This is a genomic window from Salinihabitans flavidus, from assembly GCF_900110425.1.
Lineage (GTDB): Bacteria > Pseudomonadota > Alphaproteobacteria > Rhodobacterales > Rhodobacteraceae > Salinihabitans > Salinihabitans flavidus.
In genome coordinates this window covers 1-56,093 of sequence record NZ_FODS01000003.1, presented here as the reverse complement: position 1 = coordinate 56,093, position 56,093 = coordinate 1, and the positions used below count along the sequence as shown (strand labels likewise).

Genomic DNA, 56,093 nt, shown 5'->3' with positions numbered 1-56,093 from the left:
TGGTGTCACACCAGACCAGAAGTGTCCAGATCCGGCCCCAATAATCGAGCTTCAGCGGCCGCACTTGCCGGATGCGGCCGTCCTGCATGGTCAGGCGCAGTTTCTGACGATGGCGCACCGCGTTGCGCAGGCTGGCCAGATGTCTGAACCCCTTGGCGGCATCGGCGAAGGGGTAGACCGCGAACCCGAAACTGGCGGGGGCGACATGGCGATCCTCGGGCAACACGGCGTCGATCTTGGCCGCCAGGCTGCGCGCGGCGGCGGGCAGATCGTCCTCGCCGCCCTGTGCCACGGCGGCCAGGCCAAGATGCAACGCCTCCAGCTCCGTGGGGGTGAGGTTGAGCGGCGGCAGGGTGATCGCCGCGCCCGCCCAGTAGCCCATGCCGCGTGCGCCCTCCACCGGCACACCGGAGGCCGCCAGCGTGTCCATGTCGCGGTAGATCGTGCGCAGCGAGACATCGAGCGTGCGCGCCAGATCCTCGGCCCGGTGGAGCCGCCCGTCCTTGAGGATTTCGATCAGGGCATAAAGCCGGTCCGAGCGTTTCATGGCGCGTGATTCCCTGTCTGAGTCGGGCGCTATACTGACAAAAATCTGACAACTGACAATCTGCTGACAAAGAGTGATGCAAAAAGCCGCTCAAATCACCCTTTGCGTGTGCTATTGCCGCTTTCAACGGGCTGCGCGAAGCATTAGGTATCTGGGACGGATTTCCGGGTGCCGCAGCCAAGCGCGCCCCCGAGATAGGAGAGAACCCATGTTGAACAATATTGGCCTTCCGGGCCTTCTGCTGATCGCGGTTGTCGTACTGGTGCTGTTCGGGCGCGGCAAGATCAGTTCACTCATGGGGGAGGTGGGCAAGGGCATCACTTCCTTCAAGAAGGGTGTGAGCGAAGGCTCCAAGGAGCTGGAGGATGAAACGGTGGACACCGCGCGGGACGTGACCCCGGAGACGGAGTCGGAGAAAGACAAGGACAAGGTGTAAGCGGGGACTGACGCCATGCTGGACCTGGGATGGACCGAGCTTCTGGTGATCGGCATCGTTGCGCTGATTGTCGTGGGGCCGAAGGATCTGCCGGTGCTTTTCCGGCAGGTGGGCCGCTTTGTCGGCAAGGCCAAGGGCATGGCGCGCGAGTTTTCGCAGGCGATGAACCAGGCGGCTGACGACTCCGGCATGAAGGACGCCGCGCAGGGCTTTCGCAGCGCGACCGACGGGCTTTCGAAGATGTCCAACCCGCTGAAGGCGGGCAAGGACAGCCTGTCGAAGGCGGCGAAGGATGCGACCTCCGGCCTGACCGATGTCGACCCCGAAAGCGAGACCGGCAAGCTCGCCGCCGAACGCGCGGAAGCCGCGCGCAAGATCAAGGAGAGCACCGCCAAGAAGGCGCAGGCGCGCATCGACGCTGAGGCGGAGGCGGCGGCCCAGGCGACGGAAGCGGGAGAGACGTCTGCTGCCCCGGCGGCAAAGACCGCCGAAACCCCGACCACGGACGTCGGCGAGGCTGATGGCAAGGCGGATGATGACAAGAAGGACAAGGCATGAGCCCGACAGACGAGATCGAGGACAGCTCTGCCCCGCTGATCGAGCATCTGGCCGAGCTGCGCACGCGGCTTATTCATTCGGTTCTGGCCTTCATTGTAGGGATGGTCATCTGCTTCACAATAGCCACCCCGATTTTCAATTTTCTGACTGATCCGCTCTGTCAGGTTCTCGACGACCGGGGGCAGGATTGCGACCTGATCTTCATCAGCCCGCAGGAAGGCTTCTTCGTGGCGATCAAGATCTCGCTTCTCGGAGGCTTCATGCTCGCCTTTCCCTATATCGGGATGCAGATGTGGCGTTTTGTGGCGCCGGGACTGTACCGCACGGAAAAAGGCGCATTCCTGCCGTTCATGATCGCCTCGCCCTTCATGTTCGTGCTTGGCGCGTCCTTTGCCTTCTACGTCGTCACGCCGCTGGCCTATGACTTCTTTCTCGGGTTTCAGCAATTTGGCGGTGAAGGGGAGGCGGTGCCCGTGGGCGCGGAGTCCAACCGGCCCGGCCTTTCCGTGGTCTTTCAGGGCTCTGCGCAGGAATACCTCAACCTCACGATCAAGTTCATCGTTGCCTTCGGCCTGTGTTTCCAGCTTCCGGTACTGCTCACGCTGATGGGCAAGGCCGGTCTGGTCAGCGCCGACGGTTTGCGTTCGGTGCGCAAATACGCGGTTGTGGGCATCCTTTTGCTGGCCGCGCTGGTGACGCCGCCGGACGTGATCACGCAGGTGATCCTGTTTGTCGTGGTCTACGGTCTCTACGAGGTGTCGATCTGGCTGGTGCGCCGTGTGGAGACCAAACGCGAGCAGAAACTGCGCGAAGAGGGCTTTTACGATGATGACGAGGAAGAATTCGACGACCCGATGATGAAGGAATTCGACGAGGATGAGTAAGGCCCTCCAACGGATCGCGGCGGCGCTCGAACGGATGTCGCCGCCGCCGATGGTGCGCCCGGATTTCTCAGCCGCCGATGCTTTTGTCTGGCATGTGGAGCCCGATCGCCTTTGCCCGGTGGAGACAGTCAACCGGGTGGACGTGGGGCTTCTGGTGGGGGTGGATCGCTCTCGCGACACGCTGTTGGAGAACACGCTGCGTTTCGCGCGGGGTTTTCCGGCAAACAACGCACTTCTGTGGGGCGCGCGGGGGATGGGAAAATCCAGCCTTGTCAAAGCGGTCCACGCCGAGGTTCGCGCGCGTGGCCAGTCGCTCAAGATGGTGGAGCTTCAGCGCGAAGACCTGCCCAGCGTGGGCCGGCTTCTGAACATCCTGCGCGGCCGGGAGGAACGGTTCCTGCTGTTTTGTGACGATCTGTCCTTTTCGCATGACGACGAGCATTACAAGAGCCTCAAGGCGGTGCTCGATGGCGGGATCGAGGGACGGCCCGAGAACGTGGTGTTCTATGCCACGTCGAACCGCCGTCATCTGATGCCGCGCGACATGATCGAAAATGAACGATCCTCGGCCATCAGCCCGTCGGAGGCGACCGAGGAGAAGGTGTCGCTGTCGGATCGCTTCGGGCTCTGGCTCGGGTTTCATCCCTGCAGCCAGGATGAGTATCTTGAGATGATCCGACGCTACTGCGATGCCTATGGCATTGAAATTGCCGAGGAAACCCTGCGGGCCGAGGCCATCGAATGGCAGGCGACGCGCGGCGGACGGTCGGGCCGGGTGGCCTGGCAGTTCTTTACCGACCTTGCCGGGCGCGAGGGGGTCACGCTCAGCGCGTCATAAGGCGCGCTCAGCCGGTGCCCACCCGCCCGCCCAGCCCCGCCTTCGCGCGCCTTTGGCCTCTTGACCTCGGGGGCGATCCGCTTCAACAGGGGGCCATGACAGACCACCGGATCGCACTTGTGACAGGGGCCTCGCGGGGCCTCGGGGCCGCCTTCGCGGAGGCGCTTTCGAAGACCCATCATGTCGTGGCCGTGGCGCGCACCACCGGCGCGTTGGAAGAGCTGGACGACCGGATCCAGGCCCGGGGCGGGCAGGCGACGCTGGCACCGATGGATATCACCAATGACGATGCCATGCGGCAGCTCTGCCGGTCGATTCATGACCGTTGGGGGCAATTGGATCTGTGGATTCATTCAGCCGTTCATGCCGCGCCACTGAGCCCGGCGGGGTATCTGGACGCGCGTGACTGGGATCGTTCGGTGGCCTGCAATGTCACGGCGACGGGGCATCTTGTTCCCTTTCTCGCGCCGCTTCTGGGCGAGGCGGGGCAGGCCGTGTTTTTCGACGATCCACGGGCGGGAGAGAAGTTCTTTGGCGCCTATGGCGCGAGCAAGGCGGCGCAGATCGCACTGGCGCGGAGCTGGCAGGCCGAGAGCGCGCGGACCGGGCCGCGGGTGCATGTGCTGACCCCCGCGCCCATGCCGACCGCGACGCGGGCGCGGTTTTTTCCCGGCGAAGAGCGCGTGGGACTTGCCGAGCCACGCGACGAGGCGGCGCGGTTGTTGTCAGAGCTTGATTTGGCGAATCAGGGTTAATGCGCTGAAATCGCTGAAAAACCGCTTTCGGTAAAACGTCGGTATAACGTCGGTGGCGATGATCCGGAACGTGCCGCCGCAAGCCGTGTGTACGCGGCGTGCGTTGCTTTTCATGCAAAGATGAAGGGGCGGCGCGCGCGGGGGGCCGCATTGAAAAAGGCCCGCTGCTGCAGCGGGCCTTTGACGTATCGGCGTGATGTTTTCCGGTTCGGCCGGATCAGTCCATCGCCTTGAAGTGGAATTCTCCGCCTTCCTTGAGACCCGAGGGCCAGCGCGAGGTCACGGTCTTGGTGCGGGTGTAGAACTTGAACGCATCGGGCCCGTGCTGGTTGAGATCGCCGAAGGCCGATTTCTTCCAGCCGCCGAAGGTGTGATAGGCCAGCGGCACCGGGATCGGCACGTTCACGCCGACCATGCCGACATTGACCCGGCTGGCGAAATCGCGTGCGGCGTCACCGTCGCGGGTGAAGATCGCGGTGCCGTTGCCGTACTCGTTGTCCATGGCCAGCTTGAGCGCGTCCTCGTAGCTGTCGGCGCGGACCTGGCTGAGCACGGGACCGAAAATCTCCTGCTTGTAAATGTCCATGTCGGGGGTGACATGATCGAAGAGATGCGGGCCTATGAAAAAGCCGTCCTCATAGCCCTGAAGGTTGAAGTTGCGGCCATCGACCACCAGCTTCGCGCCCTGTTTCACGCCGCTTTCGACAAGGCCAAGGATCTTTTCCTTGGCCGCCGCCGTCACGACGGGGCCGTAATCCACGTCGTTGCCCGCAGTATAGGGGCCGACCTTGAGCTTTTCGATGCGCGGCACCAGTTTTTCGACAAGGCGGTCGGCGGTTTCATCGCCCACCGGCACAGCCACCGAGATCGCCATGCACCGCTCGCCCGCAGCGCCATAGCCCGCGCCCACGAGCGCGTCGGCGGCCTGATCCATGTCGGCATCCGGCATGATGATCATGTGGTTCTTGGCGCCGCCGAAGCATTGCACACGCTTGCCGTTGGAGCAGCCACGTCCATAGATGTATTCGGCGATCGGGGTGGAGCCGACAAAGCCGATCGACTGGATCACCGGGTTGTCGATGATCGCGTCCACCGCTTCCTTGTCGCCGTTGACGACCTGAAGGATACCCTTGGGCAGCCCGGCCTCCTCGGCCAGTTCGGCCAGCATCAGCGGCACGGAGGGCGCGCGTTCGGACGGTTTGAGGATAAAGGCGTTGCCGCAGGCGATGGCGGGCGCGAACATCCACATCGGGATCATGGCGGGGAAGTTGAACGGCGTGATCCCGGCGGTCACACCCAGCGGCTGGCGCATGGAGTAGATGTCAATGCCCGGCCCGGCGCCATCGGTATACTCGCCCTTGAGCATCTGCGGCGCGCCGATACAGTATTCGACGACTTCAAGTCCGCGCTGGATGTCGCCCTTGGCGTCGGGCAGGGTCTTGCCATGCTCGGACGAGAGCGCCTCGGCCAGTTTCTCCATGTCGCGGTTGAGCAGGTCCACCAGCTTCATCAGCACGCGCGCGCGGCGCTGCGGGTTGGTTGCGCCCCAGGCTGGCTGCGCGGCCTCGGCGGCCTCTACGGCGCGGCCAAGCTCTGCCTGTGTCGCGAGGGGGCATTGCGCCTGCACTTCGCCGGTGGCGGGGTTGAACACATCCGAAAAGCGCCCCGAGGTGCCTTTGACGTGCTCGCCGTTGATGTAGTGAGTGATATTCTTCATGGATCCTCCAAATCTTTGAGCGCAGGATAGACTTGCAAAAACCACGGGGAAAGAGGCAAGTTTCCAAAAGCATTTTGCAATTGTGCAAAGGGGAGGCTGGATGGAGCCGCAATGGGACGATCTGCGCATTTTTCTGGCCGTGGCGCGGGAGGAAAGCCTGTCGGCGGCGGGGCGGCGGCTTCGCGTCGATCCGGCCACGGTGGGACGGCGCATCGTGCGGCTGGAGACGGCCTTTGGCGCGCCGCTCTTCGCCAAATCACCGCTGGGGTATGCGCTCACCGATACCGGGCAACGCCTTCTGGGGCGGGCCGAACGGGTCGAACAGGCGATGCAGGAGGCCTCGGAGGAGATGGCGGGTCAGGCCGCGGGGCTCAGCGGGCAAATCCGCATCGGGGCGCCGGACGGGGCGGCCAACTATCTTCTGCCGCAGGTCTGCGCCGCCATCGCGGCGGAGAACCCCGAGCTCGAGGTGCAGATCGTGGCGCTGCCGCGGGTGTTTTCGCTGTCCCGGCGGGAGGCGGACATGGTGGTGGCGGTCAGCCCGCCATCGGCCGGGCGGCTGACGGTGCAGCGTATCACCGATTACCGGCTGCATCTGGCGGCCTCGCGCGGGTATCTCGCGCGGCACGGGCCGATCCGTTCGCTGGACGATCTGCACAGGCACCGGATCATCGGCTATATCCCCGACATGATCTTCGACAAGGAACTCGATTACCTTGGCACGATCGGGGTAGAGCGGGTCAATCTCGGCTCCAATTCGGTGGCGGTGCAGTTCAACTGGCTGCGGCAGGGGGCGGGGCTGGGCATCGTGCATGATTTTGCCATTCCCGCCGCCGACGGGCTGGAGAAAGTGCTGTGCGACGAGGTGAGCCTGACGCGGTCCTTCTATCTGGTGCGCCATGCCGACGACCGGCGGTTGGAGCGGCTCAACCGTTTTGCCGAGGCGCTTTGCGAGGGGATGCGGCGGGAGGTTGCCCGGCTGGAGGCGCTGTCTTGACAAGAGGCACACTTGCGGCAACGCTGAAACGAGGCGAATGACAGTTCCGGGAGGCCGCTACATGCTTGTCCAACAGATCCTGAAGGTAAAGGGCACGAGCGCGGTGGAAACGGTGGCGCCGGGGACGCCGGTGTCGGAGGCCGCGAAGGTCCTCGCCGACAAGAGGATCGGCACGGTGGTGATTTCGGACGACGGCAAGACCCCGCTGGGCATCCTGTCGGAGCGCGACATCGTGCGCGAGCTGGCCGCGCAGGGCGGCGAATGCCTGGCGCAGAAGGTCGATACCTATATGACCACGGAGCTTGTCACCTGCACGCTGAAGGACACGGCCGACGGGGTGTTGGCGCGGATGACGCAGGGGCGGTTCCGGCACATGCCGGTGGTGGAAGACGGCGAGATGATCGGCCTGATCACGCTGGGCGACGTGGTCAAGGCGCGGCTCGACGAGCTGTCGATGGAAAAGGATGCGCTTGAAGGCATGATCATGGGGCGCTGATCCGCGCCCCATCCGCGACAATACGGGGCCGGGTTCGGGTTGCATTCCGCGTGGCAATACTGTTGCGTGTGCGCGACCAACTCTCAGGAGACATCCGATGCGCATCGCCCTTTACCCCGGAACTTTCGATCCGATCACCCTTGGCCATATCGATATCATCCGGCGGGCCACGCTGCTTGTGGATCGGCTTGTGATCGGGGTGGCGATCAACCGCGACAAGGGGCCGCTTTTCGATCTCGAAGAGCGGGTGGCGATGATCGAGGCGGAATGCCGGGCGCTCAGCGAGGAGACCGGAACCGAGATCGTCGCGCATCCCTTCGAGAACCTGCTGATCGACTGCGCCCATGACGTGGGGGCGCAGATCATCGTGCGCGGCCTGCGCGCGGTGACGGATTTCGAATACGAGTTCCAGATGGTGGGCATGAACCGGGCGCTGGATGCCAGCGTGGAGACGGTGTTTCTCATGGCCGATGCCAGCCATCAGGCGATCGCCTCCAAGCTGGTGAAGGAGATCGCCCGGCTGAAGGGGGACGTGAGCAAGTTCGTCACCCCGGCGGTGCGCGAGGCGCTGATCGCGCGGCTCGGCTGAGCGGGAGCGACCGCGGCTTCGGCCGGGCGGGAGCGATCAGCGCAGAATGCCGTCCGCGCCCAGCACGGTCTTGCCGCGCAGATAGGGGTGCAGCACGGCGGGCAGGGTGACGGAGCCGTCCGCCTGCTGGCCGTTCTCCAGCACAGCGATCAGGCAGCGACCCACCGCGAGGCCGGAGCCGTTGAGCGTATGCACGAACCCCGGCTTGCCGCCACCCGACGGCTTGAACCGCGCGTTCATGCGCCGCGCCTGAAAATCGCCGCAGACCGAGATCGAGGAAATCTCGCGATACATGTCCTGACCGGGCAACCAGACCTCTATGTCATGGGTGCGGCGCGCGCCGAAGCCCATGTCGCCGGTGCAGAGCACCACGGTGCGATAGGGCAGCTCCAGCCGCTCCAGTATGCCCTCGGCGCAGCGGGTCATGCGCTCCAGCTCCGCGCCGCTCGTGTCCGGGTGGGTGATGCTGACCATCTCCACCTTCTCGAACTGGTGCTGGCGCAGCATCCCGGCGGTGTCGCGCCCGGCCGATCCGGCCTCCGAGCGGAAGCATTGCGTGTGCGCCACAAAGCGCCGGGGCAGGGCGGCCTCGTCGACTGTCAGCCCGTTGACGAGATTGGTGAGCGTCACCTCGGCGGTGGGCACGAGCCACCAGCCGTTGGTCGTCTGGTAGCTGTCGTCGCCGAACTTGGGCAACTGCCCGGTGCCATACATCATCTCGTCGCGCACCAGAACGGGCGTCCAGGTCTCGGTCAGGCCGTTCTCTTCGGTGTGGGTGTCGAGCATGAACTGCGCCAGCGCCCGGTGGAGGCGCGCCACGCCGCCCGACATCACGACGAAGCGCGCGCCCGACAGCTTCGCGGCCGTCTCGAAATCCATCCCCGGTGCCACGCCGTCCAGTTCGTAATGCTCCTTGGGCGCAAAGTCGAAGGCGCGCGGGGTGCCCCAGCGGCGCAGCTCCACGTTGTCGGCCTCATCCGCGCCATCGGGCACATCGTCTTGCGGCAGGTTGGGCAGCGACATGAGCCGGTCGGTCAGCTGCTGGTCGAGCGCCTTGGCCTCGGCCTGCATCTTTGCCACCTCGGCCTTCTTGTCGGCCACCAGTGCGCGCAGGCGCTCGAACTCGGCCTCGTCGCCGCTCGCCTTGGCGGCGCCCACCTCCCGGGCCGCGCGTTTCTGTTCGGCCTGCGCGGACTCGGCAGCGGCGATGCTGGCGCGCCGCGCCTCGTCAAGCTTGATGATCTCGGAGGACACCGGCGCGTCCCCGCGGCGCGCAAGCGCGGCGTCGAAGGCTGCGGGGGTTTCGCGGATCGCGCGGATGTCGTGCATGGGCTTGTCCTCGGGTTGCCTGAGTCGTCTCGCCGCGTGATAAACCAGATTTCCGCGCAGGGGTAGGGCACGCGGGCGGTATCGTGGGGGGCCGCGACGCGGCAGCAAAGGCAGCGGATACGCCGAAAAGTCTGGCGCACGGCAGTTGCTTTCCCGCCTTGCATCCGCGCGCCGGGGCACATAGGTTCGCCGCAATCTGAAACAGGGGGCTGCCCCTCTCACCGTCTTTCGCAAAGGATACCGCCCATGGATGGCTCCGCTATCGCCCAGTTTCTACCGCTCATCCTGATCTTCGCGATCATGTATTTCCTGCTCATCCGTCCGCAGCAGAAGAAGGTGAAAGAGCATCAGGCCATGGTCAATGCGCTGCGCCGGGGCGATACGGTGGTCACGCAGGGCGGGTTGATCGGCAAGGTCGTGAAGGTCAAGGAGGACAACGAGCTGGAGGTCGAGATCGCCGAGGGCGTGAAAGTCCGTGTGGTTCAGGCCACCATCGCGCAGGTACTGTCCAAGACAGAGCCGGCCAAATCCTGATCCTCTGATACCAAGGGCGCACCCCCATGCTGCAAATCGAACTGTGGAAACGGGTCCTGATACTGGGGCTTTGTGCTTTGGGGTTGTTGCTTGCGCTGCCCAACGCGTTCTACACGCGGGTAGAGACCTATAACGACGCGCTCGCCGCGCAGGCGACCGGGGCCTCTGGACCCGAGATCGAAGCGCAGACGGAGCTCTGGCCCGATTTCATGCCGCGCGCGCTGGTGAACCTTGGGCTGGATCTGCGGGGCGGGGCGCATCTTCTGGCCGAGGTGCAGGTCGAGGATGTCTATGAAGCGCGGATGACCTCCATGTGGCCGGAAGTGCGCGATCTGCTGCGCGAGGAGCGCGAGACCGTCGGCACGATCCGGCTTCAGCCGTCGGCATCCGATGAGCTTCGGGTGAGGGTCTCGCGTCCCGAACTGGTCGGGGAGGCCGCCGCGCTGGTGCGGGGTCTGGCGCGTCCGGTGACATCGGTGACCGGGGCAGGCTCCAACGACATCGAGGTGTCGACCGACGGCGACGAGGTCGTCGTCACACTGTCCGAAGCGGAGCGCCGGGCGACCGACGACCGCACCGTGCGGCAGGCCCTTGAGATCATCCGCCGCCGGATCGACGAGGTCGGCACGCGCGAGCCCACGATTCAGCGTCAGGGCAGCGACCGCATCCTGATACAGGTTCCGGGCATCGGATCGGCCTCCGAACTCAAGCAGATCATCGGCACGACCGCGCAGCTCACCTTTCATCCGGTGGTGCGGCGTACCAGCAATGAGGACGCCACGGCGGGATCGGGCAATGAGATTCTGCCGTCCATCGACGAGGAAGGCACCTTCTACGTCGTCGAAAGCGCCCCGGTGGTGAGCGGCGAGGAACTGGTCGATGCGCAGCCCTCGTTCGATCAGAACAACCGCCCGGCGGTGTCCTTCCGGTTCAACCCGACCGGGGCGCGGAAGTTCGGGGATTACACGGCGGAGAATATCGGCTCTCCCTTCGCGATCGTGCTGGATGGGGAGGTGATCTCCGCCCCGGTGATCCAGTCGCATATTCCGGGCGGATCGGGAATCATCACCGGGCGCTTCTCTGTCGAGGAAAGCACAAACCTTGCCGTGCTGTTGCGGGCCGGGGCGCTTCCGGCGGGGCTTGAGTTCCTTGAGGAGCGCACCATCGGGCCGGAGCTTGGCGCCGACAGTATCGAGGCGGGCAAGATCGCCTCCATCGTGGCCTTTGCCGCGGTTCTGGTATTCATGTTTCTCAGTTACGGCACCTTCGGGGTATTCGCCAATATCGCGCTGATCCTGAACGTGGGGCTGATCTTCGGGCTGCTGAGCCTGATCGGCGCGACGCTGACATTGCCGGGGATCGCCGGGATCGTGCTGACCATCGGCATGGCGGTGGACGCCAATGTGCTTGTGTTCGAGCGGATTCGCGAGGAGCTCAAGACCGCGCGTGGCCCGGCCCGCGCCATCGAGCTTGGCTATGAGAAGGCGCTTTCGGCCATTCTGGACGCCAATATCACCACATTCATCACCGCGGTGATCCTGTTTGCCATGGGCTCTGGCCCGGTGCGGGGGTTTGCCATCACGCTGGGACTGGGCATCCTCACATCCGTCTTCACCGCGATATTCGTGACACGGCTGATGATCGTGATGTGGTTCGAACGCCGCCGCCCCAAAACCATCGAGGTCTGAGCCCATGCGCCTGAAACTTGTCCCGCAGGAAACGAACTGGAACTTCTTCGGCAAGCCGCGCCTCACGCTCGGCCTGTCGGTGGTGCTGATCGTGCTGGCGGCGGTGTCCTTCCTGTTGCAGGGTTTGAACTATGGCATCGACTTTCGCGGCGGCACCACGATCCGCACCGAAAGCGCGCAGCCGGTGGATGTGGGGGCGTATCGCGATGCGATCTCGCCGCTGAACCTTGGCGATGTCGCGATCTCCGAGGTGTTCGACCCCGGGTTCGACGAGGATCAGAACGTCACCATGATCCGGATTCAGGCTCAGGAGGGGCAGGAATCGGTCTCTGCCGAGGTGATCGCCGAGGTCGAGAATGCGTTGAAGCAGGTGGCGCCGGATATCACCTTCATCTCGGTCGAATCGGTCGGGCCCAAGGTGTCGGGGGAGTTGATCAAGACCGCGGTGATCGCGGTGCTGCTCGCCATCGGGGCGGTGCTTGTCTATATCTGGCTTCGGTTCGAATGGCAGTTCGCGCTTGGCGCGGTGGCGGCGCTTGTGCATGACGTGATCCTGACGATCGGTGTCTTCTCGGAGCTTCAGATCAAGTTCGATCTGGCGATCATCGCGGCGCTTCTGACCATCGTGGGCTATTCTCTCAACGACACGGTGGTGGTGTTCGACCGGGTGCGCGAGAACCTTCGCAAGTACAAGAAGAAGGACCTCAAGGAAGTCCTCAACATCTCGATCAACGAAACGCTGAGCCGCACGGTGATGACATCGGTGACCACGCTTCTGGCGCTGATCTCGCTTTTCGTTCTGGGCGGGGATGTGATCCGGGGCTTTGTCTTCGCGATGATCTGGGGCGTGATCGTCGGCACCTATTCGTCGGTGTTCGTGGCCGCCATCATATTGTACTGGCTCGGGGTGAAGCGCGACTGGTCCAAGCCGGACGCCAACACGGGCAACCAGTTCGCCAATGTCGACGCCTGAACGGGTGGCACGGTGGCGTTGTTGCCGCGTTTGACCGGGACAAGCGGGGGATGTATGCGGACGGCACGGGCGGCGACGAGGCTCGGAAATTTGTTGGCGCTGCCGATCCGGGACATAGCGGAGGGCCTATGAAACTGACCGAAATGACATTTCCCGAGGCGCGGCCCATCGACGGCTATGGCCCCGGTTTCTTCCGCGTGGGCGGTGAGGTGGTCGAGGGCGCGGTGATCGTGCATTCGGGCGGCGTCATGCACTGGGGCGGGCTGGAAGACAGCGCCAGTGCGCTGCGGCTGGCCAATGAGATCGACGTGCTGCTGCTTGGCACCGGGGCGGAGATGGCTACGCCGCCCGCGGAGTTCCGCGCCGCACTGGAAGAGGCCGGCGTGGGGCTCGAGCCGATGCAGAGCGCATCTGCCTGCCGGACCTACAACATCCTTCTGAGCGAGGGGCGGCGCGTGGCCGCCGCGCTTCTGCCGATCTGACTCCGGGCCTGTTACCTCCCCCGCGCGCCGGGGCGTCACCTCGACGATCGAGGGCCTTTCCAAGCCGTGACCCCCATGCTATCGGGACGCAGATTTCACATCCGGCCGGGGTTTCGCCCCGGTCTTTGAACAGGAGACCACCAGATGGCCATCGAACGCACCCTTTCCATCATCAAACCCGACGCCACCAAGCGGAACCTGACCGGCAAGATCAACGCCAAGTTCGAGGATGCCGGCCTGCGCATTATCGCGCAGAAGCGTATCAAGCTGACGAAAGAGCAGGCGGGCACCTTCTACGAGGTGCACAAGGAGCGCCCGTTCTATGACGAGCTGTGCGGCTTCATGGCCTCCGCGCCGGTCGTGGTGCAGGTGCTGGAAGGGGAAGGCGCGATTGCCAAGAACCGCGAAGTGATGGGCGCAACCAACCCGTCCGATGCCGCGGCGGGCACCATTCGCGCCGAGTTTGCCGAATCCGTCGGCGAAAACTCGGTTCACGGGTCCGACGCGCCGGAAACCGCGGCGGCCGAAATCGCCTACTTCTTCTCGGGTCTCGAACTGGTCGGCTGATCGGTATGCGCCTGAACGGCTGTTGCAGCGCCCCGGCCCATCGGTCGGGGCGTTTCGCGTTTCAGCGCCGCAGTCCGGTGCCGATCCTGTCAAGCGCCGCCTCAATCGCGGGAAGGCCCGTCGCCTCCGACCGCGATCGGAGCGCATCGAAGCGCGCGCGAAGCGCCTCTTTCTCCTTGCCCTTGCAATCGTTCCACGGTCGCCCCTGAAGCACCATGACAAGAACGTAGTAGGCGATGAAATGCGGCTTTGTCCCGCTGGCCAGAAGCCGGGCATAGGCGGCATCGGCGCCCATCTCGCGCAGATCTTCGGCGGAGGCGATACCGGCGCGCGTGCAGGCGGCCTCGAACGCGGGGCCGAGATTGCGGATGGAGGAGACGGGGTTTGTCATGAGCCAGAGATTACATCTCCGGGCACGGTCCTGTCACCCTGCAATGAGCGCGAGCGGGCGCGATGATCAGATCATCGCCCAATCGGCGAAGATCGGTTTCTTCGGCTCGGGTCTGGGGTTCGGCTTGCCGCGAGGCGGCTGCCCTGCGGGTTTCGGTGTCGGGTCTGTCCGGCCCATATATGGCATTGCTTTGCTCCTTTGGTCCTGCTGGCCGGTTCGTCCGGCTCTGCGCCTCGATCCCCGGAGTGTCGCAAGGCCCTTTGTCGCCGCGATGCCGGAAATCGGGTGATTTCATGCCGGGTGATCGGGCCGCCTTCGGGGGTGTTCAGCGGCCCGTGGGGGCAATAGTCTGGTTCGCATTGCAGCCCGATGGAGAGACATCCCCATGTCCGACGCCCCCGTCTATGAGATCGATCCGGATACCTTCTGGCGTGACCCTTACCCAGATCTGGCGCGGATGCGGGCGGGCTGTCCTGTGGCCTTCGTTCCGCAACTTGGCGCGACGCTTTTGACCCGGCGAGAGGATATTTTCGTCAACGAGAAGAAGGTTGAGGTATTTTCATCGGATCAGCCGGGCGGGCTGATGACGGTTCTGATGGGGCAGAACCTGATGCGCAAGGACGGCACCGATCATCAGGCCGAGCGCAAGGCGATCTTTCCCACCACGTCGCCCCGCACTGTCAGGGATGTCTGGAAGGCGGAGTTCGAAACGGCGACGCGCGCGCTTCTTGACGAGATCGCGCCGAAGGGCCGGGCGGATATGGTCAAGGATATCGCGATGCGGATCTCGGGCGATGCGTTGCGCCATATCACCGGGCTGACCAACATGAGCTGGCAGGAAATGGACCGCGTGAGCCAGGGCATGATCGACGGCTGCGCCAATTACGCGGGCGACCCGGAGATCGAGGCGCGCTGTCACGATTGCACCGCCTCGATTGACGCGCATATCGACGCGATGATGCCGCGCCTTGAGACGGATCCGAATTCGTCCCTGCTCTCGGTGCAGATGCGGGCGGGGCTTTCGGAAGAACAGATCCGCGCCAATGTGAAGCTGGCGATTTCCGGCGGGCAGAACGAGCCGCGCGATGCCATTGCGGGCACGATCTGGGCGCTGCTGTCACATCCCGACCAGCTTCGGATGGTACAAGTCGGGGAGGTGTCCTGGCTTCAGGCGTTCGAGGAATACGCCCGATGGATGTCGCCCATCGGCATGTCGCCCCGCCGGATCGCGCGGCGCCACGAGGTGCGCGGCGTCACGCTGGAGCCGGAAGACCGCGCGTTTCTCATGTTCGGATCGGGCAACCGGGACGAGGCGGTGTTCGAGCGGCCAGAGGTGTTCGACATCACACGCGATTGCGGCCCGTCGCTGGCCTTTGGCGCGGGGCCGCATTTCTGCGCCGGGGCCTGGGCCTCGCGCTGCCTGATCGCGGAGGTGGCGCTTCCGATGATCTTCGGGCACCTTGCGGGGCTGCGCCTTGACGGGGAGGTGCCGTTTGGCGGCTGGGCCTTTCGCGGGCCTCTCCGGATGCCGGTCAGCTGGGACGCCTGAGCGCGGCGGCCGGGAGCGGTTCAGCCGGCGGTGTCGGACAGATCGCGCAGGACGCGGTTGAGCACCTCGACCTGCTGGGGGTCGAACTGCGCGAGAATCTCGCGGTCTTGCAGGCGGACCAGTTCGCGGATTTCGGTCATGCGCTTGCGCCCCAGATCCGTCAGCAGCAGATTGACCTTGCGCTGATCGGAGGCGGCGATCTGGCGGTGAACGAGGCCCTGCGAGACCATCCGATCCACCATCTTGGTCAAAGTCGGCGGGTTCATCAGCACGGTGCGCGCCAGTTCTCCCATGGTGAGCTGGCGTTCGCTGTCGAGAGCCTCAAGGATGCGCCATGTCTCGACCTGCATCCCTTGATCCTTGAGGCGGGCGGCGAGTGTCTGATGCACGGCGCGATGCGCCGCGGCCAGCATGTAGGAAATGTAGGACTCCATTGGGGTTGAAACCTGATCCATGCCGTAATCCACCGTATCTAGCCTGTTCCAATTAATAGTTGACTTGGAAAGTAAATTCAATTGCAGTGTTGCGAACCGACCTGACTATTGTTCAAGGCTTGCAAAATGATCTCTTGCATGGGTGAGGCTCTGTTTCCCACGGAGGTGCCGGAGATCGGCGACCGTCCGCTGCGCGGAGCGGCACGCACCTATCGCGTGGCGCTGTTGATCCCGCTGTGCGGGTCGGCCGGACTGTGGGCGCCGTCCTGCATCTCCAGCGCGCAGGTCGCGGTGCGAGAGCTCAACCGCGGCGACGGGATCGCGGGTCGGCCGGTCGAGCTGATCATGGTCGATGCGGCCCTTGAAGCGCCCACGCCGGTGGAGGCCGTGGTGCATGAGCTGATCGAGGCGGGCGCGATTGACGCCATCGTCGGAATGCACATCAGTGCCGTGCGCCAGCGGCTGAGCAAGGTCGTCGGCCAGCGCGTGCCCTATATCTATACCCCGCTTTACGAGGGGGGCGAACAGACCGCCGGAATTTTCGCCATCGGGGAGACGCCGGATGCGCAGTTGGGCCCGGCGCTGCACTATCTTCAGGCGCAGTTCCGGCCGCGAAGCTGGGCGCTGATCGGCAATGACTATGTCTGGCCGCGAACTTCGCATGCCTATGCCAAGGCCAAGCTGCGCGACATGTCCGCGAATCTTGCGTTCGAGCGGTATCTGCCCTTCGGCCTGCGCGACATGGGCCGCCATGTGGACGAGCTTGCCGCCTCGGGGGCCGAGGCGGTGCTGATCTCACTGGTGGGGCAGGATGCGGTCGCCTTCAACCGGGCGTTCGGGATGGCCGGTCTGGACAACCGGATCGTGCGCCTGTCCTGTGCGGTCGAGGAGAACGGTCTGCTGGCCAGCGGCGGAGAGAATCTCAAGCGGCTGTTCTCGGCCGCGTCGTATTTCGGAGCGCTGCCGACCGAGGCCAACGGCGCGTTCAAGGAGAAATATTACAGCCTGCATGGAGAGCATGCGCCAGTGCTCAACGCCATCGGTCAATCGACTTATGAGGGGATGCATTTCCTGGCCGGTCTTCTGGGGCGCGATGACGCTGGCTGGCGCGAGGGCGGGCAGGTGATTCCCTGCACCCTCGATTATCGCAGCGCGCGGCGTGAACGCGCGACGGATGAGGGGGTGATGCGCACCCCGATCTATCTTGCCCGCGCTGATGGCATACAATTTTCGGTTATAAAGCGCATATAAAGCAATCGCTTACCAATAATTGTTGAAATGGAAAATAATATACTTGAAATGGAAATGAAAATTTCCAATCCTTCAGTGTAACGGACTCAGTCGTCGCCGGAGTGGCGGCACCACCTGTTACATTGGGGGATCTGGCCTTGATCTGGTTTCTGTCTCTGCTCGTTCTGGCCGCTGTCGTTCTGATCGGCATCTGGTTTCTGCACCGCTATTATGCCAAGGCCACGCTGGAGACGGCGCTGGTGCGCACCGGGATGGGCGGGCGGCGCGTGGTGGTGGATGGCGGGTGTCTGGCCTTGCCGATACTGCATCAGGTGCAGCGCGTGTCGATGGGCACGATCTCTTTCACCACTTCGCGCAGTGGGCGCGACGCCCTTCTGACGCAGGATCAGCTGCGTGCCGATGTGGACATGGAATTCGAGTTCTATGTCGATCCCAGCGAAAAGGGCATCGCGACGGCGGCGCAGGCGCTTGGCCGCCGGATTTCCCGCAGTGGCGGCGAAGGGGTGCACGAGGTTCTCGCCGGCCCTTTGGCCAACGCGATGCAGAACGCTGCCGCCAAGCGCGGGATGGCGGACATCCATCTGGATCGGGCCGGATACACCGATGAGGTCGCGCAACTTGCGAGCGCGCATGCCGAGCGGCTGGGGCTGGTTCTGGTCTCGGCGTCACTTGTTGCGGTGGATCAGAGCGACCTGACGCAGCATAACGAAAGCAATGCCTTCAACGCGCAGGGGATGCGCCGTCTGGCCGAACTGGTGGCCGAGCAGCGCAAGGCGCGGGTCAAGGTGGAAACGGAGGCCGAGATCGCGATCAGCGAGAGCCGGCTGGCCCAGCACAACAAGCGGCTGGAGGTGCAGCGCGCCGAGCGTGAGGCCGAGATCGCCCAGAGCGAACACATTGCCCGCCTTGAGGCGGAATCGCGGGCGCGCAGCGAGACATCGGCGACCGAGGCGGAACTGGCCTCGGAAACCGCGCGCATCGAGAAGGATCAGCGCCTCAAGACCGCGCAGGTCGACAACGACGAGGCGCTGCGCCGCGCCGAGATGGCGGCCATCCTGGCGCTGGAAGAGGCGAAGATCGCGAACGACATACAGCTTGCACGCAGGCGCGCCGAAGAGGCCGAGGCGAAGGCCGCCGAGGAAACCTCTCGTGCGCAGGTTCTGCTGGCCGCCGAGCAGGTCCAGGCCCAGAAGGAGCGCGCCATCGCTGAACGCGAGCGCGAGATTTCAGGGCTCAAGCAGAAGAGCGCGCTTGAACTGGAGAACGAGAAAGTCGCCTCGGATGTGGAAATCATGCTGTCGCGCGCGCAAGCCGAGGCCCGCGCCGCGCAGACCGCCGCCGAGGCCGAGAAGATCGGCATGCAGGCCCGCGCCGCCGGTCAGGCCGCGCTGAACGAGGCGGAAAACACGCTGAGCGAGACGGTGCTTCGGATGCGTCTGGAGGGTCACAAGCTCGACCGGATGCCCGAGATCATGACGCAGATGATGAAGCCGGTGGAAAAGATCGACTCCATCCGCATCAACCAGATCGGCGGGACGGGCGGCGGTATGAGCGGCGGCGACGGCACCGGCGTCGAAGGCGCCTTTGGCGCCGCGATGGACCAGATCCTCGGCATGGCCGTGCGCCTTCCGGCGATGAAGCAGATGGGCGAGGAGATCGGTTTCGACTTTGACGCCAACCTCGCCGGACGCACGGCGGACTACGCCAATCGCATTACCCCCAAGGATGGCAAGGACAAGCCAAGCGACAACAAGACCAAGGAATGACCACCGCCAGGGTGGCGCCACATCAGACCAACCGGGAGATCACAGATGACTTTCAACAGACGACAGTTTCTTGCAGCGGGAACGGCAATGGCGGGGACGGGCCTCATGCCTCGGATTGGCCGCGCGGCGGAACCGATCAAGCTGGGTTCGATCCTCGACACCTCGGGCATTTTCGACGCTTATGGCAAACCGATGGATCGCGCGATGCGCCTTGCCGTGGCCGATCTGAACGACGGCGGGGGGCTTCTGGACCGGCCGATCGAAATTCGCGCCTATGACACGCAATCGGACATGGCCCTTTATGCGCAGTATGCCCAGCAACTCACGCGGCAGGATCAGGTGGACGTGGTGCATGGCGGTATCCTGTCCGCCTCGCGCGAGGCGATCCGCCAGACCATGCGCCGCAGCAACACGCTCTATTTCTACAACGTGATGTATGAGGGCGGCGTTTGTGACCGCAACATCTTCATCAACGGCGTGACACCCGCGCAGCAGGTTGAGGTGCTGATCCCGCACGCGATGAAGCAGTCGGGCAAGAAGGTCTATGTGCTGGCGGCCGATTACAACTACGGGCAGATCATGGCGCGCTGGATCAACAAGTTCGTGCGCGACAATGGCGGCGAGGTCGTGGCGACGGACTTCTTCCCGCTGGATGTGGCCGATTTCGGTTCGACCATCGCCAAGATCCAGTCCGCCGCGCCCGATCTCGTGGTGGCGCCGCTGGTGGGGGGCGCGCATCTGTCGTTCTTCCGCCAATGGGCCGCATCGGGCATGAAGGATCGCATCCCTCTGGCCTCCACCACGCTGGGCGTGGGCAATGAGCACAAGGTCCTGACCGCCGAAGAGGGTGACGGGATCATGGTGGCCTATAACTACAGCCAGGAGATCGAGTCGCCCGAGAATGACGGGTTCAAGGCCAAGTGGGAGGCCGCGGGCGGCAATGCGGGCGAGATCAACGAATTCGCCATCTCCACCTATGCCGGTGTCATGACCTGGGCCGAGGCTGTGCGGCAGGCCGGCACGGCCGCGCATGACCCGGTGGTCGAGGCACTGGAATCGGGGCTGTCGGTGGACGGGCCCTCGGGCAAGATCACGGTCGATCCACAAACCCACCATGCCATCGCCGATGTGCGCCTGATGGAAATCAGGGATCAGAAGATGCAGGTTCTCGAAACCCTGCCGCAGCGGCAGCCGATGGATACGCAGGCGGTGTGCGATCTAGGGGCCAACCCCGGCGACAACACGCAGTACGAAATCGACATCTGAGCAAACGCGGCATGCGAGGACGGGGCCGCCCGGTCGGCGGCCCCGCTATCCCGGCGCGGCGCCGGGGGTGTTGTCTATTGTCCGAAAGGCCCTGACATATGGATCTGACAGTCGTCATCGGGATCGAGATACTTTACGCCGTCGCGTCTCTCGCGCTGATCAGCGTCGGGCTGGCGGTGGTGTTCGGCATGATGAAGGTGATCAACCTCGCGCATGGCGAATTCATGATGATGGGCGGCTATGCCACCATCGTCTCCGTCAATCTGGGCATCAATGTCTTCGTGGCGATGCTGATCATCGCGCCCGTGGTGGTGGGGCTGATCGGATTGGTGGTGGAGCGTCTTGTGATCCGGCATCTCTACGGGCGTCTGGTGGATACGATGCTGGCGACCTGGGGGCTGAGCCTGTTTTTCATCGGTCTGGCGACGATCATCTTCGGCAATACCACCACGGGCATTTCCACCCCGATACCGGGCGTGGCGATCGGGAATTACCAGATCAACGGCTATAATCTCTTTATCGTCGTGGTGTCGGTGCTGTTGATGATCGCCCTTTACCTGGTGCTGGGCAGGACACGGCTCGGCCTTATCGCGCGCGGCACGATGCAACGCCCTGACATGGCCTCCAGCCTTGGCTACAGCCCCGAGCGCATCTACATGGCCACGTTCTTCTGCGGCTCGGCGCTGTCGGGGCTGGCCGGAGCGATTCTTGCGCCGCTGGTCGGGCTGGTTCCGACATCGGGTGGGGCCTATATCGCCAAGGCCTTCATCACCGTGATCGCGGGGGGGCCGTCGCTGATTGCGGGGCTGGTCAGCAGCGCCAGCGTCTTTGGCGTCATCGACCAGATCTTCACCTTCGCGCTGTCGCCGGTGATCGGGGAGGTCGCGCTTCTGATCGCGGCGGTCGTGTTGTTGCGGCTCTTGCCGCAGGGGATCACGGCGCGCTTTTTCCGGGGGCGCATGTGATGCAGGGGACTGCCGGAAAAGACGTGATCGTCACGGTTCTCGTTGCGGCGGTTCTGATCTGGGCGCTGCCGCTGATGGTGGGAACCTACACGCTGACGGTTCTGGCGATCTATGCGATGCTCGGCCTGAGCCTTGGCCTGATCTGGGGGTTCGGCGGCATCCTGTGTTTCGGTCAGGCCGCGTTCTTTGGTCTGGGCGCCTATACCTATGCCATCGCCGCCATCAATACCGGCGAAAGCACCCTGCCGATGATTCTGGCGGTGATCGTCCCTTGCGTCTTTGCCGCGCTGCTCGGGGCGATGATGTTCTATGGCCGGCTCGGGGATGTCTATCTGGGGGTGATCACCCTCGTGGTGACACTGATCCTGTTCAAGTTCATCAGCTCCACCGCCGGGCCGCAGTACACCATCGGCACCGCGCGGCTGGGCGGGTATAACGGGATCCCGGGCTTTCCCACGCTCAACGTGCCGGGGCGGCCCGATCTCTTTATCTGGGGGGATGCGCTCTATTACCTGTGCGCGGTGGCGCTGCTGCTTGTTTATCTGGGGGTGACATGGTTTTTGCGGTCCTCATTCGGGCGCATTGCCGTGGGTATCCGCGAGAACGAGACCCGGATGTCCCTGATCGGGTATGACGTGCGCGCGCGCAAGACAGTGTTGTTCGCCATCGGGGCCGCGATTGCCGGGCTGGCGGGGGCGCTTTTCGCCAATTGGGGCGCGATTGTCACGCCGGGGCTATTCAGCCTGTCGCAATCGGCCGAGATCATCATCTGGTGCATTGTCGGCGGGCTTGGCACGCGCTTCGGCCCGCTTCTGGGCGCGGCGGGTCTAGGATACCTGAAGTTCCTTCTCGGCCAACAGAGCATGATCAACAACACCATGCTGATGGGGCTGATCCTTGTGCTGTTCGTGCTGTTCCTGCCGCGCGGCGTGGTGCCGGCGGCGATCTCCGTCTGGCGGGCCAGCATCGGACGACCGCGACGGGCCGGGCGCGCAGGAGCCCTGCGCCGCAATCGCAGGAGGGGGCGGACCGATGGCTGAACCCGTTCTGGAAACACAGCATCTGACCATGCGCTTTGGCGGCGTTGTCGCGGTGGACAATGTGACCTTCACATTGCGGCGGGGCGAGCTGCGCTGCCTGATCGGGCCGAATGGGGCAGGCAAATCGACCTTCTTCAAGTGTCTGACCGGCCTGCTCACCCCGAGCGAGGGCCATGTCCTCATGCAGGGGGAGGAGACCACGGGCTGGCCGCCGCATCGTGTGGCCGCGCTCGGTGTCGGGATCAAGACGCAGGTGCCCAACGTGATGGACGGGCTGAGCGTGCAGGAGAATATCTGGCTTGCCGCGCGGCGTTTCGTGCCGTCCGCGCAGGCCGCTGCCAAGACCCGCGAGGTCATCGACCGGCTGGCGCTGGGGCCGATCGCGCGCACAGAGTTGGGGCGGCTCGCGCATGGCGAGCGACAGCAGGTGGAGTTGGGGTTTGTCGCGGCGAGCGATCCGTGGCTGGTGCTTCTGGATGAACCGGCCGCCGGGATGACGGCCGGTGAGGTCGCGCGGATGACCGAGGTGATCCACGAGCTTAACCGAACCGCCGCCGTGGTCATCGTGGAGCACGACATGCAGTTCATCCGCTCCATCGCGAGCACGGTCACGGTTTTTCATCAGGGGGCGATCCTGATCGAGGACGATGTGGAGACCGTCATGTCGGACCCGCATGTGCGCAACATCTATCTGGGAAAGAAGGCCTGAGCATGTTGGACGAAAGCAATCCGGGCCTTCAGGTCAAAGGTCTTTCGGGCGGATATGGCAAGGTGCCGATCCTGCACGGTGTGGAATTCGACGTCGCCGAAGGCGAGGTCGTGGGCATTCTCGGTCACAACGGGATGGGCAAGACGACCCTGCTCAAGACCCTGATGGGTTTTTTGCCCGCGACCAGTGGGCAGCTTCGCTATCACGGTGCCGAGATCACCCGCCTGGCCCCGCACGACCGCGCGGCGCTGGGTATCGGATACGTGCCGCAGGGCCGGGGCATCTTTCCGCAGCTGAGCGTGCGGGACAATCTGCGCTTTGCCTGGCATGACTATGCCGGAGGCGAGGAGGCCGAGGTTCTCGATAGTGTGCTGGCCGATTTTCCGCGGCTTGAACGGCTCCTTGACCGCGAGGGCGGCACTTTGTCGGGCGGCGAGCAGCAGTTGCTTTCGCTGGCGCGCAGCCTCATGGGCGATCCGGACCTGTTGCTTCTGGACGAGCCCACCGAAGGCATCCAGCCCTCGATCATCGAGGAGATGGAGGACACGCTTTTGCATCTGCGCCGGGCGCGCGGAGTGTCGATCCTTCTGGTGGAGCAGAATTTCGATTTCATTCATGACCTGTCCGACCGTGTTCTGGTGCTCGAACGCGGGCGCATTACGGCGGAGCTTTCGCGCGATGACATGGCGGACCGCGCCAAGGTGGATCAGTTCCTCGGTTTCGGCGCCGCGCGAACGACACGCGGGGCGCAGGCTGTCCCATCGCCACGTTCCGATGTCCCCCAACACGGCACCGGCAAGGCGCCACCAGCTTCGCCGCGCCGCCCGGATACCCCGATTCCTTCAACCCCGGTGACACACATGACGATTAATCGCCCCACACTCGCCCAGATGCGCGACATGGCCGACAGGTTCGGCATGAGCCTGACGGACGAGGATTTGCAGGAATACCGGCAGATCATTGAGCCCTATATCCAGGCCTATGACCGGCTTGACGCGATGCCCGACAACCTGCCCGAAGTGCGCTATCCGCGTGCGCCGGGGCATTTCCCTGACCTGACGGAAAATCCGCTGAACGCCTGGTATGTCAAGACCGAGGTGCGCGGGGCCCCCGATGGTCCGTTGCGGGGCAAGCGGATCGTTCTGAAGGACACTGTCTGTCTTGCCGGGGTGCCGATGATGAACGGCTCCTCCATCATCGAGGGCTATGTGCCGGAGATCGACGCCACCATCGTCACGCGAATGCTGGATGCGGGGGCCGTCATCGCGGGCAAGGCGCATTCCGAGAACCTCTGCCTGTCGGGCGCCTCGCACACCAATGCGAAGGGGCCGATCCACAACCCGTGGAAGCGTGGCTACATGGCGGGCGGCTCTTCGGGCGGCTCTGCCGCTTTGGTCGCGGCGGGCGAGGTGGATATGGCCATCGGCGGGGATCAGGGTGGCTCCATCCGTATTCCATCGTCCAATTGCGGGGTCTACGGGATGAAGGCCACGCATGGTCTTGTGCCCTATACCGGGGTGATGCCGGTCGAGCAGACGATCGATCACGTCGGCCCGATCACGAAATCCGTGGCCGACAATGCGAAGCTGCTCGAAGTTCTGGCGGGCGAGGACGGGCTTGACCCCCGGCAGTATGCGCCCAAGACCTTCCGCTATACCGAGGCTCTGGGCCGCGGCGCGCAGGGCATGCGCATCGGCATTCTTCAAGAGGGGTTCAACCGCCCGGAGGGGGAGGTGGATGTGGACGACAAGGTGATCGCAGGCGCCGACCGATTCCGTGAGCTGGGCGCGCGGGTGGAGACTGTGTCGATCCCCGAGCACAACCTCGCGGTGGACTGCTGGACTGCGATCACCCTTGAGGGGCTTCAGGATCACATGATGCGCGGCAATGCCGGAGGCACGAATTATCGCGGCCTGTTCCTGCCGTCGATGATGGACCGCATGGCGCAATGGCGGGGGCGGGCGGATGAGTTGAGCCACTCGCTCAAGGCCTGCATGTTCCTTGGGGAGTATTTTCAGGAACAGTATCGCGGGCGGTTCTATGGCAAGGCGCAGAACCTGATGCGTAAGGCAAACGGCAAATATGCGGAGGCGCTGCGGCAGTTCGACCTGCTGCTGATGCCCACGGTGCCGATGAAACCGCAGGAGATCCCGCCGCCCGACTGCTCTCTGAGCCTCTATGTGCAACGGGCCTTCGAGATGATCGGCAATACCGCGCCTTTCAATGGCGGGCTTCCCGCGATGAGCCTGCCCTGCGGTCTGAGCGAGGGGCTTCCCATCGGGATGATGCTTGTCGGGCCCAGCTATGGCGAGTTGAAGATTTATCAGGCCGCCCATGCCTTTGAACAATCGGGCGACTGGCGCACCATGTAAGGGAGGCCGCGCATGTCCATTCTCAACGAAAGTCTGGCCGGTCAGGTCCGGCAGGCGGGGCACGCCGCACCGTGTGACCCGGAGGGTACCGGCGCGCCGGTTGACGGGATGTCCTATGTCCGGGGCACGACGCTGCCAGAGTTGCGGTTCATCACGATCCCGCAGCTTTTCCGCGAGACGGTGGCCCGCTTCGGGCCACGGGACGCGGTGATCTTTCCCGCGCAGGGTATTCGCCAGAGTTATTACGAGTTGGATCGCGCGGTGGATGAACTGGCCACCGGCCTTCTTGCGCTGGGGCTAGAGAAGGGCGACCGCATCGGGATCTGGGCGCCAAACTGTCACGAATGGGTGCTGACGCAATTCGCCACCGCGCGGATCGGGCTTGTGTTGGTCAACATCAATCCCGCCTACAGGCGTTCGGAGCTGGAATATGCGCTCAACAAGGTGGGCTGCAAGGCGCTGATCACGGCGCGGACGTTCAAATCCTCCGACTATGTCGGGATGATCCGGCATCTCGCGCCCGAAATGGAAACCTGCGCGCCGGGCCGGTTGCGCGCCGAGCGTCTACCGCATCTGCGTCATGTGATCGTGACGGGAGAGGGCGCGGTTGCCGGCGCGCATCTGTTCTCCGACATTCGGAAACTGGGTGGGCCGGCGCAGCAATTGCGCCTTCCGGTGCTGGACCGGGCGCTTGATCCTGACGACGCCATCAATATCCAGTTCACCTCTGGCACCACGGGCCATCCCAAGGGCGCCACGCTGTCGCACTACAACATCGTCAACAATGCCCGTTTCGTCACCGACCGGATCACCCTGACGGAGATGGACCGCTTGTGTATTCCGGTCCCGCTCTACCATTGCTTCGGGATGGTGATGGGGGTTCTGGGGGCGCTGAGCAAGGGCGCGGCCATGGTCTTTCCGGGGTCATCATTCGAGCCGGATGCCACGCTTGCGGCCCTGTCACAGGAACGTTGCACGGCGCTTTACGGTGTGCCGACCATGTTTGTCACGCTGTTACAGGCGCTTGAAACCGCACCGCAGGATCTGACGGCGATGCGCACCGGCGTGATGGCGGGGGCGCCTTGCCCGGTGGATGTCATGCGGCGCGTGGTGCGCGACATGCATATGCCCGAGGTGACGATCTGCTATGGCATGACCGAGACCTCCCCGGTGTCGTTTCAGAGTTTCGTGTCCGACCCGCTCGACAAACGTTGCGAGACCGTGGGCCGGGTGCATCCGCACCTTGAGGTCAAGATCATCGACACCGAAGGGCGCATCGTGCCGCAAGGGGAGGGCGGGGAGCTTTGCACGCGCGGCTATTCGGTGATGAAAGGCTACTGGGATGATCCCGAGAAAAGCGCCGAGGCGCTCCGCGGGGGATGGATGCACACCGGCGATCTGGCCCGGTTCGATGCCGACGGGTTCTGTGCGATCGTGGGGCGGTCCAAGGACATGATCATCCGCGGCGGCGAGAACATCTATCCCCGCGAGATCGAGGAGTTCCTATACGGTCATCCCGGGATCGCGGATGTGCAGGTGTTCGGCATTCCCGATGAGAAGATGGGCGAAGAGATCTGCGCTTGGGTCGTGCCGAAACCCGAGGGTTCCCCGAGTGCCGAGGATCTACGCGCCTATTGCGCCGGCCAGATCGCGCATTTCAAGATCCCGCGCCATATTCGGATCGTTGAAGAGATGCCAATGACGGTGACCGGCAAGCCGCAGAAGTTCATCATGCGTGACCGGATGATCGAAGAGTTGAGCGGTCCCTCGCAGGCTTGAGACGGTGCGGGCAGGTCCTGTTCAATCCGGAGGGGTCGTCGGGGTCAGCCGCAGGGAAAGGCAGGACATGCCGCCATCAAGCTTGGCACAGTCGGAATTGTCGATCTCGACAACTTCGAAGCCAGCATTGCTGATCGTGTCTGCCGTGCGCGGAAAACCGGCTGGCATGATCACCAGATTGTTGAACCGGATGGAGTTGGCCGCGGCCTCTTCGCCATCGGCCACATGCAGCACGCGGTAGCCGTCAAAGCAGCCCGAGGCATCCAGCCGTCTGGTGGCAAGGATCGTCTCTGCATCGAGCAGCGAGCAGTCCGTCTTGAAGTGAAGCACACCTTCGGGTGTGAAAACCTCTCGCAAGCTATGGCCCCAATCGGCCACGATGGCCGACAGCTCCGCCACGCCATTCGCATCCGTGCGGGCCGAGCGTCCGACAAGGATCTCGCGCCCCGTCACAAGGATATCGCCCCCTTCGATGAAGCCGTCCGCGATCTCTCGCACGTCATCGAAGCATTGCCGCAGGGCCGGGGCCATGTGAGCCACTTCGCCGCGCCGAGAGCCGGCGCCGGGGCGCATCAGAACCGCGCCTTGCGGCAGGCAGAGCGCCGTATCCTCGACAAACAGGGCGTCGGGAAACTCTTCCAGCGGATCAAGCTCGATCACACGGGCCCCGGTCGATTGCAGTGCGGAAACATAGGCAGCATGGGCCTTCTCCATACGCACGGGATCAGGGGTGCCGATATCTGTGGCCCGCAGACCGTTCACGACACTGGTGCCCGGACGGCGCGTGATGGCATGGGTAAACTCATAGGCAGGATTGGTCATTCAGTCCCTCTTGAAAGCTGTCCGTCAGCATGATGCCAGCCGTGCGTGAGTGTTGTCGGTCGACTCGTTGTGTGAACGAAACACGGGCGCACCGTCGTCCCCGATGGAAAATCTGCTGGATTTACGGTCACTGGGGAGTTCCACTTGCGCGGCCAAAATTATACACTTGAATAATTGTGCGAATCCGGGCCCTATACAAGGGCAAAATGCAAGGGAAAGGTGAATGAGTTCTACGACAAGCGCGCCCGGTGACCCGGCCCAGGCGGGTCAGCAGGACATAGCGATCGAGATCGAGGATTTGCACAAATCCTTCGGTCCGCTCGAGGTTCTGAAGGGCGTTTCGCTTTCGGCACGCAAGGGGGACGTGGTTGCCATCATTGGTGGCAGCGGATCCGGAAAGTCGACACTTCTGCGCTGCATCAACTTTCTCGACACACCGAATTGGGGAAAAATCTCGGTCGGGGGCGAGCAAATCGTCCTGCGTGCCGACGGCACCCCGGCCAACCGGCGGCAGATCGAACGGATTCGCACACGGCTCGGTATGGTCTTTCAGGCATTCAATCTCTGGACTCATCGCACGCTTCTGGAAAACGTGATCGAAGTGCCTGTACATGTTCTCAAGATCCCGAAAGCCGATGCCATTGCGCAGGCCCGCGTTCTGCTCGACCGGGTCGGGCTGGGTGACAAGACCGATACCTTTCCAGCCTACCTTTCGGGCGGGCAGCAGCAACGCTCTGCCATTGCCCGCGCGCTCGCGGTGAACCCTGAGGTCATGCTGTTCGATGAACCCACAAGCGCCCTTGATCCGGAACTTGTGGGCGAAGTTCTCACCGTGATCCGGGATCTCGCGGCCGAAGGGCGCACCATGCTGCTTGTCACCCACGAAATGAAATTCGCCCGTGAGGTTGCGACCCATGTCGTGTATCTCTTTGAAGGTCGGATCGAGGAACAGGGCCCGCCCGAAGAGGTTTTCGGCAATCCGAAGTCCGAACGGCTCAAGCAGTTCCTGCAATCAATCCACTAACCAACCGAAAACAGGGAGTCATAAAATGACATTCAAGAAAACGTTTGCCGCCGGCATTGCCACCGCCTTGCTCAGCGCCGGGATCGCCAGCGCACAAGAGGTGAAGATCGGCATCGCGGCGGAGCCTTATCCGCCTTTTGCCTCGCTCAACAGCTCTGGCGAGTGGGAAGGCTGGGAAATCGAGGTGATTGACGCGGTTTGCACCGCCGCGAAACTCGAATGTGTGCTGACACCCGTGGCCTGGGATGGGATCATTCCGTCGCTCACAGGTGGGCAGATTGACGCGATCATGGCATCCATGTCCATTACGGAAGAGCGCCAGAAGACGATCGACTTCAGTGATCCCTATTACAACACGCCGGCGGTTATCGTCGCTGACAAATCGCTTGAGATCGAGCCCACGCCCGAGTCTCTTGCGGGCAAGATCATCGGCGTTCAGGCCTCGACCATTCACCAAGCCTATGCTCAGGAGTATTTTGACGAAAACTCCGAACTGCGGGTGTATCAGACGCAGGACGAAGCCAATCAGGATCTTTTTGCCGGGCGCGTCGACGCCATTCAGGCCGACAGCATCGCGATGGCCGATTTCGTCAACTCCGATGCCGGGGCCTGCTGTGAGATCAAGGGCGCCGTGGCCAGCGATCCGGCGATTCTGGGCCGGGGTGTCGGTGCCGGTTTGCGCAAAGGGGATGACGATCTGCGCGAGGCGCTGAACGAAGGGATCGCGACGATCCTCGCCGATGGCACCCACGAGGAGATCACCTCGCGATATTTCGACGCCAGCATCTACAGCGAATAACACATCTCTGTGGACGCCCTGCTTGATATACTCGGTCTGACCGAGGCCGCGCGGTTGCTTTCGCTGTCCCCGCCGGGCTGGGGCATGAACCTGCTGCGCGGTCTGGTCAATTCGCTTCAGATCGCGTTCGGAGCGTTCGGAATGGGGCTCGTGATCGGGTTGTTCGGGGCGTATGGCAAACTTTATGGCGGGCCGGTCTTGCGGGATCTGCTCGCCATATACACGACCGTGATCAGGGCGGTGCCCGAACTGGTGCTGATCCTGATCCTGTATTACGTGGGCACAGACCTGATCAACAAGGCCGCCACCATGCTGGGCCATGGTCGGGTGGAGATCAGCGGCGTGGTCGCCGGAATCTGGGTGCTTGGCATCGTGCAGGGCGCCTATGCGACCGAGGTGCTGCGCGGCGCGATTCAGGCTGTACCGGCCGGCCAGATCGAAGCCGCGCGCGTCTTTGGCATGCCACCCTTCATGCTGATGCGTCGGGTCACGATCCCGGCGATGATGTCCTTCGCGATTCCCGGGCTGGCCAATCTGTGGCTTATTGCGACCAAGGATACGGCATTGCTTGCCATCGTCGGATTCAATGAACTGACCCTCGAAACCCGTCAGGCCGCTGCGAGCACACGGGCCTATTTCACGTTCTTCCTCGCGGCGGGGGCGCTGTACCTGATCGTTACCCTCTGTTCCGGGGTTGTCTTCGGCCGGGTCGAGAAATGGGCGCGTCGCGGACAACCCTCTCTTCGGGAGGCGCGCCGATGAACACCCTGCGCGCCTTGATGCAACCGCACCGGATCGCCCTGATGCTGGTTTTCGGGGGGATTGTCCTGTGGTGCGCACTTGCGCTCAGATGGGACTGGATTCCCGTCTATGCGCCACTGGCGCTTGAAGGGTTGTGGCGCACGGTCTGGATACTCGTCATCACCTGCGTTCTGGGGTTTTTGCTGGCAATACCGCTCGGCCTCGCGCAGGCGGTGGGGCCTTGGTATCTTGCCATACCTGCGCGCAGTTTCTGCACCGTCATTCGCGGCACGCCGCTGTTGCTGCAAATCTGGTTGCTGTATTATGGACTCGGATCGTTGTTTCCGCAGTTCCCGGCCATCCGGTCGAGCGAGCTCTGGCCGTATCTGCGGCAGGCGTGGCCCTATGCGGTCCTTGCGCTCACGATGTCCTATGCCGGCTATGAGGGCGAAGTGATGCGCGGCGCGTTCTCGAGTGTGGCCAAAGGTCAGCTTGAGGCGGCAAAGGCTTATGGCATGAAGCGATTCACCATGTTCCGGCGAATCTGGTTGCCTCAGGCAATCCGCAATGTTCTGCCCACGCTGGGCGGCGAGACGATCCTGCAACTCAAGGCGACGCCGCTGGTGGCCACGATCACCGTGGTGGAGCTTTACGCCGTATCATCGAAGGTGCGCGCCGACACTTTCATCGTCTACGAGCCGCTTTTGTTGCTGGCCGTGTTTTATCTCATGATCGCCGGTGCGATCACGTTGCTCTTCCGCCGGTTCGAACGCCGAGGAACCGGCGGGGCACGTTTGAAATCGGCAGATGTGCGGACCTAGATTGATCGCGGCCCTCATCCTTGGTCCTGACCACTTGATTGGTTCAGAAAAACCGGGTCTCATGTTCACAGCGCGCGGAAGACAGGATCGGGGAGGTGAGCATGCCGGGGATACCTGAGCATGGCGTTCCAGCACTGGGCGCTGTGAATGTCAGCTTGTTGCGGGAGGCGGTGCGACGCGGTTGGGCCGATTTCAGGGCGCGGCCGGGTTTCGGCATTGTGTTTGCTCTGGTCTATGTGTTGGGCGGACTGGGGATGGCATGGATCACATGGGCAACGGGGCAGACCTATTGGCTGATATTCGCGGCAATCGGGTTTCCGTTGATTGGACCCTTCGCTGCGGTGGGACTCTACGAAGTGTCCCGGCGGCTGGAGCGCGGCGAAGAGATGGATCTGGGCGAGATATTCGGAGTCGTGTTCCGGCAGGGAGGACGGCAGCTTCCTTCCATTTGTGCTGTCATCGTGGTGGTGTTTCTGTTCTGGTTCTTTCTCGCTCATATGATCTTTGCGTTGTTTCTCGGCCTTTCGACCATGACCAACGTCTCCACGACACTGGATATCTACCTTACGGTCAATGGTCTTAGCATGCTGTTGTTCGGCTCCATCGTGGGGGCGATGTTCGCGCTGTTGCTTTATATGATCACGGTTATCGCGCTGCCGCTGCTACTTGACCGTGAAGTGGATTTTGTCACCGCAATGATCACGAGTTTCCAGACGGTCACAGAGTATCCGGGGCCGATGTTGGGCTGGGCGGTGTTTCTTGCCGGTCTCACCTTTCTGGCGATGATTCCAGCGTTTCTGGGATTGTTCATCGTTCTGCCGCTTCTAGGACATGCCTCCTGGCACGTCTATTCCCTCATGCGACAGAATGCCGACGAAATCCATTTGGAGGAGGTGGCCCCATAAGGCCGGGCCTTTTCAGCTTTCGCGACCCATTGCCTTGAGCCGGGCATGAAGCGTGCGGGCGGCGTTGTCTCCCGCCTCCAGCGCATGGACGTAGGCATGGGTCAGATAGAATCCGCAGGCATCGGGGTCGTTCACTGTGTCCGCTGCCTCGGCATAAAGCGCGACAAGAGCTGCGCGATCGCGGCACGCATGTGCGGCCATAAGGCGGGTATGAAGGTCCATCATTCCGCCGCCTCCGATCGGCGTGCGGCGCGGTTTGCCTCAATCCTGCCGGCGACCCAATCGTGAAAGCAATGCGTTGCTCCGTCCATCGCGGGCGAGAAGCGTCCTCCGTCGAAGCCCTCGGCGTGGCGACCGCGTTGCATCCCTTCCACGACGAAAATATCCTCTTCAAAGACGGTCTTCCACTGCGTCGCGTTCTTGGCGCGCATGGCCTCGTCGGTGCGCGGTACGGCATAGTAGATGTGAACGTGTTCCACCGTCTCTTCGAGGCCGAGAGGTTCCAGAACGATCGCGAAAGCGTGGTCGCGATGCACACCAAGCAGCACATTGGGATAGACCGCAATATACTCGGCACCTTCGTTCCAACTGGGGCTCAGGGCGCTGAAGTCCGGGAACACCTCCTCATTGTGCCCACGCAACTGGCGGTACACGCGCGTGCCTTGACCGGAATAGGCGCCGGGCTTTGCGATGTTGTAATGGTCTTCCAGTCGCGAATAGCTGTTCAAACCAGGATGCACCCAGGGCAGGTGGTAGCTTTCGCAGTAGTTCTCTACCGCGAGCTTCCAGTTGGTTTTCACATGAAGTTGAAACCGGCTGTCCGCCCCGCCGTGATACAAGGGTTGATCGAATTCCTGCCAGCGGTCCATCAGATCGGCGTGGACCTGCTCAAAAGGCGCGGCATCGCCCGAGACATTTATGAAGACCACATCACGCCAGATGTGACTGCGCAGTTCGATCAGGCCGAGTTCGTCGCGATTGATGGACTTGTGGGTGTTCTGGCCCGGCCCGCCGACATGCGGTGTTGTGACAAGCCGCCCGTCGGTGGCATAACACCACGAATGGTAGGGACAGCGTATGGCGCCGTCGATCCTGCGCGGCACGTCCACGAGGATCATGCCACGGTGCCGGCATGTATTGTTGAAGACCCGGACATGACCTGTCTTGTCGCGGATCAGCAGCAGCGGCATACCCAGAAAGGTCAGCGGGATCGCGTCACCGGGTTCCGGCACGTCAGAGGCCACGGCAAGCCCGGACCAACCCGCAAATAGTACCGCGCGCTTTTCTTCCTCGAACAGTCGAAGGTCCGTGTAGTGAGCATTGGGCAGACCGTTTGCGGTTTCGACGTCGCGGCGGACGGAAGAAAGTTCGGACTCAAGTGACATTGGCGGCATCTCCCTGCTGATCCCTGCTGAGTCGGCACCAGTCTATTGCCATTCCGCGTCTGTCAATTGCCGCAAGGCGACGCAGAGGCGCGTCGGAAGGATCGAAAGCGACACATGTTGACGACTTTCGGACAGGGGGCTGCGGCCCGTCGGAGGGCTTTTCCAGGGCCGGAACACTCAAGTAAAGGGGAGGTCTGGCCTGAGCAATTTGCGATGATAGGCTGGCAGGTTCTCTATTTTGCAGAAGCCCACGTTGCGCGCCGCATCGAGCACAGCGCCGCGGTTCTTGCCCAGATGCTCATAGACGAGGCGCGCCGCCCGTCGTCCTGTAACGCTCTCGCGGACGGTGCGTGTGGCATAGCCGCTCCAGTAGTGGTTCTGGAAGGACGCGACGCGGCTGAGATAGTTGAAGGAGGTGGCCATGGTATTGCGATGCGATACCAGCGCGGCGACGCCATCCTCCTGCGGCAGAACGATACCTCGGAATTCGCGGGTTTCGGAATCGATGGGCAAACCTTGCTGGCGCATGGCGTCCTTGGCTTCGTATCCTCGGATAAAGGTATGGGATTCCTCGCGAAAAACGTAGATGAGCCCAGTGATGATCAGGTCATCCTCGATAAAACTCAGGCGTGAGAAACGATAGAATCCGTCAGGAAAAACATCCTGTGGGAGATCCTCAATTCCGGCACCGACAAAATCGGCGATAAGCGGGTGGTTGAGAATCCCACGCTGAGTGGAGATACGATTCAAAGGCTCCAGAAGGATGCGGGAGTCGGTGTTGAAAAATGTGCAGATGCGATGCAGCACATCAGGGCGCGGAAAGCTCTCGCCCGATAGATAGCGATTGAACTGGGTTCGATTGATGCCCAGCTCCCGGCAGAGCTGCGATACGGAAGGGTAATCCTTCACAAGAATGCGGAGGTTCTCGCCAAACATTCGCCTGAGATCGGCTGGCGAGTATTGTGACATGTCTCCTGCTTTTCCGCGGTGCAATTCGACCTCCGGTTGCTGTCCCTGTTTCGACACGACTGCTGAATGAACTCAGCGCCAGTTTTTCATTGACCTGACGCTAATTAGCTACAGGTAGACGCAGTTTCGCATCGGAAAAGCGGGAAGTCGACACAATTCCGATGACTTCGACGCGGAAATTTTAATGTCTCTGACAGGCATGATTTGTGAGACTTCCTTGGAAGGCAAAAAGGAGTTTGAACTCAAATGCTTGGAGTCGTTCTTTGGAGCAACGCGAGTGAGAGCAAGGCGGTGATCTGGTGCGAGGATCATGGCAATCTTGCCTTCTTCAGCGGCAATAAATCGCCCGACGGTGATACGCCGGATTTCGATGCGGGGGACCTGGTGCAGTTTGATCTCAGTGAAGAACGGCATCTTCGCTATGCGCGCAATCCCCGTCGAATTGGCCAGAATGCCTATCCCAGCCTCGCAGCGGATCTACAGAGTATGACGATGCAGGAGCAGAGGGAACAGCATCGGCCAGGGCCGAGGGCGACAGAACGTTTCACTTCCGCCAAGATCATCCCGCTACAGCGAAGATCTCAATCAAGACAAAGAGAAACCCTGGTCGCCGTATAGATCGCACCAGAACCGGATCACTTCAAACGCACTAATCAACCACTCACGCAGACGCAGAAAGAGGGCCTCATGAGGCCCTCTTTCACATTGTATATCGCGTGATCATTCTGCGCCGCGTGACAGGGCGGCCACACCCGTGCGTGCCACCTCAAAGAGGCCAAGAGGCCGCATCAGATCTGCGAAGGCGTCGATTTTCTCTGGTGCGCCGGTGATTTCGAAAATGAAACTTTCAAGCGTGCTGTCTACCACATTGGCTCGGAAAATCTCGGCCAGCCGCAGCGCCTCAATCCGTTTGTCGCCGGTGCCCGAAACCTTGAACAGGCCAAGCTCTCGTTCAACGGAACGGCCCTCCACTGTGAGATCATGGACATCGTGAACCGATACGATGCGGCCGAGTTGGGCCTTTATCTGCTCGATCACCTGCGGGGTGCCCGTGGTCACGATGGTGATGCGGCTGAGATGGCCCTGATGGTCGACCTCTGCGACTGTCAGGCTTTCGATATTGTAGCCCCGGCCAGAAAAAAGGCCAATCACCCGGGCCAGAACGCCCGGTTCATTTTCAACCAACACGGCGAGGGTGTGGGTTTCCTGCACGTCCGAAAAGGTCGGGCGCAGGTTGTAGGCCGAATGCTTGGTCGAGCCTTTCTTGATGTGTAGAGCTGCCATCTCATTGTCCCGTCTGTTTCGTCAGGTCCGGAATTCTTGACCAATCCCGGGTGAAATCCGTCGATGAATTCTGCTACACCAAAACCGCGCCAGATGTTTCTATCGCGCCCTTGGTGGACGCTTCACCCAGAAGCATCTTGTTATGCGGTGCACCGCTCGGGATCATCGGAAAGCAGTTCTCGTGCTTTTCGACAAGGCAATCGAAGATCACCGGGCCGTCGTGGTCGAGCATCTCCATGATCGCGTCATCAAGATCCGCCGGGTCAGAACAGGTGATCCCCTTGGCACCGAAGGCTTCGGCCAATTTCACGAAATCGGGCAGGGCTTCGGACCAGCTTTGCGAATAGCGTTCGCCATGAAGCAGTTCCTGCCACTGACGCACCATGCCGAGGCGTTCATTGTTGAGAATGAATTGCTTGACCGGAAGGCGGAATTGCATTGCGGTTCCCAGTTCCTGCATGTTCATCAGCCAGGACGCTTCGCCGGCGACATTGATGACAAGCGCGTCGGGATGGGCCATCTGCACCCCAATGGAGGCCGGAAAGCCGTAGCCCATGGTCCCCAGCCCGCCGGAGGTCATCCAACGGTTGGGGCCTTCGAACCGGAGAAACTGCGCCGCCCACATCTGGTGCTGGCCCACTTCGGTGCAGATGTAGCGATCTCTGTCCTTGGTCAGCGCCTCCAGCCTCTGAAGGGCGTACTGCGGTTTGATAATTGTTTTGCCCTGATCGAATTTCAGGCAGTCAACAGTGCGCCAGTGGTCGATCTTGGCCCGCCATTTGGACAGCGCTTCCTTGTTTGTCTTGCGCCCGCGCGATTTCCAGACCTTGAGCAGGTCTTCAAGCACATGGCCCACATCGCCGATGATCGGGATGTCGGTGCGGATCACCTTGTTGATCGATGAAGGGTCGATGTCGATATGAGCTTTCTTGGAATTCGGACTGAAGGCGTCGATACGGCCCGTGATCCGGTCGTCGAACCGGGCGCCGACGGCGATCATCAGGTCGCAGTCGTGCATTGCCATGTTTGCCTCATAGAGACCGTGCATCCCGAGCATCCCGAGCCAGTGTTTGCCCGAGGCCGGATAGGCGCCGAGACCCATCAGCGTCGAAGTGATCGGGATCCCCGTGGCCTCCACCAGCTCGCGCAGGAGCTGGCTTGCACCGGGGCCGGAGTTGATCACGCCGCCGCCGGTATAGAGGATCGGGCACTCAGCCTCCTCGATCGCCTCCGCAAGCTCGGCTATTGCGGCTAGATCACCTTTTACCTGCGGGTTGTAGTGGCCAATCTTGATTGATTGCGGTGGCATATATGTGGCAGTGGCAAACTGCACGTCCTTGGGTATGTCGATCAGAACCGGACCGGGGCGGCCTGCGCTGGCGACATGAAAAGCCTGATGGATCGTCTGCGAAAGCTGCGCGGTATCCTTTACCAGCCAGTTGTGTTTGGTGCAGGGACGGGTGATGCCGACGGTATCGGCCTCCTGAAAGGCGTCCGAGCCGATCAGAAACGTGGGCACCTGTCCTGAAATCACCAGAATCGGGATGGAATCCATCAGGGCATCAGTCAGCCCGGTCACTGCGTTGGTGGCTCCGGGGCCCGATGTGACAAGGGCCACGCCAACCTTGCCGGTCGAGCGCGCATAGCCTTCGGCGGCGTGCACCGCGCCTTGTTCGTGACGCACCAGAATGTGACGAATGTCGTTCTGTTGAAATACCTCGTCATAAATCGGCAGGACGGCGCCTCCGGGATAGCCGAATACCGTGTCCACACCCTGATCCTTGAGGGCCTGAACCACCATTTTCGCTCCGGTCATCTGACGTGTCATCTGTTTCTCCGTTCCATGACGTCGATCCGTCTTGTCGCACAAAAAAACCCCCGATCATAATGACGGGGGCGCATGGGGTACCGTTATGGACAACCGTTACCGGCCCATGCGCCATTTTCCTACAATTACGATTAGAGGGTTCATTGCGACCGATCTTTCGATTTGCGTGGCGAGACTTTATGAGCCCCCGTCTGGGGCGTCAACCGCCAAAACGGCCATTTGGGTCCATCGGAGTGAGAAATATGTCGCTTCAGTTCGGAGAATCTTTGCGATTGTTGCGCGCGGCATGCGCCACAATGCGCTGAAGCCTTGTCCGACCTGACATTGATTGACTGAGTGACAGCTTGATATTGCGGCAGATTTCCGTCGGTTGCCTGAGCGGTGTGCGCCGCGCGCGCGGTTGGGCGCCCAGAACAAGGGGCGCGCCTGAATTTTACGCGGACCTACCCAGAATTTCATCTTTCAGGGTATTCCCATGACGCGTTCAGGTGGCTAGTCTCGGCTCACTTGAAACGATCCGTCCGGGCGGCGTAAGACCATGCTCGGACAACACCAAAGTTCTGGGAGGAAATGATAAATGGATCGTCGCTCTTTTCTTAAGACTTCTGCACTTGGCGGCTCGGCTGCTGCGGCCACGACGCTGGCGGCTCCGGCCTATGCGCAGGGTAAACGCACTCTGACGATGGTCTCGACGTGGGGTCGTGGCCTTGCAGGTGTGCATGACAGCGCGCAGTATTGCGCGGATCAGATCACCGCGCTGACCGACGGTCAGCTGACAGTCGAGTTGAAAGCCGCTGGTGAGCTGGTCGGTGCCTTCGAAGTGTTCGACGCCGTGGCCGCGGGTCAGGCCGACATGTATCACGCCGTCGACTACTACTTCATGGGGCAGCATCCGGCGCTGTCGTTCTTCTCTCAGGTACCGTTCGGTATGACATTCCAGGAATTCAACAACTGGTATTATCACGACGGTGGCATCGAACTGGCTGATGATCTCTACAGCATCTTCGGGCTGAAATCCTTTGCGGCGGGCAATACCGGGCCCCAGTCCGGCGGCTGGTTCAACAAGGAAATCAACAGCCCCGAAGATTTCCAGGGCCTCAAGTTCCGTATGCCGGGGCAGGGTGGCCAGGTTCTCGGGAAGCTGGGCGCGAGCGTTCAGAACCTGCCGGGTGCGGAAGTGTATCAGGCGCTGGCCTCCGGGGCGATCGACGGCACCGAGTGGATTGGTCCCTGGGCGGATGAGAAGGCCGGCTTCCAGGAGATCACGAACATCTACTACACTGCCGGTTTCCATGAGCCGGGTCCGGTTCTGTCGCTGACGACCAACCGGGAAGTGTTCGACAGCCTGACAACCGCGCAGCAGGCCGCCATCGAACAAACGGCAACCGCGTCGAATCTTTGGACCATGTCGCTCTTCATGGCGAACAACTCCGCCGCATTGCAGCGTTTGCAATCGGGTGGTGTGAAGGTCATGGAGTTCCCCAACAGTGTTTGGGACGCCTTTGGCAAAGCTTCTCAGGAAGTGATTGCTGAACCGATGGACGACGAACTCTACAAGACGATCTATGACAGCTACATGGATTCGATCGCCAGCTCGGCAGCTTGGATCAGCCGATCTGAAGGAACCTATACGGAGCAACGGAACCGCGTCCTCGGCTTGTAAACCGGCCCGGAACAATGAAGATGCGTCCCCGCCAAATGCGGGGGCGTATCCAAAAACTGTAGACGAATGAGCGGTAGGGCGCCTTCGTCACCGAAAAAAATACCTAGGGGAAAACAGGGGCTCTGGTCATGGAAGACACGGCCGCCAACGGGGTATCGGGCGCATTGCTGGACGGGCTGGGCTGGTTGGTCAGCAACATTGTCATGGCCTTTTACAATTTCGGCTATGCGCTGCTCAATCCGCAACTCTGGCTGGATTGGAGCAATAGTGAATCGCTCATCCGGTTCATCTATTACGGTGGGTCGGTCGAGTTCTTCTTTGTCATGTTCACGGCCTTTATCGTGATCACCGTAATCGGCATATGGCGCAGTAGCGTCATGTGGGGATGCGTGCGCGTGCTGGAGGGATTTGCCAACACTGTGGGGCGGTTCTTTGCTTGGGCCGGGCTTCTGATGGTGTTGCAGCAGATCGTGATCGTGTTCATGCAGCGCGTGTTTGCCGCGTCCGAAATTTCGATCGGGTTCGGCACCACGATAACCTTCGATGTGAGCTGGTGGTCCGAAGAACTCAAACTTTACAATGCCATGGTCGTGGCGCTCTGCGTGACCTACACGTTCGTGCAGGGTAGCCATGTGCGGGTCGATCTCTTTTACTCCAATGTGCGGTTTCGCACCAAAAAGGTGATCGACATGTTCGGCGCCCTTTTCTTCATGATGCCGGTGGCGGTGTTGGTGTGGATGTACGGGTGGTTCTTCTTGTGGCGGCACCTCGTGACTCCGAAGGTTTCGGCCAGCGACCAAATTGACCTTCTGATGCGGAAATCGCGGATTCTCAAGTGGAACGTGGAAACAATCGGATTTTCGCCCAATGGCTTTAACGGATACTTCCTGTTCAAGGTGCTGCTCGTAGCCTTTGCAGGGCTGGTGTTCCTGCACGCGATCGCCGTTTTCTACCGTGCTTTCCTCGAATGGAAGGAAGGCATCGGAAGCGAGAACAAGTATCTCGACCGTGACACGCTGGGCACGGGTGAGGAAGCCTATGAAGGCACGCACTGAGATTGAGGGACAGACCTGATGCTATTCGGACTTGATGGGGTCGAACTCGGCCTGATTATCGTCTTTCTCTGCCTCTTCGGGGGCATTCTGTCGGGCTTCCCGGTCGCTTTTGCCATCGGTGGGGCCGGGATTATTTCCTTTGCCATCGTGGCGGCGATGGACAGCGCGGGCCTGTTGATTCATCAGGCGATTGATACATCTTCCGCGATGTATTCCGATCTGGTGGCGCAGGGCGTTCGGCCCGAATCGATTTCGATCTTCCGATACCCGGAGATGCCACGGGTCGCAGAGGCGATTTTCCCGCGGGGTTGGGAAACCGCGATGGACCGCAACCTCAGCTTTATCGTGAACCGGATGAATGAGCGGGTGCTGGCGGGACAGTCGATCGAGACCCTTCTTGCCGTTCTGATGTTCGTGATGATGGGTATCACGCTGGAACGATCAAAGATTGCCAACGATCTTCTGACGACGATGGCGCGGGTCTTTGGCCCGTTGCCCGGGGGGCTTGCCGTTGCGGTCGTTGTGGTCGGGGCGTTTCTTGCGGCCTCTACCGGGATCGTGGGCGCCACGGTGGTGACAATGGGCCTTCTGTCTCTGCCAACCATGCTGCGCAACGGGTATTCGCCGCAACTCGCCACGGGGGTGATTGCGGCTTCGGGCACGCTGGGGCAGATCATTCCGCCCTCGATCGTGATCGTTCTTCTGGGGACGCTGGCGGGTGATCTTTATGCCACAGCCCAGGAGACACGAGCCCAAATGGCGGGTTGTTCGGATGCGCTCACCTATCTTGGCGAGCCGGCGGTGGTGTCGGTTGGCACACTGTTTCAGGCTGCGTTGATTCCGGGTATTCTGCTGGCCGCGCTCTATGCGTTGTATGCGTTCGCCTATGCACTCCTGAATCCGTCAAAGGCCCCGGCGGTGGAGCTTGGTGCGGCGGGGAGTGAGGTGATCACGCGCAACGAGGCTCTGACCTGGTTCCTCGCTATTCCCGGCCTGCTCATCGGAGGCATGATCGTACTGGGCACGGTTGGCGTGATCGGGAGCCAGAACATCAACGTGGACAGCTTCTCCGACGCGGGGCAGACGGCCTCGTTGCGCACCAATGTCGGTGATGAGTGCAAGGCTTCGATGATCGACTTGCACGGTCAGAGCGCCTGGGACGAGGCGGTCGCGGAACAAGCCGCCATTGATGCCGCGGGGGGCGTCGAGCAGGCCCGCGCGCTCTCGGAAGAAGAACAACAAGAGCGGTTCGAGGCAAAGGTCGCCGCTGCGGCCCCCATCGGCACCGGGGTTGCGACGATCTTCCTGCTGCTGTCCCTGACGCTGGCGCTGTCACGCGGGGTGGCGCCCACGGCAGATATCAGTCCGCTTTTGATTGGGGCAATCGGGGTGGTGCTGGGGCTCGCGGCCGATATCCTGTTGATCTCTCCGGTTACAAGTCCGGGGGTAACACTTCTCATACTTGCCATACCGCTCGCGTTGACTCTTTACGGATGCAAGCACGCCGTGGAGCGACTGGCGCAGAACGAATTGCTGCGCGTTGTTTTCCCGCCTTTGGTTCTGATCGTGGCGGTTCTGGGGTCAATCCTCGGCGGAATCACCAATCCGACGCCAGCGGCGGCGCTGGGGGCGGGCGGTGCAATCATGCTGGCCGCCTATCGCAAACTGCAGGAAAACGAAAAGAGCGGCCGGATTATCATCATGGCCGCCTTATCCATCGTCATCATGCTGTTGATCGGGGTGAATTTCGATCTTCGGGTGCACCGTGAGAGTGTCGGCTTTGAAAGCTGGTTGGCGTTTTTCGTGGCGCAGGCGACCTACCTCTTTTCGATCTTCGGGCTGCTTTATGCCTGTTACGTTTTGTTCCGTGGCGGTGTGCTTCGTCCGATCGTACGCGAAACGGCGAAGGTCACGTCAATGGTCTTTGCCATCCTAATCGGCTCGCAGCTTCTCAACCTCGTGGTGATTTCCTTCGGTGGAGAGCACTATATCCAGCAGTTCCTTCAGAGTTTTGATAACGAGTTCAAGGTGTTCCTGATCGTTATGCTTGTTCTGTTCATTCTCGGGTTCGTGCTCGATTTCCTTGAGATCATCTATATCGTGATCCCCATCGTGGGGCCCGTGATTTATGGCGGCACGTTCGATCCCAAGTGGGTCACGATCATGATCGCGGTGAACCTGCAAACCTCGTTCCTGACGCCACCTTTCGGGTTTGCGCTGTTCTATCTGCGTGGGGTCGCGCCGAAAGAGGTGACGACAAGCCACATTTATCGCGGCGTCATGCCATTCGTCCTGATTCAGGTGGTTGGCCTTGCGCTTCTCTGGTTCTTCCCCGAGATCGTGACGATCCTTCCCGACCTTATTCCGAACTGATCACGACATGTGTCCCAAGGAAAAGGGCCGCCTTGAGAGGCGGCCCATTCTTGTGTTCGGGACGCAAATACTGCTCAACGGCACAGCGAGGCAGAAGGCATCCAACCGTTCGGCCAGCCGGAGATCAGGGTTTCCCACGCCTCAGATCGGGCAGAGAGATATTCGCCACCTGCTCGGAGATCGGGTCCACTGATAACGGATGCAGGTCGGCCTCGAATGCATCGGGGTCATTCAGGACGGTCCAACGCCCGCGATAGAAAATCTCAAGACCGGAGAACCGCGACTTGTACCCCATCTTCGGACTGCCGGGCACCCAGTACCCAAGATAAACATACTTCAATCCCGCTTCGCGCGCGATGTCCACGTGATCGAGGATCATGTAGGTTCCAAGCGATTGCTGGGGCAGGTCGGGCTGATAGAAACTGTAGACCATGCTCAACCCGTCCTCGAGCACATCGGTCAGCGATACGGCGGTGAGTGTGTTGTCCTGTCGGTCAATATATTCGACCACACGACTTCGGATCGGCGTTTCCTCGATCATCGCGGCGAATTCGAACACATCCATGTCGGCCATGCCACCATCGGCGTGCCGCTCTTTGAGATAGCTGCAAAACAGGTCGTATTGCTCTTCCGTCGCCCAGGGCGATGTTGCCCGGCGGGCCAGGTGGCGATTGCGTTTAAACAGACGCTTCTGGCTGCGCGAAGGGGTGAATCGCTCAACGTCGATACGTGCCGACAGGCAAAGTGAGCATTCCGAACAGGATGGCCGATAGAGGACATTCTGAGAGCGTCGAAACCCTTGCTGCGAAAGACTGTCGTTGAGAGCCTGCGCATCCTCGCCCTGAAGCGAGGTGAAGAGCTTCCGCTCCATCCGTCCCGCGAGATATGGGCAGGGTTGCGGAGCCGTCACATAGAACTGCGGAGCTATGGGGAGAGAGTGGCGCATGGTGCTTTCGGGTTCGCATTTCAGGGAATTTGTCGAGATGGACGATAGCAACCGATAGCGGGGTCGCCAAGACCTGATCCGCTCTTTGGCTCAATACCGCGCAGCGCGATTGATCGCAACCGTTCCCATCATATGATCGGTCAGCCCCTGTGCCCGCGCCGAGGTGAGCATAAGCACGATGGAGATGAACTGAAGGATGGGAAGAGTGAACGAGATGGAATAGCCCAGCGTGTGAAGAAGCGCTTTCGACAGATCGAAGCGCGTCCCGTCGGTGGCGCGCATCTCGATCGCCACCAGCCGCATCCCCCAAGTGGCCGATCCATTTGCCAGCGTCACGACGCGGTAGGCGAAACCGACCACCAGCACCAGAAACGGAAAGAAGAATATCCCGGTAAAGGCGGTGAGCGGCACGATCAGCACACAGATCACGATGATCACGATCATGTCCGCAACCCATGCGACAAGTCGCTTTACCGGAATGTCGGCATAGAACTCCGGCTGTATTTCAGGGTCGGGGAGGGTGTGGGGGAATGTCATGTTTTCCAATGGGTTACCGTTGCAAAAGCCCCGGGGCAGCGCCCCGGGTCTTGGGTGGCAAGGTCATGCCTGCGGCGCCTCGCGGTCACGGGCATCTGTGGCGCGTTCGTCCATGAACTGATCGAACTCGGCCTTGTCGCGGGCGGCGCGCAGTCTTTCAAGGAAAGACTCGAAATGAGCCTGCTCTTCTTCGAGTCGGCGCAGCGTGTCCTCGCGGTAGGCGTCGAAGGCGGAGTTGCCGGTGCGGCGCAGGGTATCTTGCCGACGGGCATGGCGACGAGTGCAGGATTTGCCAAACATTTGCTTGCTCCAGATCATGTAGAACAGAAGGGCGAGGCCCACGGGCCAGAAGGCGATGAAGCCCAGAACCATGACGGCGATCCAGGCGCCCTTGCCTTTGCTGTCGAGCCAGTCCTCGGCCCGCGCGAGCCAGCTCATCGGGCCGGACGGCGGTGCGGTTGTGGCGTATGATGTCATATCGGTCTCCCGGTTAGAGGTGAATGTATATGCGTTTCACATCACCAAGATTGGAAGAGTCTTTCCGTATTGCAAGAGGTAATGTGAAAAAGTTTCACATAAATTCGAATTACGACGTGAAATCAGCAGCTTGCGCCCCCGTTAATCGAGACAGATCGGCGGGGGCGAGGGGGAATACATGGTGCGGGGTGCCGGCGGCGGCCCAGATGATGTCAAACTCGCACAGGCGCGGATCGAGCCAGGCGCGGATCGGGTTGAGGTGGCCCACCGGCGCCACGCCGCCAATGGCAAAGCCCGTTTGCGCCCGGATGAGTGCCGCATCTGCCTTTCCAAGCGGCTCTCCGGCCAGAGTGGAGGCCTTGGCGTCATTCACCTGATTGCCACCCGCCGTCAGAAACAAGAGCGCCTCGCCGCTTTCCAACCCCTTGAAAATGATGGACTTCGCTATCTGATCGAGGGTGCAGCCCACGCTATCGGCGGCCATCTGGGCGGTGCGGGCAGCGCCGGTTTCCTTGATTTCGGGTGTGATCCCGGCCGCTTCCAGCGCGCCGCGGACGCGCTTCATGCTCTTGCTCATTCCCGCCTCTTCCTCTGCGTGATCCGAAGGCGAGAATGGCGGGGTGGGGCGAAAAATGCAACTGACCCCGAATCATCGGTTAACGTGCTGAAATCACGAAAAAAACCCGTTTCGGTATCACGTCGGTAAAACGTCGGTATTACGTCGGTATCGTTTTTGCCTGACCCCCTGCGGCGGCGACGTTGAACAGACCGCCCGCCCTGTCAGTATCTTGTTAGCAGCCTTCGGGGCGGGGCAACGCCTTGCATGGCGTGCCGGTCAAGCCGCGTCCGTGTCGTCAGACAAGAGCTTGTCCGGTGCGATGCCGCGCTTCTCGGCGCTGGCGCGCACCGCCTTCTGAATCGCTTCGCTGCGGGTGAGAAGGCGCCGGAAGCGTTCTTCGTCAAGCACCAGAAGCGTCGAGGGGGCGATGGCACGCACCTCGGTCCGGCGGGCCTTGCGCAGCAGGATCGCCATCTGTCCGAACATCTCGCCACGGCCAAGCTTCCAGGTTTGGCCGGCACTTTCCAGCTCGACTGCGCCCGACGCGATAAAGAACACGCTTTTCGCCATGCTGTCCTTGCGGATGATGACTTCGCCCGCGTTGACGTAGCGCGTCTGAAGGGCGCGTCCCAGACGCTTCAGCCCGGCGTCGTCGAGATCCGCGAAAAGCGGAAACTGCCGCACGAGTTCAGTCCGCTGAACCGCGATGTCAAGCCGGGGACGCCGTTCCGCCCCGGCCCGGCGCACCGCGAGATCCCGCATGAGCGCGGAGTAGACTTCCGACCCGAAAAGCCCGTCTTCGCGCATGGTGGTGTATTCACGCTCTTCCAGCCGCAGGGCGGTGCGCCGGATGAAACGGCGCTGAAGTTTTTCGACATACCCCGGATACTGAAGGCGCAGCCCTTCCAATGCCGTCTCCATCATCTCGATCCGGCGCGACAGAAGCTCATGCAGCAGATCGGCCACCCGCCGTCCGTGAATACGGCGGATGCGTCCGTCGATGAAGGCACCAAGGTCACGCAGGATCAGCCGTTGCGAGAGCAAAAGCTCGAACCGATCGGCCGTCAGCCGTGCCAGCGGGGACGATAGTCGCAATCGCCGGTGCAGCCAGACTGCTGCCTGAAAGGCTCTCCCATAGGCGATACTGCGTCGCGCGGCGTGCATATAGCCACTACGCCCGCCCGAACGCGCGCCTTCGATCAGCCGATCGGCATCCGAAAGAACCTGCTCTGCCATCCGCGCGGAGATCGTTCGCTCCCGCACTCTGGTAAGGATCGTGTCGCGTTCGTGCCCCGCCAGCGCAATCAGCCCCAGCGTGATGCGGTCCCGATCAAGGATCTCGGCGCTGGCCTCTGCGGTCTTTACCGCCTCATCGAGCCGATCACCGAAGCGCTTGGCTTCCGAGCGCACAATCTCGCGCGTCAACTCATAGTTCTCGGTCGTCTGTGCCACCGCTTCGCGCACGGTCTGAAGCGCCACGGCGACAACCTGCCGTGAAAGGGCTTGATCAATCGGCGACAGCCGGTCGAGGCCGAGCCATCCGATCACAACCCTGAGCGTGGTCCCCTGCACGATCAGCGTAAAGAGAGTGAACCCGGTGGCGAGGATACCGACGACACGCTTGACTTCCACCGGCACGCGGAAGCTTTCGGTCACCGCAAGCGCCAGTGCCAGCGTGACCGCGCCCCGCAGCCCGCCCCAGAGGATCGCAACCCGGTAGGGCCGCTCCACGGCTGGAGAGGCACGCAGCAGCGTCAGAAGAGGCAGAAGCCCGAACAGGATCACGGCACGCGCCGCAATGGCCGCGAGGATCACCACGCCAATCAGCACGAAATCCGAAAGACGAACCTCTTCGAGAAGTCGCGGGATCAGAAGCGCGGCCAGAATGAAGATCAGCGCCCCGGCCCAATGCGCCAGCAGACCCCAGACCTCACGAAGGTTGGCCCAAGCCTGTGGCGGCAGGCGTCCGGGTCCGGTCAGGTTCAGCGTCAGACCGGCCGCGACGACAGCAATCACGCCAGAGGCGCCGATACTCTGTTCTGCCCCGATGTAGACGAGGTAGGGAAGGGCCACCGAGATCGAGATCTGCGCGAGTTCATGATGCGCAAAGAGGGCCATGACCCACACCGCGATGCGCGCGGCCAGCCAGCCGATCAGCGCCCCGCCAACGATCAGGAGCGGGAAGCGCGCCAGAGCGTCGGTCAGGGCCGGATCCGGCGCACCCAGCATCACGAACCCCATGAAGAGGCCAAAAAGCGCAATGGCAGCCGCATCGTTCAGCAGGCTTTCGCCCTCGATGATCCGCGCGAGCCTGCGCGGGGCCGAAATTGATCGGAATATCGAGACAACCGCCGATGGATCGGTCGTGGACACGATCGCGCCGATCAGCAGGCAGGCCGCCAACGGCAGGGCGCTTGCCCATGACAACGCGTAGCCGACCGTCAGCGTGGCAACGACCACGGCCACCACCGCCAGAACGAGGATGGGCACCCAGTCGTCAAGCATTCGCCGCAGGTTCATCCCCAGCGTCGCCTGAAACAGCAGTGTTGGCAGAAACACGTAGAGAAACACATTCGAGCGGATCGGCAGGCCGAGGATCGCTTCGGCCACGGGATTGAGCGCATCTGTCAACTCGGTGCGCAGAAAGAAGATCGCCCCGACGCCAATCAGAATCCCGAGAGCGGCCAGGATCACGCTGTAGGGCAAACGCATCCGTGCGGCCAAAGGCTCCGCCACCCCAATGACAAGGAAAAGCGATGCGATGACCGTTGTGATCAGAACGATGTCCATGGATACCGAATAGCCGGAAAATCAGGTGTTGGAAAAGGACTCATGCGATTTGCGGTGCCCTTCAATCCATCCCGGTCGCTGATTTGCGGTATTGGTGTGCCCTTCGCAGAACGGGTGGGCAGGGCCGATCGGAAAACGGTTTGTGCAAAATGGCCGGCCGGCGGGGCGGGGGCGCGGACCGTCAGGGCCGTCTTCGCTATTCCGCCATATGGCAGGCGACGCGCGTTTGGCCGATCTTGCGCATCTCGGGGCGCTCCTGACTGCAACGCGGGATCGCAAGGGGGCAACGCGGGTGAAAGGCGCAGCCGCTTGGTGGATTGATCGCATCGGGTATCTCACCCTTGGGGGGCTCCACCTCGCGGCCGAAGGCGTCCATGCGCGGCGCCGCGTCGAACAGCATCTGTGTGTAGGGATGCTTCGGGGCGCTGAAGAGCCTGTCGCGCGGGGCCTCTTCGACAAGGCGCCCAAGGTAGAGCACCCCGATCATATCCGCCATGTGATGCACCACGGTGAGGTCGTGACTGATGAAAAGATAGGTGAGCCCGAATTCCTCGCGCAGGTCGGACATGAGGTTCAGGACCTGGCTTTGCACCGACACGTCGAGGGCGGAGGTCGGTTCGTCGCAGACGATGATCTTCGGCTCTGACGACAGGGCGCGGGCGATGCAGATACGTTGACGTTGCCCGCCCGAAAACTCATGGGGATATTTGCCGGCATCCGCCGCCGACAACCCGACCTGTTCGAGAAGCCTCTCGGCCAGCCCCGCAGTCTTTCCACCCCGTGCGGCGACCGGCTCGGCGATAATGTCGCGCACGCGCCAGCGAGGGTTCAGCGAGGCATAGGGATCCTGAAAGATCATCTGGATATCGGCGCGCACGGCGTCGATCTTGTCCGCGTCGCTCTCGCTTGCCAGATCGACGCCTTCGACCTCCACCGTGCCCTCGGAGGGCGCCACCAGCCCGACGATGATTTTCCCGATCGTGGATTTGCCCGATCCGCTTTCGCCAACCAGCGCATAGACGCTGTTGCGCTCGACATCGAAACTCACCTCCGACACGGCGGTGAGCAGCGCCTTGGGCTGCCGTTCGATCATCCGGTTGAGCCATGGTTTCGATACATCGAAGATGCGGGTCAGATTCTCGACCTTGATGATCGCGCTCATGCCTTCGCCTCCTCTTTGGCGGCCGTGTTCAGAGGAAACCAGCACGCGGCGCGGCCGTCACATCGTTTCAGCGTTGGCCCCGGTTCCTGTCGGCAACGATCCTGCGCATAGTCGCAGCGGGGGGAAAAGGCGCAGCCGCCGGGCAAGGCGCCAAGGCGCGGCATGGCACCCGGGATCTGGCGCAGGCGTTTGCGGCCCTGGCTGGCCAGCGGTGTCGATTCCATGAGGCCGGCCGTATAGGGGTGACGGGCGTTTGTGAGCACCTCGCGCACCGGGCCAAGCTCGGCCATTCGCCCGGCATACATCACCGCCACGCGATCGGCGGCCTCTGCGATGACGCCCATGTCGTGCGTCACCAGCATGACCGCGACACCCCGATCGCGGCAAAGCCGCTTGAGCAGCGCGATGATCTGCGCCTGAACCGACACGTCAAGCGCGGTGGTCGGCTCATCGGCAATCACCAGATCGGGTTCGGCGCAGAGGGCCAGCGCGATCACCACGCGCTGCCGCATCCCGCCGGAGAATTCGTGCGGATAGCTGCCGATCCGTTGCCTTGCGGCGGGAATGCCCACTTCTTCCAGTGCCGCGATGGCGCGTTTGCGTGCCTCCTGCTGGGTCACGTTCAGATGTTCGAGGATAGTTTCGGAGAGTTGATCGCCCACCGTCAGCAGTGGATTGAGAGAGGTTTGCGGATCCTGAAAGATCATGCCCATCCGCTTGCCGCGCAGGCGGCGCAGCGCGTCGCCCTTCAACTTGTGAACAGGCGTGCCGGACAACAGGACCTCGCCGGACACGATGCGCGCGGGCGGGTCCAGAAGGCCAATCACGGCGTTCCCGGTCATGGACTTGCCGGCGCCGGATTCGCCCACCACCCCCATGATTTCACCGGCATGGATATCAAAGCTCATATCGTCCACCGGACGTAGCACCCCGTGGCGCGTCGGGATTTCGACCGTGAGGTCGCGGACGGAAAGGACGGGTGTGTCTGTCATCTCAGCCTCGGGTTCAGGGCATCGCGCAGCCAGTCTCCCATCAGGTTGATCGACAGCGCCAGCGCCAGAAGAGTGGTGGCCGGGAAGAGCAGGATCCACCATTCGCCCGAAAACATGAACTCCTGCCCGATGCGGATCAGCGTGCCAAGGCTTGGCTTGGTCGGGGGCGCGCCCACGCCAAGAAAGCTCAACGTCGCCTCGGCGATAATGGCCAGTGCCAGCGAAATGGTCGCGATCACCAGAACCGGGTTCAGAACGTTTGGCAGGATATGGCGCAGCATGATAGCAAACGGCGACCGCCCGATCAGTTTCGCCGCCTGCACGTATTCCTTGTTCTTCTCGACCAGAGTGGCACCGCGCACCACGCGGGCGAACTGCACCCAGTCGCTCAGGCCGATGGCAAGGATCAGCACCCAGATCGCCATTTCGTTGCGGTATTCGGGGGGCGTGATTCCCTTGGCAATTCCGAAGATCAGCATCGCCACGAGGATTGCCGGGAATGTCAGCTGCACGTCGGCAACGCGCATGATGATGGATTCCGTCCACCCCCCGACATATCCCGCCATCAGGCCAAGCATCACGCCCAGCAGCATGGCCAGCAGAACCGCGGACACCCCCACGAAGAGCGATATGCGCATCCCGTAGAGGATGGTGGAAAACACGTCGCGCCCCTGATCGTCCGTGCCCAGAAGGAACAGCTCGCCGGTGAACTCATTGGCCTGGCCGGGCGGGGTAAAGCCATTCATCAGATTCAGAGTGGCGGGGTTGAAGGGGTTGTGCGGCGCGATCAGCGGCGCAAAAACCGCGCCGAGGATCAGGATCATCACGACGCCAAAGGCCGCCACGGCCACGGGCGAATGGCGGAAGGACCAGGTGAAATCGCTCTGCCAGGCCCGGCGGAGCCGGGACGGTCGCGCGCCGGCGCGCGTTTCGACACGTGTTTCCGCCATGTCAGTGTCCCCCGGTGGTGCGGTCGGCCCGAAGCCGCGGGTCGATCGCGAAATAGAGCATGTCGACGATCAGGTTGATGCCCACGAACATCACCGAGATCATCATCAGATAGGCCGCCATCACAGGGATATCGACAAACTGGATCGCGTTGATGAACAAAAGCCCGACACCCGGCCACTGGAAAACGGTTTCGGTGATGATCGCAAAGGCGATGATGCTGCCCACTTGCAGCCCCATCACGGTGACCACCGGCACCAGCGTGTTCTTCAGCGCATGACGGAAGTTGATGGATTTCTCGCGGATACCGCGCGCGCGTGCAAAGCGGATATAGTCCATGCGCAGCACTTCCAGCATCTCGGTGCGCACCAGCCGCATGATGAGCGTCATCTGGTAGAGCCCCAATGTGACCGCCGGCAGGATCAACGCCTTCAGACCGCTTTCGGTCAGGAATCCCGTTGTCCAGCCGCCGATGCGTGTCACCTCGCCCCGTCCGAAACTCGGCAGCCAGCCCAGCTCGACCGAAAAGACATAGATCAGCAGGATCCCGATCAGGAAGGTGGGCAGCGACACCCCGATCAGCGAGGCCGTCATGACCACGTTGGCGGAAACTCCGCGCCTGTTGATCGCGGTGAAAATCCCAAGGGCGATTCCGCCGACAAGCGCCATAAGTCCCGATACGAAGGCCAGCTCCAGCGTGGCGGGCAGGCGCTCTATCATGATCTCGGCGACCGGGCGTCCCTGACGATAGCTCAGCCCGAAATTCCCCTGCGCGGCCTGCTCCAGAAAGCGCCAGTATTGCACCACGAAGGGCTTGTCGAGGCCCAGCTGGACGCGCAGCCGCTCTATGTCGGCCTGTGTGCGTTCCTGTCCGAGCATGTTGTCGATGGGGTCGCCGACAAAGTGGAACATGGCGAACGCGACCAGCCCCACGACCAGCAGCACCAGCACCGATTGTCCGACACGTCGTATGATATAGGCCAGCATGCAGGGGGGTCCGATTCCGGTCAGACAGAGGGCGGCGGGACACAGGCCCGCCGCCCGTCCGGTCTTAGTTCATGGTGAAGTATTTCATCTTCGGATCGTCTTCGGGGCTCACTTCGATGCCCACCTGTTCGGTCATGCCCCAGTTGAGCACCTGGTGGTGAATGGGCAGGTAAAGCACCTCGTCCTGCACCTCTTCCCAGATTTCCGCGATCATGGCGTCGCGCTTCTCCAGATCGGTTTCCGACGACAGGCTCTCGATCTTGGCGTCCAGCTCGGGGTTGGAATAGCCGGTGCCGTTCCAGCTGCCACGATCCTCGCCTCGCGTGTGCACGAGGAAGTTGAAGATGTATTCACTGTCATAGGTCGGCACGCCCCAGCCCAGCATGTAGAAATCCGTCCCGCCAGAGGAGATCAGCGGGAAGTGTTGTGCCTTGGGCTTGGCATCGAGGTTCACGGTGATGCCGATCTGGCCGAACATGCCCACGGCGGCCTGACAGATCGCCTCGTCGTTGACGTAGCGGTCATTCGGGCAATCGAGCTGGATCGAGAAGCCGTCGCCATAGCCGGCCTCTTCCATCAGCGATTTTGCCTTATCGACATCCGTTTCGATCGAATCCATCTCTTCGGTCCAGCCATTGACGAAGGGCGGCGCGATCATGCCTGCCGGCTCGCTCTGGCCGCGCATGACCACCTGCTTGATGGCGTCGCGGTTGATGGCGAGATTCATCGCCCGGCGCACGCGCACATCGGCCAGCGGGTTCTCCCCCTCGACATTGTCATTGTCGATATCATCCGGTCCGAGGTGCAGCCCGAAGAAGATCGTGCGGTTCTGCGGCGCGGTCTTGACCAGAAGGCCTTGCGTGTTGTCCACGCGTTCCAGATCCTGCACGGGCACGTCCTGAATGAAGTCGACCTCGCCCGACAGAAGCGCGGCCACCCGCGTGGCTGCGTTCTGAATCGGGGTATAGACGATCTCGCTCACTTCCATGGGGAACTGGTCCATGCCCCAGTAGTCGTCGTTGCGGGACAACACGGTCTTCACGTCCGGTTCACGGCTGACCAGCTTGAACGCGCCGGTTCCGTTGGCGTTGGTCGTGGCATAGGTCTTTTCGCCACCATCCACATCCTGAACATCAACAACGTCGTTGTCCTCGGCCCAGCCGCTGTCCATCATGAACAGATTGGTCAGGTTCGACGGAAGGATCGGGTTTGGCCCATCGGTCACGAATTCCACCGTGTGATCATCAACCGCGCGCACCTCGACGATCGAGGAGAGCAGTTCCTTCATCCCCGACCGTTCCTTCTTCGCGCGATTGATCGAAAACACCACATCCTCGGCGGTAAATTCCGCGCCGTCATGGTAGGTCACACCCTGCCGAAGGTTGAATACCCATACATTCGGGTCGTCTTCGCTGGGGGCCCAATCGGTGGCCAGGGCGGCCTCGAACGCGCCGGTCATGTCACGGATGATCAGCGGCTCATAGATCTGATGCGCCAGCGTATGGGTTGGCCCTTCGTTCTGCGCATGCGGATCAAGGGTGAGCGAATCGCCCGCTCGTGCCCAGCGCAAGGTCTCGGCCGATGCACCGATCGCGGTGCCGGCCAGGAGCGCGGCGGTAAGTAAAATCGATTTTGTCATGATTGTCTCCCTGTCTACAATTCCGGATGTCGACCCGGAAAGATGTATCCACCATACGCAAATCTGTCGCTCCTTCAACTAAGCCGTTTGGTCAACCGGGCGATCTGTCGTCCCCCGGTGGGCCATGACCCATTGTTGCGAAATTGCGCGATTTTCCCGCAAAGCCAACTGTTCCGCCTGAGGCGATTGCGCGGAAAAGGGGTCTGTCTTAGCCTAGCAGCAACATATTTGAAGGATTGGGTGACATGCGCAGTTCGATTTGCCTCGTGATCTTTCTGGCGCTTGGAAACACCCCGCCGGGGTCCGCCAGCGCCCAGGCGATGAGCGGCGCCATGCTCGCAACCGAGATGATCAGGATCGACGCCCTGGTGGAGACATCGCCGCGCCGGGCGCTCGATGATGTCGAGGCGTTGCTTGCGCGCGCCGGCATCGGTGCCAGCCCGGAGAATCGCCCGCAGTTCGACCTTCTGCTGATGCGGGCCCGATTGCTGCGGGACACCCGCCAGACGCGAGAGGCCGCGATGCTTTTGGCCGAGCTTGGCCAACTGGCCGAAGGCGCGGCGGCGGCCTGGCATGACCCGATCAGCCTGTTCGAGCAAGCGGCCCGATTGTTCGAGGAGGCCGGCGAGCTGGCCGCCGCCCGCCGTCAGATCATCGCGATCATGCGGGTCCTGCGCGCCTCTGCCGCGTCCGAGCAGGACCTGGCCGCACGGCGCGGCGAGCGGGATCGCCTGACCGCCCTGATGGAGGGCAGCAGCTCCGCCATGAGCAACACTTTTGCCGCCACGCCAAGCCCGATGCCGTTCGCGGCGTCGCCGCCGGCCGCCGCACCGCCCGCCGCCGCATCGCCCGCCCGCCCCGCATCGGAACAGGGCTATCACACGGTTGACGTCTACTACGCGACTGACCGCGCCCGCACGGGCAACACCCGGCCCGCTGATTTCTACGGCGCAGGGCGCGGCACGCTGGAAACCGGAATGGTCACCGTGACCATTCCCGATACCCATACGCCCGGCGAGATCGAGGCGCCGTCGGTCTGGCGGCTGGAATTCTCGCCCTCGCCCACCCGTCACATGACCCTTCAGAGCATCGAACCGCTGGAGGGGGACGATTTCTTCGCGCGCATGAATGGCGAGTTCCGCGATGCGCCGGAGCGCGACGCCTTTGTTTTCGTGCATGGATTCAACGTGCGCTTCGACGCGGCGGCGAAACGCGCCGCGCAACTGGCCTTTGACATGCGCTATCCGGGGGTGCCGGTGCTTTATTCGTGGCCATCGCAAGGGCGCACGGCGGCCTATATCGCCGACACGGCAGTGGTGCGCCTGTCCGGGCGCCGTCTTGCCGATTTCCTGCAAGATGTCGTCGATCGGTCGGGGGCCAGGCAGATTCACCTCGTGGCGCACAGCATGGGCAACAGGGCCCTGACCGACGCGCTGGAGCTTCTGTCGCTGCGCAACGGGCTGCCGGAGGGAGGAGACCCGCTCTTCGGGCAGGTGATCTTCGCGGCGCCGGACGTGGATGCGGGCCTTTTCGAGGCGATGCTGCCCACGATGCGCCCGACCGCCGAGCGCATGACGCTCTATTCATCCGAGGCAGACTGGGCACTCGAAACCTCGCGGCGGTTGCATGGCAACCTGCGGCGGGCAGGGCAGGGCGGTGAGGATACGCTCGTCTCTCCGCTGATCGACAGCATCGACATGTCCGATCTTGGAGAGGACTTTCTCGCACACGGCTACTTCGCCGACGATCCCTCGGCGCTGGCCGATCTGATGCTGATGTTCTGGCGGAACCTGCCACCGGGGGCGCGCTGCGGCCTGAGCGCCGGGGCGCAGGACATCCCGATCTGGCGCTACCGGATCGGAACCTGTCCTTCTCGGGAAATCGTGCCGCTTCTTGCACATGCCATGCGCGGGCAGATCACGAGCGCAGAGGATCTGCGCCGCATCATGGATGAAAACCCGTCTTCCGTGGACGAAGCCAGTTTGGAGCGTGCGCTCATAACGATGGAATCGTTCTTGCGGAATTGACGTGGCGCAGGGCGTTCCGGGCAGGTGCATGCCCGGGCCGCAAGCGACCCGGGCAGAATGACGACAGCGGACCGCAAAGCGTTCCGGCTTCGGCACGCCTAGGTGTTTAGTCCCGGCATCTGGTGGATCGGATTTAGGATGAAACGATCCGGCTCTGAGGTCCAGACCTTGCAGATGTATTCGTAGGGCGTGAGGCCGCCGAGAGTTTTGAGCCGCCGGGCGAAATTGTAGGCTGCCATGAAGTCTGTGAGGTGCGTGCGTAGCTGATTGTGGCTGTCGTAGTGGAAGCGCTTGACCGTCGCGTCCTTGATCGTGCGGTTCATCCTCTCGACCTGGCCGTTGGTCCATGGATGGTTGGGTTTGGTCAGCCGGTGCTCGATGCCGTTCGCCTCACAGATCATGTCGAAGCGCATCGGCCGGGAGATGATCGTGTTCCGGTTCCTCGGCT

At 62.1% G+C, this 56,093-nt stretch carries 54 protein-coding genes (1 of these 54 running past the window's edge); 32 read left to right on the top strand and 22 right to left on the bottom strand.

Going from position 1 to position 56,093, the window contains the following annotated elements; translation table 11 throughout:
- Positions 1–547, bottom strand: the 5' portion of a protein-coding gene (locus BMW66_RS03665; RefSeq protein WP_093115540.1) for a helix-turn-helix transcriptional regulator. 113 nt of this gene lie to the left of the window's left edge; only the first 547 of its 660 coding nucleotides appear in the window; the start codon lies at positions 545–547; the stop codon falls past the left edge of the window.
- 208 nt (positions 548–755) lie between these two features.
- Here BMW66_RS03665 and BMW66_RS03660 point away from each other — a divergent pair, with 208 nt between their 5' ends.
- The 5 genes from BMW66_RS03660 to BMW66_RS03640 all read left to right on the top strand — a co-directional run bounded on the left by BMW66_RS03660 (position 756) and on the right by BMW66_RS03640 (position 4,018).
- Positions 756–983 (top strand): twin-arginine translocase TatA/TatE family subunit, encoded by a 228-nt coding sequence (locus BMW66_RS03660; RefSeq protein ID WP_093115538.1) that lies wholly within the window; start codon positions 756–758, stop codon positions 981–983.
- 15 nt (positions 984–998) lie between these two features.
- Positions 999–1,541 carry a Sec-independent protein translocase protein TatB gene (tatB, locus tag BMW66_RS03655; protein ID WP_093115536.1) on the top strand — a complete coding sequence of 181 codons (543 nt, stop codon included), beginning with the start codon at positions 999–1,001 and terminating at the stop codon, positions 1,539–1,541.
- Positions 1,538–2,425, top strand: coding sequence for a twin-arginine translocase subunit TatC (gene tatC / locus BMW66_RS03650; RefSeq protein ID WP_093115534.1), 888 nt, complete (start codon positions 1,538–1,540; stop codon positions 2,423–2,425). Before tatB ends, tatC begins: the two co-directional genes overlap by 4 nt.
- Entirely contained in the window at positions 2,418–3,263 is an 846-nt protein-coding gene (locus tag BMW66_RS03645) for an ATP-binding protein (RefSeq protein ID WP_093115531.1), read from the top strand. Before tatC ends, BMW66_RS03645 begins: the two co-directional genes overlap by 8 nt.
- Positions 3,264–3,358: 95 nt before the next feature.
- Positions 3,359–4,018, top strand: coding sequence for an SDR family NAD(P)-dependent oxidoreductase (locus BMW66_RS03640; protein WP_093115529.1), 660 nt, complete (start codon positions 3,359–3,361; stop codon positions 4,016–4,018).
- Positions 4,019–4,235: 217 nt separating this feature from the next.
- Here BMW66_RS03640 and BMW66_RS03635 read toward each other — a convergent pair whose 3' ends face one another.
- Positions 4,236–5,735: a CoA-acylating methylmalonate-semialdehyde dehydrogenase gene (locus tag BMW66_RS03635; RefSeq protein WP_093115527.1), complete on the bottom strand. Its 1,500-nt coding sequence runs from the start codon at positions 5,733–5,735 to the stop codon at positions 4,236–4,238.
- 100 nt (positions 5,736–5,835) lie between these two features.
- Here BMW66_RS03635 and BMW66_RS03630 point away from each other — a divergent pair, with 100 nt between their 5' ends.
- The 3 genes from BMW66_RS03630 (at position 5,836) to coaD (ending at position 7,817) form a co-directional block, all read left to right on the top strand.
- Positions 5,836–6,732, top strand: coding sequence for a LysR family transcriptional regulator (locus BMW66_RS03630; RefSeq protein WP_093115525.1), 897 nt, complete (start codon positions 5,836–5,838; stop codon positions 6,730–6,732).
- 61 nt (positions 6,733–6,793) lie between these two features.
- Complete coding sequence (locus tag BMW66_RS03625) at positions 6,794–7,228, top strand: CBS domain-containing protein (RefSeq protein WP_093115523.1); 435 nt, start codon at positions 6,794–6,796, stop codon at positions 7,226–7,228.
- 97 nt (positions 7,229–7,325) lie between these two features.
- A complete protein-coding gene (gene coaD, locus BMW66_RS03620) occupies positions 7,326–7,817 on the top strand; it encodes a pantetheine-phosphate adenylyltransferase (RefSeq protein ID WP_093115521.1) in 492 nt (163 codons plus the stop codon).
- Between the two features lie 36 nt (positions 7,818–7,853).
- Here coaD and serS read toward each other — a convergent pair whose 3' ends face one another.
- On the bottom strand, positions 7,854–9,146 hold the full coding sequence (gene serS, locus BMW66_RS03615) for a serine--tRNA ligase (protein WP_093115519.1): 1,293 nt from the start codon (positions 9,144–9,146) through the stop codon (positions 7,854–7,856).
- A gap of 246 nt (positions 9,147–9,392) precedes the next feature.
- On the opposite strand from serS, the gene yajC reads away from it, so the two are divergent.
- The 5 genes from yajC (at position 9,393) to ndk (ending at position 13,390) form a co-directional block, all read left to right on the top strand.
- Positions 9,393–9,680, top strand: coding sequence for a preprotein translocase subunit YajC (gene yajC, locus BMW66_RS03610; RefSeq protein ID WP_093115517.1), 288 nt, complete (start codon positions 9,393–9,395; stop codon positions 9,678–9,680).
- Between the two features lie 26 nt (positions 9,681–9,706).
- The gene (secD, locus tag BMW66_RS03605; protein WP_093115514.1) at positions 9,707–11,368 is read left to right on the top strand and encodes a protein translocase subunit SecD; all 1,662 of its coding nucleotides are present in this window, start codon (positions 9,707–9,709) and stop codon (positions 11,366–11,368) included.
- Between the two features lie 4 nt (positions 11,369–11,372).
- Entirely contained in the window at positions 11,373–12,341 is a 969-nt protein-coding gene (gene secF, locus BMW66_RS03600; protein ID WP_093115512.1) for a protein translocase subunit SecF, read from the top strand.
- A gap of 128 nt (positions 12,342–12,469) precedes the next feature.
- Positions 12,470–12,823: an Mth938-like domain-containing protein gene (locus BMW66_RS03595; protein WP_093115510.1), complete on the top strand. Its 354-nt coding sequence runs from the start codon at positions 12,470–12,472 to the stop codon at positions 12,821–12,823.
- 144 nt (positions 12,824–12,967) lie between these two features.
- On the top strand, positions 12,968–13,390 hold the full coding sequence (gene ndk, locus BMW66_RS03590; RefSeq protein WP_093115508.1) for a nucleoside-diphosphate kinase: 423 nt from the start codon (positions 12,968–12,970) through the stop codon (positions 13,388–13,390).
- 61 nt (positions 13,391–13,451) lie between these two features.
- Here ndk and BMW66_RS03585 read toward each other — a convergent pair whose 3' ends face one another.
- Entirely contained in the window at positions 13,452–13,781 is a 330-nt protein-coding gene (locus BMW66_RS03585) for a TfoX/Sxy family DNA transformation protein (protein ID WP_093115506.1), read from the bottom strand.
- Positions 13,782–14,166: 385 nt separating this feature from the next.
- Here BMW66_RS03585 and BMW66_RS03575 point away from each other — a divergent pair, with 385 nt between their 5' ends.
- Positions 14,167–15,330 carry a cytochrome P450 gene (locus BMW66_RS03575; protein WP_093115502.1) on the top strand — a complete coding sequence of 388 codons (1,164 nt, stop codon included), beginning with the start codon at positions 14,167–14,169 and terminating at the stop codon, positions 15,328–15,330.
- A gap of 20 nt (positions 15,331–15,350) precedes the next feature.
- On the opposite strand, the gene BMW66_RS03570 is transcribed toward BMW66_RS03575, so the two are convergent.
- Entirely contained in the window at positions 15,351–15,764 is a 414-nt protein-coding gene (locus BMW66_RS03570; RefSeq protein WP_245729329.1) for a MarR family winged helix-turn-helix transcriptional regulator, read from the bottom strand.
- A 138-nt stretch (positions 15,765–15,902) separates the two neighbouring features.
- Here BMW66_RS03570 and BMW66_RS03565 point away from each other — a divergent pair, with 138 nt between their 5' ends.
- From BMW66_RS03565 to BMW66_RS03530, 8 genes are all read left to right on the top strand, one after another.
- Positions 15,903–17,015 (top strand): substrate-binding domain-containing protein, encoded by a 1,113-nt coding sequence (locus tag BMW66_RS03565; protein ID WP_093115498.1) that lies wholly within the window; start codon positions 15,903–15,905, stop codon positions 17,013–17,015.
- Positions 17,016–17,152: 137 nt separating this feature from the next.
- The gene (locus BMW66_RS03560) at positions 17,153–18,781 is read left to right on the top strand and encodes a flotillin family protein (RefSeq protein ID WP_093115899.1); all 1,629 of its coding nucleotides are present in this window, start codon (positions 17,153–17,155) and stop codon (positions 18,779–18,781) included.
- 45 nt (positions 18,782–18,826) lie between these two features.
- Positions 18,827–20,047, top strand: coding sequence for an urea ABC transporter substrate-binding protein (locus tag BMW66_RS03555; RefSeq protein ID WP_093115496.1), 1,221 nt, complete (start codon positions 18,827–18,829; stop codon positions 20,045–20,047).
- A 98-nt stretch (positions 20,048–20,145) separates the two neighbouring features.
- Positions 20,146–21,012 carry an ABC transporter permease subunit gene (locus BMW66_RS03550; RefSeq protein WP_093115494.1) on the top strand — a complete coding sequence of 289 codons (867 nt, stop codon included), beginning with the start codon at positions 20,146–20,148 and terminating at the stop codon, positions 21,010–21,012.
- A complete protein-coding gene (locus tag BMW66_RS03545; protein ID WP_093115492.1) occupies positions 21,012–22,052 on the top strand; it encodes a branched-chain amino acid ABC transporter permease in 1,041 nt (346 codons plus the stop codon). The genes BMW66_RS03550 and BMW66_RS03545 overlap by 1 nt, the downstream gene beginning before the upstream one ends.
- Positions 22,045–22,761, top strand: coding sequence for an ABC transporter ATP-binding protein (locus BMW66_RS03540; RefSeq protein WP_093115490.1), 717 nt, complete (start codon positions 22,045–22,047; stop codon positions 22,759–22,761). Before BMW66_RS03545 ends, BMW66_RS03540 begins: the two co-directional genes overlap by 8 nt.
- A gap of 2 nt (positions 22,762–22,763) precedes the next feature.
- Positions 22,764–25,133 carry an amidase gene (locus tag BMW66_RS03535; protein WP_093115488.1) on the top strand — a complete coding sequence of 790 codons (2,370 nt, stop codon included), beginning with the start codon at positions 22,764–22,766 and terminating at the stop codon, positions 25,131–25,133.
- Positions 25,134–25,145: 12 nt separating this feature from the next.
- On the top strand, positions 25,146–26,912 hold the full coding sequence (locus tag BMW66_RS03530; protein ID WP_093115486.1) for an AMP-binding protein: 1,767 nt from the start codon (positions 25,146–25,148) through the stop codon (positions 26,910–26,912).
- A 21-nt stretch (positions 26,913–26,933) separates the two neighbouring features.
- On the opposite strand, the gene BMW66_RS03525 is transcribed toward BMW66_RS03530, so the two are convergent.
- Positions 26,934–27,734: a dimethylarginine dimethylaminohydrolase family protein gene (locus BMW66_RS03525; RefSeq protein ID WP_093115484.1), complete on the bottom strand. Its 801-nt coding sequence runs from the start codon at positions 27,732–27,734 to the stop codon at positions 26,934–26,936.
- Positions 27,735–27,957: 223 nt separating this feature from the next.
- Here BMW66_RS03525 and BMW66_RS03520 point away from each other — a divergent pair, with 223 nt between their 5' ends.
- From BMW66_RS03520 to BMW66_RS03500, 5 genes are all read left to right on the top strand, one after another.
- Positions 27,958–28,758, top strand: coding sequence for an ABC transporter ATP-binding protein (locus BMW66_RS03520; RefSeq protein ID WP_093115482.1), 801 nt, complete (start codon positions 27,958–27,960; stop codon positions 28,756–28,758).
- Positions 28,759–28,783: 25 nt separating this feature from the next.
- A complete protein-coding gene (locus BMW66_RS03515; RefSeq protein ID WP_093115480.1) occupies positions 28,784–29,557 on the top strand; it encodes a transporter substrate-binding domain-containing protein in 774 nt (257 codons plus the stop codon).
- Between the two features lie 9 nt (positions 29,558–29,566).
- On the top strand, positions 29,567–30,319 hold the full coding sequence (locus tag BMW66_RS03510; RefSeq protein ID WP_093115478.1) for an ABC transporter permease: 753 nt from the start codon (positions 29,567–29,569) through the stop codon (positions 30,317–30,319).
- Positions 30,316–31,119 (top strand): ABC transporter permease, encoded by an 804-nt coding sequence (locus BMW66_RS03505; protein WP_093115476.1) that lies wholly within the window; start codon positions 30,316–30,318, stop codon positions 31,117–31,119. Before BMW66_RS03510 ends, BMW66_RS03505 begins: the two co-directional genes overlap by 4 nt.
- A 101-nt stretch (positions 31,120–31,220) precedes the next feature.
- Positions 31,221–32,024: a DUF2189 domain-containing protein gene (locus tag BMW66_RS03500; RefSeq protein WP_093115474.1), complete on the top strand. Its 804-nt coding sequence runs from the start codon at positions 31,221–31,223 to the stop codon at positions 32,022–32,024.
- A gap of 12 nt (positions 32,025–32,036) precedes the next feature.
- On the opposite strand, the gene BMW66_RS03495 is transcribed toward BMW66_RS03500, so the two are convergent.
- The 3 genes from BMW66_RS03495 to BMW66_RS03485 all read right to left on the bottom strand — a co-directional run bounded on the left by BMW66_RS03495 (position 32,037) and on the right by BMW66_RS03485 (position 34,345).
- A complete protein-coding gene (locus BMW66_RS03495; RefSeq protein WP_175483154.1) occupies positions 32,037–32,249 on the bottom strand; it encodes a hypothetical protein in 213 nt (70 codons plus the stop codon).
- Entirely contained in the window at positions 32,246–33,409 is a 1,164-nt protein-coding gene (locus BMW66_RS03490) for an aromatic ring-hydroxylating oxygenase subunit alpha (protein ID WP_093115472.1), read from the bottom strand. Before BMW66_RS03490 ends, BMW66_RS03495 begins: the two co-directional genes overlap by 4 nt.
- A 177-nt stretch (positions 33,410–33,586) precedes the next feature.
- The gene (locus tag BMW66_RS03485; RefSeq protein WP_093115470.1) at positions 33,587–34,345 is read right to left on the bottom strand and encodes a helix-turn-helix domain-containing protein; all 759 of its coding nucleotides are present in this window, start codon (positions 34,343–34,345) and stop codon (positions 33,587–33,589) included.
- A gap of 279 nt (positions 34,346–34,624) precedes the next feature.
- Between BMW66_RS03485 and BMW66_RS03480 the strand changes: the two genes are divergently transcribed.
- Entirely contained in the window at positions 34,625–34,996 is a 372-nt protein-coding gene (locus tag BMW66_RS03480; RefSeq protein ID WP_093115468.1) for a hypothetical protein, read from the top strand.
- A 102-nt stretch (positions 34,997–35,098) separates the two neighbouring features.
- Here the strand turns inward: BMW66_RS03480 and ilvN are convergent, their stop codons facing one another.
- Positions 35,099–35,662 (bottom strand): acetolactate synthase small subunit, encoded by a 564-nt coding sequence (ilvN, locus tag BMW66_RS03475; RefSeq protein WP_093115466.1) that lies wholly within the window; start codon positions 35,660–35,662, stop codon positions 35,099–35,101.
- A gap of 73 nt (positions 35,663–35,735) precedes the next feature.
- Complete coding sequence (locus tag BMW66_RS03470) at positions 35,736–37,490, bottom strand: acetolactate synthase 3 large subunit (RefSeq protein WP_093115464.1); 1,755 nt, start codon at positions 37,488–37,490, stop codon at positions 35,736–35,738.
- 577 nt (positions 37,491–38,067) lie between these two features.
- Here BMW66_RS03470 and BMW66_RS03465 point away from each other — a divergent pair.
- The 3 genes from BMW66_RS03465 to BMW66_RS03455 all read left to right on the top strand — a co-directional run bounded on the left by BMW66_RS03465 (position 38,068) and on the right by BMW66_RS03455 (position 42,581).
- The gene (locus BMW66_RS03465; protein WP_093115462.1) at positions 38,068–39,153 is read left to right on the top strand and encodes a TRAP transporter substrate-binding protein; all 1,086 of its coding nucleotides are present in this window, start codon (positions 38,068–38,070) and stop codon (positions 39,151–39,153) included.
- A 128-nt stretch (positions 39,154–39,281) separates the two neighbouring features.
- Positions 39,282–40,208: a TRAP transporter small permease subunit gene (locus BMW66_RS03460; RefSeq protein ID WP_093115460.1), complete on the top strand. Its 927-nt coding sequence runs from the start codon at positions 39,282–39,284 to the stop codon at positions 40,206–40,208.
- Positions 40,209–40,226: 18 nt separating this feature from the next.
- A complete protein-coding gene (locus BMW66_RS03455) occupies positions 40,227–42,581 on the top strand; it encodes a TRAP transporter large permease (protein ID WP_093115457.1) in 2,355 nt (784 codons plus the stop codon).
- Between the two features lie 124 nt (positions 42,582–42,705).
- Here BMW66_RS03455 and BMW66_RS03450 read toward each other — a convergent pair whose 3' ends face one another.
- The 10 genes from BMW66_RS03450 to BMW66_RS03405 form a co-directional block, all read right to left on the bottom strand.
- Positions 42,706–43,527, bottom strand: a complete 822-nt coding sequence (locus tag BMW66_RS03450) for an arginyltransferase (protein WP_093115455.1) — start codon at positions 43,525–43,527, stop codon at positions 42,706–42,708.
- 90 nt (positions 43,528–43,617) lie between these two features.
- Entirely contained in the window at positions 43,618–44,064 is a 447-nt protein-coding gene (locus BMW66_RS03445; RefSeq protein ID WP_093115894.1) for an RDD family protein, read from the bottom strand.
- A 63-nt stretch (positions 44,065–44,127) separates the two neighbouring features.
- On the bottom strand, positions 44,128–44,541 hold the full coding sequence (locus BMW66_RS03440) for a DUF2852 domain-containing protein (protein ID WP_093115453.1): 414 nt from the start codon (positions 44,539–44,541) through the stop codon (positions 44,128–44,130).
- Between the two features lie 109 nt (positions 44,542–44,650).
- Positions 44,651–45,118, bottom strand: a complete 468-nt coding sequence (locus BMW66_RS03435) for a YbaK/EbsC family protein (RefSeq protein ID WP_093115451.1) — start codon at positions 45,116–45,118, stop codon at positions 44,651–44,653.
- 258 nt (positions 45,119–45,376) lie between these two features.
- Positions 45,377–47,890 (bottom strand): cation:proton antiporter, encoded by a 2,514-nt coding sequence (locus BMW66_RS03430; RefSeq protein ID WP_093115449.1) that lies wholly within the window; start codon positions 47,888–47,890, stop codon positions 45,377–45,379.
- Positions 47,891–48,086: 196 nt separating this feature from the next.
- On the bottom strand, positions 48,087–49,052 hold the full coding sequence (locus BMW66_RS03425; protein ID WP_093115447.1) for an ABC transporter ATP-binding protein: 966 nt from the start codon (positions 49,050–49,052) through the stop codon (positions 48,087–48,089).
- Positions 49,049–50,044 (bottom strand): ABC transporter ATP-binding protein, encoded by a 996-nt coding sequence (locus tag BMW66_RS03420; RefSeq protein WP_093115445.1) that lies wholly within the window; start codon positions 50,042–50,044, stop codon positions 49,049–49,051. Before BMW66_RS03420 ends, BMW66_RS03425 begins: the two co-directional genes overlap by 4 nt.
- Positions 50,041–50,994, bottom strand: a complete 954-nt coding sequence (locus BMW66_RS03415) for an ABC transporter permease (RefSeq protein WP_093115443.1) — start codon at positions 50,992–50,994, stop codon at positions 50,041–50,043. Before BMW66_RS03415 ends, BMW66_RS03420 begins: the two co-directional genes overlap by 4 nt.
- Before the next feature lies 1 nt (position 50,995).
- Entirely contained in the window at positions 50,996–51,979 is a 984-nt protein-coding gene (locus BMW66_RS03410; protein ID WP_093115441.1) for an ABC transporter permease, read from the bottom strand.
- 64 nt (positions 51,980–52,043) lie between these two features.
- Positions 52,044–53,618 carry an ABC transporter substrate-binding protein gene (locus BMW66_RS03405; RefSeq protein ID WP_093115439.1) on the bottom strand — a complete coding sequence of 525 codons (1,575 nt, stop codon included), beginning with the start codon at positions 53,616–53,618 and terminating at the stop codon, positions 52,044–52,046.
- 245 nt (positions 53,619–53,863) lie between these two features.
- On the opposite strand from BMW66_RS03405, the gene BMW66_RS03400 reads away from it, so the two are divergent.
- A complete protein-coding gene (locus tag BMW66_RS03400) occupies positions 53,864–55,645 on the top strand; it encodes an alpha/beta hydrolase (RefSeq protein WP_093115436.1) in 1,782 nt (593 codons plus the stop codon).
- A 98-nt stretch (positions 55,646–55,743) separates the two neighbouring features.
- Here the strand turns inward: BMW66_RS03400 and BMW66_RS03395 are convergent.
- Positions 55,744–56,093 (bottom strand): integrase core domain-containing protein (locus BMW66_RS03395; RefSeq protein ID WP_139196116.1); only part of this gene is annotated, 350 nt, incomplete at its 5' end.

Excerpts from the sequence above, each read along its gene's own strand:
- BMW66_RS03445 (WP_093115894.1), bottom strand. The coding sequence starts at position 44,064 with ATGACATTCCCCCACACCCTCCCCGACCCTGAAATACAGCCGGAGTTC.
- BMW66_RS03585 (WP_093115506.1), bottom strand. The coding sequence starts at position 13,781 with ATGACAAACCCCGTCTCCTCCATCCGCAATCTCGGCCCCGCGTTCGAG.
- BMW66_RS03520 (WP_093115482.1), top strand. The coding sequence starts at position 27,958 with ATGAGTTCTACGACAAGCGCGCCCGGTGACCCGGCCCAGGCGGGTCAG.
- BMW66_RS03440 (WP_093115453.1), bottom strand. The coding sequence starts at position 44,541 with ATGACATCATACGCCACAACCGCACCGCCGTCCGGCCCGATGAGCTGG.
- BMW66_RS03530 (WP_093115486.1), top strand. The coding sequence starts at position 25,146 with ATGTCCATTCTCAACGAAAGTCTGGCCGGTCAGGTCCGGCAGGCGGGG.
- tatC (WP_093115534.1), top strand. The coding sequence starts at position 1,538 with ATGAGCCCGACAGACGAGATCGAGGACAGCTCTGCCCCGCTGATCGAG.
- BMW66_RS03570 (WP_245729329.1), bottom strand. The coding sequence starts at position 15,764 with ATGGAGTCCTACATTTCCTACATGCTGGCCGCGGCGCATCGCGCCGTG.
- serS (WP_093115519.1), bottom strand. The coding sequence starts at position 9,146 with ATGCACGACATCCGCGCGATCCGCGAAACCCCCGCAGCCTTCGACGCC.
- BMW66_RS03555 (WP_093115496.1), top strand. The coding sequence starts at position 18,827 with ATGACTTTCAACAGACGACAGTTTCTTGCAGCGGGAACGGCAATGGCG.
- BMW66_RS03640 (WP_093115529.1), top strand. The coding sequence starts at position 3,359 with ATGACAGACCACCGGATCGCACTTGTGACAGGGGCCTCGCGGGGCCTC.
- BMW66_RS03505 (WP_093115476.1), top strand. The coding sequence starts at position 30,316 with ATGAACACCCTGCGCGCCTTGATGCAACCGCACCGGATCGCCCTGATG.
- secF (WP_093115512.1), top strand. The coding sequence starts at position 11,373 with ATGCGCCTGAAACTTGTCCCGCAGGAAACGAACTGGAACTTCTTCGGC.
- tatB (WP_093115536.1), top strand. The coding sequence starts at position 999 with ATGCTGGACCTGGGATGGACCGAGCTTCTGGTGATCGGCATCGTTGCG.
- BMW66_RS03595 (WP_093115510.1), top strand. The coding sequence starts at position 12,470 with ATGAAACTGACCGAAATGACATTTCCCGAGGCGCGGCCCATCGACGGC.
- BMW66_RS03515 (WP_093115480.1), top strand. The coding sequence starts at position 28,784 with ATGACATTCAAGAAAACGTTTGCCGCCGGCATTGCCACCGCCTTGCTC.
- BMW66_RS03410 (WP_093115441.1), bottom strand. The coding sequence starts at position 51,979 with ATGCTGGCCTATATCATACGACGTGTCGGACAATCGGTGCTGGTGCTG.
- BMW66_RS03470 (WP_093115464.1), bottom strand. The coding sequence starts at position 37,490 with ATGACACGTCAGATGACCGGAGCGAAAATGGTGGTTCAGGCCCTCAAG.
- BMW66_RS03645 (WP_093115531.1), top strand. The coding sequence starts at position 2,418 with ATGAGTAAGGCCCTCCAACGGATCGCGGCGGCGCTCGAACGGATGTCG.
- BMW66_RS03495 (WP_175483154.1), bottom strand. The coding sequence starts at position 32,249 with ATGATGGACCTTCATACCCGCCTTATGGCCGCACATGCGTGCCGCGAT.
- BMW66_RS03575 (WP_093115502.1), top strand. The coding sequence starts at position 14,167 with ATGTCCGACGCCCCCGTCTATGAGATCGATCCGGATACCTTCTGGCGT.
- BMW66_RS03635 (WP_093115527.1), bottom strand. The coding sequence starts at position 5,735 with ATGAAGAATATCACTCACTACATCAACGGCGAGCACGTCAAAGGCACC.
- BMW66_RS03400 (WP_093115436.1), top strand. The coding sequence starts at position 53,864 with ATGCGCAGTTCGATTTGCCTCGTGATCTTTCTGGCGCTTGGAAACACC.
- BMW66_RS03435 (WP_093115451.1), bottom strand. The coding sequence starts at position 45,118 with ATGAGCAAGAGCATGAAGCGCGTCCGCGGCGCGCTGGAAGCGGCCGGG.
- BMW66_RS03415 (WP_093115443.1), bottom strand. The coding sequence starts at position 50,994 with ATGGCGGAAACACGTGTCGAAACGCGCGCCGGCGCGCGACCGTCCCGG.
- BMW66_RS03455 (WP_093115457.1), top strand. The coding sequence starts at position 40,227 with ATGCTATTCGGACTTGATGGGGTCGAACTCGGCCTGATTATCGTCTTT.
- ndk (WP_093115508.1), top strand. The coding sequence starts at position 12,968 with ATGGCCATCGAACGCACCCTTTCCATCATCAAACCCGACGCCACCAAG.
- BMW66_RS03545 (WP_093115492.1), top strand. The coding sequence starts at position 21,012 with ATGCAGGGGACTGCCGGAAAAGACGTGATCGTCACGGTTCTCGTTGCG.
- BMW66_RS03535 (WP_093115488.1), top strand. The coding sequence starts at position 22,764 with ATGTTGGACGAAAGCAATCCGGGCCTTCAGGTCAAAGGTCTTTCGGGC.
- BMW66_RS03465 (WP_093115462.1), top strand. The coding sequence starts at position 38,068 with ATGGATCGTCGCTCTTTTCTTAAGACTTCTGCACTTGGCGGCTCGGCT.
- BMW66_RS03420 (WP_093115445.1), bottom strand. The coding sequence starts at position 50,044 with ATGACAGACACACCCGTCCTTTCCGTCCGCGACCTCACGGTCGAAATC.
- ilvN (WP_093115466.1), bottom strand. The coding sequence starts at position 35,662 with ATGGCAGCTCTACACATCAAGAAAGGCTCGACCAAGCATTCGGCCTAC.
- BMW66_RS03430 (WP_093115449.1), bottom strand. The coding sequence starts at position 47,890 with ATGGACATCGTTCTGATCACAACGGTCATCGCATCGCTTTTCCTTGTC.
- BMW66_RS03630 (WP_093115525.1), top strand. The coding sequence starts at position 5,836 with ATGGAGCCGCAATGGGACGATCTGCGCATTTTTCTGGCCGTGGCGCGG.
- BMW66_RS03625 (WP_093115523.1), top strand. The coding sequence starts at position 6,794 with ATGCTTGTCCAACAGATCCTGAAGGTAAAGGGCACGAGCGCGGTGGAA.
- BMW66_RS03460 (WP_093115460.1), top strand. The coding sequence starts at position 39,282 with ATGGAAGACACGGCCGCCAACGGGGTATCGGGCGCATTGCTGGACGGG.
- BMW66_RS03425 (WP_093115447.1), bottom strand. The coding sequence starts at position 49,052 with ATGAGCGCGATCATCAAGGTCGAGAATCTGACCCGCATCTTCGATGTA.
- BMW66_RS03450 (WP_093115455.1), bottom strand. The coding sequence starts at position 43,527 with ATGCGCCACTCTCTCCCCATAGCTCCGCAGTTCTATGTGACGGCTCCG.
- BMW66_RS03660 (WP_093115538.1), top strand. The coding sequence starts at position 756 with ATGTTGAACAATATTGGCCTTCCGGGCCTTCTGCTGATCGCGGTTGTC.
- coaD (WP_093115521.1), top strand. The coding sequence starts at position 7,326 with ATGCGCATCGCCCTTTACCCCGGAACTTTCGATCCGATCACCCTTGGC.
- BMW66_RS03540 (WP_093115490.1), top strand. The coding sequence starts at position 22,045 with ATGGCTGAACCCGTTCTGGAAACACAGCATCTGACCATGCGCTTTGGC.
- yajC (WP_093115517.1), top strand. The coding sequence starts at position 9,393 with ATGGATGGCTCCGCTATCGCCCAGTTTCTACCGCTCATCCTGATCTTC.
- BMW66_RS03565 (WP_093115498.1), top strand. The coding sequence starts at position 15,903 with ATGGGTGAGGCTCTGTTTCCCACGGAGGTGCCGGAGATCGGCGACCGT.
- BMW66_RS03405 (WP_093115439.1), bottom strand. The coding sequence starts at position 53,618 with ATGACAAAATCGATTTTACTTACCGCCGCGCTCCTGGCCGGCACCGCG.
- BMW66_RS03490 (WP_093115472.1), bottom strand. The coding sequence starts at position 33,409 with ATGTCACTTGAGTCCGAACTTTCTTCCGTCCGCCGCGACGTCGAAACC.
- BMW66_RS03480 (WP_093115468.1), top strand. The coding sequence starts at position 34,625 with ATGCTTGGAGTCGTTCTTTGGAGCAACGCGAGTGAGAGCAAGGCGGTG.
- BMW66_RS03500 (WP_093115474.1), top strand. The coding sequence starts at position 31,221 with ATGCCGGGGATACCTGAGCATGGCGTTCCAGCACTGGGCGCTGTGAAT.
- secD (WP_093115514.1), top strand. The coding sequence starts at position 9,707 with ATGCTGCAAATCGAACTGTGGAAACGGGTCCTGATACTGGGGCTTTGT.
- BMW66_RS03525 (WP_093115484.1), bottom strand. The coding sequence starts at position 27,734 with ATGACCAATCCTGCCTATGAGTTTACCCATGCCATCACGCGCCGTCCG.
- BMW66_RS03485 (WP_093115470.1), bottom strand. The coding sequence starts at position 34,345 with ATGTTTGGCGAGAACCTCCGCATTCTTGTGAAGGATTACCCTTCCGTA.
- BMW66_RS03550 (WP_093115494.1), top strand. The coding sequence starts at position 20,146 with ATGGATCTGACAGTCGTCATCGGGATCGAGATACTTTACGCCGTCGCG.